This window comes from Erythrobacter alti (assembly GCF_037996805.1).
Taxonomy (GTDB): Bacteria; Pseudomonadota; Alphaproteobacteria; order Sphingomonadales; family Sphingomonadaceae; genus Alteraurantiacibacter; species Alteraurantiacibacter alti.
In genome coordinates, this window is record NZ_JBBNAX010000009.1 from 114,392 (window position 1) to 159,190 (window position 44,799).

Genomic DNA, 44,799 nt, shown 5'->3' on the forward strand with positions numbered 1-44,799 from the left:
TCGGGTATCCTGCGCAGCCATTCTTGCAATGCAACCTTCACTTCCATGCGCGCAAGATGTGCGCCCATGCAGCTATGCACGCCGACGGTGAAGGCGAGGATGATCTTCTTGGGGCGATGGAAATCGACCTCCGCCGGATTGGGGAACACATCGGGATCGTAATTGCATGCAGGCAGCACGCTGGTGACCTTGTCACCTTTCTTCATCTGCACGCCGCGTAGTTCGATGTCCTGCTTCACCGTGCGGCCCGAGAACGTGACCGAGAACACCCGCAGCAGCTCTTCGACCTGCGCGTTAATATTGTCGGGATCGTTGATGATTTCCTGCACCCGATCCGGATTGTTGGCGAGCCAGTTCCAGATATTGTTCAGCGTGGCGAAGACGGTGTCGAGCCCGGCAATGAACAGGAACACGACGAAGCCGAACTTTTCCTTCGGGTGGAGCGGGCGACCGTCAATCTCTGCATGGACGATCTTGCTGATCAGGCCATCGTCGGGATTGACCTCCTTCTCGGCAATCTGGCCTTGAATGTATTCGGTAATCGTCACCATGGTTTTCGCCATGACTTCACGGTCGTTCGAATGAAGCAGCGCGATGGCCCACTCGACAAAAGTGTCGCACATGTCGCGCGGCAGGCCCATCAGATCGAGGAACACAAGCACGGGCAAGGGCCGGCCAAATGCCTCGGGGAAGTCGCATTCGCCCTTGTCGATCACATCGTCGATCAGCTCGTTGGCGAGCGTTCGGATACGGTCTTCCCAGCCCTGCACTGCCTTGGGCGAGATGAAAGGGTCTACGATATTGCGATAGGCCCGGTGGTCAGGCGGATCGATCTCGATCGGAATGAAGTAGAAATAGTCCTCGGGATTGCGAGGAAATGGAGTCGCATCCTCGGTCGAGAAATAGTCCGAATGGCGTAGCGCAAACAGCGCATCCTCATGCTTGATGAGGTTCCACATGTTCCCGAATGGTCCGACATCGTAGTAAATCGGCGGGAACCGGTCGTGCATCTCGGGAAAGAATTTGTACGGATCGGAAAGGAATTCCGGACTATAGATCAGGCCTGACTGTCGAATGAGTTCGGGCGGAACATGGTCAGGGACCTGGTCCATGCCCATCCGGCGATTGACCTTCGGGGGAACGGGGTTCGTGGGATCGATTTTCATGACGTTCTCCTCCGTTCGATCAGTATTGCGCTTCGGGAAGGTGAACCACCAGCCCATCCAGCGCTTCGGTAATATCGATCTGGCATGACAAGCGGCTGGTTGACTTGATTTCGCAAGCTGTCATTTCGAGCATGTCACGCTCATCCTGCGACGTCGGCGTTCCGGTCTTGTCGGCCCAGGCATCATCGACGTAGCAATGGCACGTGGCACAGGCGAGGCCGCCGCCGCATTCTGCGATAATCCCATCGATGCCATTCTCCATCGCGCCGCGCATGACGGTTTCGCCATCCTCGACGTCGACCGTCTGGCTTGCGCCGCTGCTGGAAATATATGTGACCTTTGCCATGGAGCCTCTCGCACTGATTGAGAACAGCGTTCTCGACCCCCGTCTTATACCGTGTTACCTGCGAATTGGAAGGCCGTAGCGGAGAGTTGACGTGGCGAGTGACGGGAAAGAAGGGCAGAGCAGCAACGCCGAGGCGATGAGTGCGCGCCGCCATGCGATCCTTGCCGCGGCAGACGAATTGCTGGCTGAAAACGGACTGGACGGGCTGACGATTCGTGCTGTCCTCGCGCACACTGGCTTGGCCCGCCGCGCATTCTACGATGTCTTCGCCACCAAGGATGATCTCGTCCTCGCGCTGTTCGAGAAGACACTCGCCGATGCAGCGGAGCAATTAGAAGCGGCAGGTCGCGATCTTGCCGGACCATCCGAACGTCTGGCGCTGGTTATCCAATCAATAGTGCTGGCAGGAGGCGAGGACCGGGAATTGGCGCGCCGGGACAGGCGCAGCGCGGCATTTAGTCTCGAACATTTGCGTTTGGCACAGGCGCGGCCAGACCAGCTTCAGTTAGCCATCAAGCCACTGGTCGACCTGATCCGTCGCATCATCGACCAAGGCATTGAAATCGGAGTCTGGCAGGTTTGCGATTCAGGCCGGGCTGCCCGCTTCGTTTACAACCTCGTGTCGACAAACGTTCATACCGAAATGCTGCAGCCCGGTTCGAAACGGCTAAGCCCGGCCGAGCGCCAATCATTGTCGGAGCAGACTATCCGGTTTTGCCAGGGCGCGCTCGTCGGCACTCACAGCGATTAGTCGAATTCAATCATTATCTTGGCCGATTCCGGTCTGGCCGCGATACCAAGCCCCTCGATTACCTTTTCGAAAGGCAGGTGGTGGCTGATCAGCGTGGCAATCGTGTCCTTAAGCCGCGGCATGGCGGCGATGACGTCGGGAAACTCATCGGGATAGCCGACAGCTGTCGTAATCGTCATTTCGCTCGTCAGCATTTGTCCGGCGGGCAATTCAATGGGCTTGAGATAGGCCGCAGTGATAACGTGGCGCGCGTGCTGCTTCGCGATACCGACCACCTGCGCAAGGATCATCGGCGCCCCTGCGGCGTCGATGTATGCATCGGTATCGGCCCGCTCGCGATTGAAGTAATTGTGGCTGCCGTGGATCTCCTTGATCCGCGCTTGAACGTCTTCCTTTGCCGGATTGATCGTTTGCGCGCCAAGTGAACGCGCGCGTTCCAGCCGTTCTACTGCGAGGTCGAGCGCGATCACATCGCACCCTCGATCGACGGCCCACATTACCATGCCAAGCCCGATCGGACCGCAGCCGAAGATGACGATCTTGTCGCCCTCCTTCGCCTCGGCACGGTTCACCCCGTGCATGGCCACAGCGAGCGGTTCGCACATGGCGGCGACATCGTACGGAATGCCGTCGGGGATCGGCAGGACGCTGTCCCCCAGTCGCGCATCGCGCACCAGAAGTTCTTCTGTGAAGGCACCTTCAGGTCCGCCGCTGCCGATGAAGCTGGGCGTGTTCATCGGATTCACGATCACCTTCTGGCCGACCGTCACGCCTTCGACTTCCGCGCCGACTTCCATCACTTCACCCGAGCCTTCGTGCCCTAGCGGCGTGGGCTTGCCGGGGCCGGGAATGCCACCGTGCTTGATGTAAGAGAGATCGCTGCCGCAAATGCCGCAGGCCTTCATCTTCACCACGACATCCTTCGCGCCGGCTGGCGGGCGCTGGTAATCGTCGAGGCTGACGGAATTGACGTCGTGGATATTGAGCAGCTTGGACATCGGAATTCCTAGCTTGAAACCATGTCGCCACCATCGATGGTGATGGTCTGGCCAGTAAGGAATGATGAAGCGTCGGAGCACAGGAATGCGCCGATACCTTCGAAGTCTTCAGGATATCCAACGCGTCCGACCGGCACTTTCGGGCCGAACATTTCGGCCATTGCTTTTTCGTTCGCTTCCCCGCCCATCATCGGGGTCATGATAAGGCCCGGAGCGACAACATTAGCGCGGATGCCGTATTTACCGAATTCCACTGCCATGCAGCGGGTTATGCCAGCTACCGCGCATTTGGCAGCCGAGTAATTCTGCTTGCCCGGCATACCGCGGAACAGCGACAGGCTGCCGCATGCCACCAGGCTTCCGCCCGGTTCACCGCCCTCGGCTCGCGCCACCATGTGGCGGGCGCCTTCCCGCAGCGTGTGAAACGCACCGTGCATGGCGACATCGAGGAAGCTGTGCCACGCCTCTGTCGGCATATCGAACACCGAATTGAAGCCCGGAGGCCCGCCGGAATTGGCGAAGACGCAGTCGAGGCGACCAAAGTCGGCCATCAGCCGGTCATAACCGTCGACTATGTTCTTTTCAGAAGAGACATCGACCACATAGGTCTCGACCCGGCCTGCCCCGACATCGAGTAATTCCTGTCTGGCGGCGGCGTTCTTTTCTTCGTTGCGCGCCCAGATCGCGATATCGCCGCCCATCTTCGCAATTCCCTTGGCAAAGCCGAGGCCAATACCCCCGTTTCCGCCGGTCACCAGCGTGGTCTTACCCGAACAATCGAACAGTTTGTCTGCCATGTCTCACTCCCATTTGCCGATAAGTCATGACGAAGAGGGCGGGCTTTGACCAGCGTTCGGGGCATCGCTTCGGCGATCACTCGGCAAGCGCCGGTCATGTGCGGTTCTGCCTCCCTCTTTTGATGCTAGGCAAGCTTGGAAACGGAGGATCACCCGATGGCGTTCGGACATCATTACCAAAATGCCTATGTCACCAGAAACATCGACAAGGCGCTGGAATCCTTCCGCAAATATGCCGACACGCGGCTGATCCTTGAAACCGAAGTCGAGGTTGAACTGTGGACTCCTGAAGGCACAGGCAAGGGCGTCCAGAAGCTTGCCTTCGTTTGGGTGGAGGATCACAATTACGAACTGATCCAGCCGATCAGCGGTGATGTGCTCAAGATATATCGCGATGCCTTGCCCGAGGGAGATGAAATGGTCTTCCACCATGTCTGCCACCGGGTTGACGACTGGGACGAAGCGATGGCGAAGATCGCGCAGAACCCATTCCCCATCGTACAACGCGGCGGAACGCCGGGAATGCTGGAGTTCTGCTACGTCGATGCGCGCGACTGGCTGGGCCATTACATCGAATATATCTGGGCCGTTCCCGAACGGTGGCAACAATTGGGTGGACGATGATTGACGCGAGACAACACGGCCCTTGGGCTTTGATCGCCGGCGCATCGGAAGGTCTGGGCGCAATATTCGCGCAGCGCTTTGCCGCTCAGGGAATAAACCTGCTTCTGCTCGCCCGGAGCGGCGACAAGCTGGACGCGCTTGCGGAGCGTCTGCGGAGCACATCGGATGTCGAGATCCGACCCTTGGTCGTCGACCTGACTACGCCCGATATGCTGCAAACAGTGGCCGAAGCTACCGAAGGGTTGGAAATCGGCTCGCTTATCTACGTCGCGGGCGCGGGAGGTACGCCCTATCCGCTGATCGATCAGCCGCTTGATGAAGCAATGTTGACGATCAACCTCAATGTCGTTGGCCAGACCCTGTTGGCGCGGCATGTCGGCAAGGGAATGGCCGAGCGCGGTCGCGGTGCAATCGTGCTCGTCGGCTCGCTTGGCTGCGTCGCCGGGTCGAAACGGCTCGCAGTCTATACCGCTTCCAAGGCTTACACGCAGCTGCTTGCAGAAGGGCTTTGGGCTGAATTGACTCCAATGGGCGTCGATGTTGCTGGCCTGCTCATCGGTCGGACCGGCACGCCGAAGCTGCAACGCTCCGAATTCGGCAAGGACAGCGCTATTCCGGTTGCCGACCCGGCCGATATCGTCGACTTCGCTCTCGAGAACCTGCAGGATGGGCCGATCATTGTTCCGCCCGACTTGCAGCAGAGCTTCGAGGCGCTGCGGTCCATGCCACGCCGGAAGGCCGTGAACATCATGACCAAATCGCTCGACGCGCAGACGTCATGAGCGATCAGGCCACCACGCTCGGCGAACTGGCTGACAGGGAAGCAATCCGGCAGCAAATATACAATTATTGCCGTGCCGTAGATCGCATGGACGCAGACCTCGGCTACAAGGTTTGGCACGAAGATGGCACCGCCGATTACGGCGAGGATGTATATCAGGGCACCGGCCGGGGCTTTATTGACCACGTAAACGCGGTGCACGCTCACTTGCTGGCCCATTCGCACCAGGTCACCAACATCATCATCCATCTGGACGGCGACCGTGCGGCAAGCGAATCCTATCACGTCGCCTACCTCACGATGGATCGCGGGGGGCAGTTGATGGAAATGCGTGTGTGTGGCCGGTATCTCGACAAATGGTCACGGCGTAATGGACTGTGGGCGATCGATCACCGGACGACCGTTCGCGACATCGATTCCATCCAGCCAATTACTGCCTTGAGCAAGTGCGAGGTCGGTTCACGCGACGCGACTGACCCCTCATATCGATTTCTCGGGAGTGGCGCATGAAGGCCGCATTCATTCAGGACGGCAAGGTTCAGGTCGGCTCTTTTGATGACCCTGTTCCGGGCAAGGGCCACGCCCTGGTGCGCACGCATCGCTGCGGTCTTTGTGCTTCCGAAGCGCATTTCCTCCACGCCGGACAGAACGTCATTGATCTGTCGCGCAAGTTTGGCGGCCCCTATGCATCGCTCGACCAATCGCAGCCATTTGTGCCGGGCCACGAATATGTCGGTGAAGTCGTCGATTATGGTCCGGGCAGCAAACGGCCGGTGAAGCCCGGGCGGCGCGTTACATCCTTGCCAATCATGCGCCAATCCGGAAGCCACGCTGTCATTGGCTTCAACAATGCCTGCCCGGGCGGTTTCGGCGAGTACTTGCTGCTCGACGAAGACATGCTGAGCGAAATTCCGAACGCCTTGGACGATAATCTTGCTGCCATGACGGAGCCGCTGGCGGTTGGCCTTGAGCACGCCCGGCGCGGCAATCCCACCAAGGATGATTGCGCTCTGGTTATCGGTTGCGGAGCGATCGGACTGGGTGTCATTGCCGGCCTCAAGCTGGCGGGTATCGCGCCGATAGTTGCAACGGATCTGGACGAGGATCGACGTGCGCTGGCGATTGCGATGGGGGCAGATATCGCCATCGATCCGCGCACGGTCTCTCCTTATGAACCGCTACCCGATCTCGACGGACGGCAGGTCAACTTGGTTTATGAGTGTGTCGGCCTTCCCGGGTTCCTGCAACAGATCATCCAGTCGGTCGGCTTTGGTGCTCGCGTCGTAATGGGTGGTTATTGCATGGAAGTAGAGGAGCTGTTCGTTTTTGCTGCCCAGAACAAGCGCCTGACGGTCCATTTCGCAGGCGGAGAAGAGCCGCAGGACATGGAACTGGCCCTGCGCAGCATCGCGGAAGGCACAATCGACGTCACGCCCTGGATTGGCGCGGAAATCGGGCTTGCGGGCGTGGCGGATGCGCTTTCGACCATGTCCGAAGCGGGGTCTCCGGTCCGCACAGTCGTCGATCCGCGCCGTTTGTAGGGATCAGAGCAGCGATCCACCGTCGATGGGATAGACCTGTCCGGTGACGAAAGCGGCATTCTCGCTTGCCAGCCAGACCGATAGCGAAGCGACTTCTTCGGGATAGGCCATGGGTCTTTCGAGCACCGTCGTGCGCGCACGCTTGGCGGCATCCTCGGGCGCAGTTCCGGCAAACAGGCGGGCGAAGAAATCGCCCTTGAAGCGGCTGCCACTACTGAAGGCCTCGGGATCGCGCGACATCGTGCCATAGGGCGCTACGCAATTGACCCGGACTCCGTGCTGGCCGACTTCCTTCGCCAGCACTTTGGTAAATCCATGCACGGCAGATTTGGCCGCCGAATAGACCGGAAGCATGTAATCGCCGACCAGACCTGCGGTTGATCCGATGTTGACGATCGCGCCGGATTGGCGCTCGATCATCCCTGGTAAGACGGCATGGGTCATGCGCAGGACGGTGCCGAAATTGAGGTCCAGATCGCCTGCCCAGATGTCAGGATCGGACTCGGCGAAGAAACCCGCAGCTACATTACCGCCGACATTGTTGACCAGTACATCAACCGGCCCGATTGCGCTTGCCGCCTCTTGCACTCGGCTGGCGGCATCCGGGTCCGTCATGTCGGCTGCGAAGAAGGTGAAGGAGCCGTTGCCTCGCTCGCTCGCGAGTTCGGTTAGTTTTGCGCCGGCCTGTTCATCGCGTCCTACGCCCAGGACATTTGCGCCTTCAGCGGCAAAGGCGAGAGCGATTGCGCGGCCAATATTGGCAGTCGCCCCGGTAATGATGACGGTCTTTCCAGCCAGTGCTGTGTCCATGGTCAGTGATCCGCCGGGGCTGATGTGATGAGTAGCCGCTTGCGGCTGCGAGCGTGCCGGTCTTCGTCGGGGCCCTGAACTTCGATTGCTTGCGCGACATGTGCGTAGGACAAGGCCATGCGCATCAGTTTGGTCTCTGCTTCGTCATGTTGATTGAGGGGTGTCTGGTCCAGCCGGGCGAGAGCTTCGCCAAGACGCGGAGTGAAAGCGTCGTAGAATTGCTGTCGCTGATCCGCCGATTTGGCACCACGCTGCGCATCTCGTTCCAATGCGGTGCCAAGCGACCAGTCGCTCACGAAGTGCTCAAGTGCAGCGAATCCCTCTGGCAAGTCTTGCTCGGTCACTGCCCGGTCTCCGCGCGATAATCGTCGACCATTTCCTCGACAGTGTTGAACAAATGGCGACACAGCGCTTCCTGTGTCTGCATGTGAATGTGATCGAGCGCGCCGCTCGAAATGCCGCGCTGGCCTGCCTCGATCACATCAACATCTTCGCAATGAACATCGTGAGCAGTCACCGCAATCGCTTCACGAGCATATCGCTCGCTCGCATCGCCATCTTCATCGACCCAATAGAGCCGGATGACACCGCGCGATTTCTCGGCGCTGAGCGGATAGACCACGTGGACGAAATGCTGCACCGGCGTGCCAAGCATGAAAAAGCTTGGAAACAGGGCGAAGTACTTGCGCCCATGTTCGGTGTTCATCAGACCCTTTTCCGTCGCCTTGGGGATCATCAGGCCAAACGCGGTCGCCTGGTAGGGTGGAGACACGGCCTCTGGATTGCTCCAGAGTTGCTGCGTCCGGTGCGGTCCGTGAAAGCCGAATTCGGCAGGATATCCGAAGGGATTATCGTCCGAGAATGTCGGTTTGCCACTGCGCGAATGAATAAAGCGCAGGTGGTAGTTTTCCTGGAAATTGTCATAGGCCAGCTTCCAGTTGGCATCGATTTCGTAGGAATATTCGGTGAATGTCGTCGCGCGCGCTACTGGCAGCGTTTCCATCTGTTCGGCAAGCGGACCCAGCCATTCCCGCAAGGGTTGTGGGTCCTTGCCGAGATGGACGAATATCAGTCCTGCACAAATTTCGAGTGCGACCTGCTTCAGTGCGCAATCTTCCTTCTCGACATGGAATTGATCGAAATCGGGTGCCGAGATCAGCGCTCCGTCCGCGCCATACGTCCACATGTGATAGGGGCAGGAGAATTTGGTGCGCTTGCCCTGCGCTTCCTCAACCAACTGCGTGCCACGGTGAGTGCAGACATTGTGGAATGCGCGGATTTCTCCGTCCTTTCCACGTACGACTAGTAGGGATGCGCGAAGGACTTCCACTTCACGGCGGATGAAACTGCCGTTTTCAGGAAGTTCACAAACGTGACCGATGCATTGCCAGGTGCGGCGGAAAACCGCTTCGCGTTCGAGCTCAAACCAGTCGGGATCATAATATGGCTTAGCCGGAATCGGCCTAGTGCCGAGGAAGTCGACTTCAGATTGCGGAATGCGCTCAAAGCCCGTCTCACCGCCCATCGCAGCCTCCTGATGCCATGAATTTGCGGGTACCGCTTTGTGCACCCACGGTTCTCGCGATCAGGCCGCCGTCGGGAAGGGATAGAGGACGTTCTCGGCGGGCTCGGGCTGGTCGGCACAGACTGCGACAGCTTCACGGAGCATCGCCAGCAAGGCTTCCGGATCGTTTTCTTCCTTGGGCTCGTAAACGATGGCGAGCGCCATTGGACGTTCGAGAGTGACATCTGGAATAAGCACGGCGCAGACATCGGCAATCGAACCAAAGCCCATCTGCCCAACGATCTCACCGCGATCACCGGCGCGTTCCACGCGCTCGGCCATTTCGGGGAAGGAGAACTGGCGGCCCTCCTGTGCTTCTGCATTCATACGGCGCAACATGCCTTCACGGCGCTGCTTGTCGACCGTAGACAACAGGAGCTGCCCAACCGCACTGTCCGACATGCGTTCCTGCATGCCACCATAGATGCCCTTGGCTGTAGTCGCCTTCAGCGGCGGCTCCCCATTGTGCCAGGTGAAAATCTGGGTTTCGAGACCGACCATGCCGAAGACGCCGACCGACAGATGCGTCTGGGCCGAAAGCTTGTCGACCAGTCCGGATAGCCGTCCGTCGCGGACGAATTCAGGCTGGGTCAGCGAGCCGAGCATCGCTGCCCGCGGGGTCAAAGTGTATGAGCGAGTCGACATGTCCTTGTAGAGCAGACCGAGGTCCACGAGGCTCGAAAGCAGCTCCGAAGTGCTCGACTGCGGACGGTCATAACGGCGAACGATATCCATCACTGTGGCCGTTGGATGATCATGATCGAAAAAGTCCAGAACCTCGATCACGCGCTTGGCAATTTTTGCCTTGTTGCTGCTGGTCTGCATGCGAATCTCTCCCACTCGCCTTCTTTGATGAACACCAGTGTTGATTAGAGAGTGCGGCGAGTCAACAAAAAAATGAAAACTTGTCATTTCTGCGACGCGCCCGCGATGTATCGGTCGCCTTGGCGATGTTTCATGTGCTTGGAACTGTGGCAGATTGACCGCAGTGGAAGCGGAGGGCCATTGACCGAGGATGTCCACCGCGCCTGCTCAACCCAGATCGAATCCCTTCTCTCCACTGCGAGAGCGGACCTTTCGTCGCATATGGTCGGCAAGCGTATTGGGAAACCTTGGCCAACTGATACTTGGCGTGGGCGCTGCCTGGGAAATGACCCGGCTGAGCAGTTCCACGACCATGGTCGCGCTCGTCCAGACCGCCATGATGTTGCCCCTCATGATCGCGTCTGTCCCAGCTGGTGCGCTCGCCGACATGTACGATCGTCGCAAGGTGGCAATGTCCGGATTGCTTGTCTCAATGCTTTCGGCGGGTACGCTCGCGACCATTGCAGTCCTTGGACTTGCGACGCCATGGACCTTGCTCACATTCTGTTTCCTGATCGGCGTCGGTGTTGCGATTTATAGTCCGGCCTGGTCTGCTTCGATCAACGAACAGGTCAGTCCGGCAAACCTGCCAGCAGCAGTCGCGCTTGGTACAATCAGCTACAATGTCGCGCGAAGTTTTGGTCCGGCTATGGGCGGGGTGATCGTGTTGGCCTTCGGGGCCACTGCCACATTCGGCCTTAACGCATTGCTCTACATTCCGCTGCTCGTGGCATTCTTCTTCTGGCGCAGGGAGCAGTTGCCCGCCCGACTTCCGCCCGAGGGGGTGGGAAGGGCGATGTTATCGGGCACGCGCTATGTCTTCCACTCGCCCATACTGAAGCGCACCTTGCTGCGTGCCTTTCTGTTTGGCCTCGTCGGCGCAACTGCCAATGCGCTCGCCCCACTGATCGCCCGCGATACTCTTGGCGGCGATGCTGCGACGTTTGGGATATTGCTGGGGGCTGGCGGTGCTGGCGCGGTTTCGGGCGCATTGTTCGTTAGCCATTTGCGCGCCCGCTTCGGGACTGAACTTTCATCTCGATTGCTGATGCCAATCGGTGGGATCGGACTGATTGTCATTGGGGTCAGCACGAACCTGCTTCTCACGTGCGCGGCGCTGTTCTGCATCGGAGCTGCCAATATCCTCGTCATCGCCCTGTATAATGTCGCAGTGCAACTGACGACGCCGCGCTGGGTTCTGGCACGGGCCTTATCGCTTTTCGCCTCAGCCATGACCGGCGGGATCGCGCTCGGTTCCTGGATGTGGGGCGCGCTGGCGGGCATCTGGACGGTCGAAATTGCCATGGTCGTATCAGGCGCGGCTATGCTGTTGATGCCGCTCATCGCAATCCTTCTACCGCTACAGGAAGAAGCGCCGGAACAGGCGGCGCCTGTGCAACTGGCGAATGAGCCCGAAATCGGTCTTGCGCTGACCATGCGTTCGGGTCCGGTCGTCATCGAGGTCGATTACCGTGTCGCCGCCGATGATGCGCGCGACTTCTACAATGCTGCGCTGGCATTCCGCTCTCTGCGGTTGCGCAACGGTGGATACGGTTGGTCCATTGCGCGCGACATTGCCGATCCCGAAGTCTGGACCGAGCGCTTCCAGTGCCTGACCTGGGCAGATTATCTTCGCATCCGTGACCGTCACACGGCTGCCGACAGGGAGGCGCAGGAGGCGGTGTCCCTCCACTTGATGGAAGGCCACCGCCCGGTCGTCCGACGGCGGCTGGAGCGACCGTTCGGTTCGGTTCGCTGGCAGCAGGATTCGCCTGACCCAAAGGGCGGAGAAGCGGGGTTCGTAGTGCCATGAACAAGCGAGTGAAAATCATTCAATGGGCCACCGGCAATATCGGTGCGCGGTCATTGCGCGCGGTGATCGAACATCCCGCGATGGAGCTTGTTGGCGTGTGGGTGAGCTCGGCTGAAAAGGCCGGGCGGGACGCCGCCGAATTGTGCGGCCTGGATCGCGAAATAGGGGTAGCGGCCACGAACGACGCAGATGCCCTCGTCGCGCTCGACGCCGATTGCGTGCTCTATATGCGCCAGGGCACCGATGTGTACGAGCTTGCCCGCCTTCTCGCATCCGGGAAGAATATCGTAACAACGCGCGGGGACTTTCATTACCCGCCCATGATGGAGCCGGAGGCTCGACGGCGGATCGAGCAGGCGTGTTCAGCCGGAAACACGTCAATCTACAGCACGGGCTCCAGCCCCGGTTTCGTGACCGAAGCGCTGCCCATTCAGCTTCTTTCATTGTCGCGGCGATTGGACTGCCTGACCATCGATGAATTCGCCGATCTGGGCTCGCGCAATTCGCCGCAATTGCTGTTCGAGCTGATGGGCTACGGAAAGCCCATGCGCGAATTTCACCCCGCGCACGCCGAACATGTGAAAGCGGATTTCGCATCATCGCTGGCGCAGATCGCGGTTGCTTGCGGAATCGCAATCGATAGCTGGGAGGCGCATGGCGAATATTCCGCCGCGAGAGAGACGGTCGAGATTGCGGCTGGGACCATCCCGCAAGGCTCGATCGCTGCGCAACGAATCACGGTAGCGGGCATCTGTGATGGCAAGCCACGCTTGCGCTTTCGGGCCAATTGGTATGCGACCGACAAGATCGAGAACGATGATTGGGAATTGCGGGAGTCCGGCTGGCGCTTGAAGGTCGGAGGTGACACGCCGCTCGATGTTGGAGTTACCTTCCCGGTCGCGCCTGAAGAATACGCAGCCTTTACACCAGGACTGACAGCCCATCGGGCCGTCAATGCTGTGACCGCCGTTTGTGCTGCCTCGCCGGGCATCCGAACGACCGTCGACCTGCCTCAGGTCGTGGCAAATCTGGGTGCGCGGAATATGGACGTTGACCAGCAATGAGCCACGGTGATCTTGCCGGGCGGGTCGCCCTCGTCACCGGTGCATCTTCGGGCATCGGACAGGCTGCAGCACGAGCACTTGCAACGGCGGGGGCACACGTCGTGGTGGCGGCTCGGCGCGCGGACAGACTCTCTCGACTGGCCGAGGAATTTGGCGCGAACGCTCATGTCGTTGCGGGTGACGTGGCGCTAGAACAGGACGCCGTTGCCATGGTCGGTCAAACGATCGAGCGCTTCGGACAGATCGACGTCCTCGTGAATTCGGCAGGCATGATTGATGCAGGCGGGTTGGAAAAGCTGTCGCTCGAACGATGGCGGAGGGTGATCGAGGTCAATCTGTTTGGCACGATCAATGTCTGCAAGGCGGCCTTACCGCACATGAAGGCACGAAAGTCGGGCGATATCATAAACATTTCATCGACAGCTGGCCGCCGGGCAGCGGGCCTGATGGGAGCCTATTCCACCAGCAAGTTCGGGTTGACCGGATTCACCGAGGGACTTCGGCAAGAGATGGGCGATCATGGTGTGCGCGTTTCGATTATCGAACCCGGTGCAACCGAAACCGAGGTTGCGGATGGGATCAGCGATCCGGCGATGCGCGAAGCGATGGAGCAACACGTATCGCGCGATGGCGCCATGCAACCAGCCGACATCGCCGATGCGATCATGTTTATGCTGCGCCTGCCCCGGCGCGCCAATGTCTCGCAAATACTGATACGGCCCACTGACGACACTAATCCGATGTAGGGCGGCAAGGCATTACCGATATGGCAGTTTCAACGGCTGACCCTGGACTTTTGGGAAAAGACGCCACGCAGGTAGAAACGCCATCGCTTCCACGGCGGATCTGGCTGCTTGTCATTGCTGCCAGCGTTGGAGGTGTCAGCGCGCTCGATCGGCAAGTGCTCACCATGCTGGTGGAACCAATCCGAGCAGAATTCAGCCTGTCGGACCAACAACTCGGCCTACTTACAGGGCTCGCCTTTGCCGTAACCTATGTCATCGCCGCAATTCCAGCCGCTCGACTTGCCGACCGCTGGTCACGCAAGAAAGTCGTCGCTGGCGCGCTGACGCTGTGGAGCGGGATGACTATTCTGTGCGGAGCGGCGGCAAGTTATTGGCAATTATTCTTCGCCCGGGTCGGTGTCGGGCTGGGAGAGGCTGGCGGCAGCGCGCCGATGCAGGCCCTGTTGGCAGATTCTTTCCCTCGGCGTCAGCGCGGCCTGGCGATGTCGGTCTATCTTGTTGGCTCATCGCTTGGCGTGGGGCTGGGCCTCGCATTCACAGGCTGGGCGCTGGTAGAGTTTGGCTGGCGGTGGGCCTTTGTGTTCGCTGGCGTTCCCGGCTTGTTGCTCGCTCCGTTGATTATGTTGACGGTCAAGGAGCGTCGTGCTGCGCGCAGCGCCGGTCTTGATGGGTCCGACCGACAACCTCCGCTCGGACAAACAATGAAGACACTTTGGCACATTCGATCACTGCCGCTGATGATGGTGGGCACTACGCTCATGGCATTGATCGGGATGGGTCTTCTTGCGTGGATCCCCGCATTCTTTGCGCGCACGCACGGTCTGGAGCCGCTGGAGGTCGGGACCAAGCTGGGCGCGGCGCTCGCGACCGGCTCTTTCATCGGGCGGCTCGCTGGCGGGCCTTTGGCTGAATACCTCGGACGGTGGGACTTGCGGTTCTACCTATGGACCCCGATCCTTACGGGCGCACTGGCCGTCATGCTCGTCTTTGCGGCGCTGAACAGTACGCCCAACATGGCATTCACGCTACTGGGCTTTCAGACCTTCCTGACCGGCCTCTTTGCCGCACCCATGCTGTATATCGCAACAACGCTTGCGCCTGATTGGGCGCGGGCGACTTCGGCAGCGTGTGCCATGTTCGCCATCAACCTTGTCGGACTGGGTGCCGGGCCATGGCTGGTCGGCGCGCTGAGCGACTGGCTGCGACCCGAATTTGGCGAAGAATCGCTGCGGATGGCGCTGACTTTCGCGCTTCTGGTCTACATACCGGCGGCAATCTGTTTCTGGCTCGCTAGCCGTACCTTCAGCGACGATCATGCCGCTGCCACACAGGAGGACTGAATGCCTGCCTATATCATGTTCACCCGTGAGGAGCCGGTTGCAGACGAGAGTGCGCTCGCTCGGTACAGCGCTGCCAACCGCGCCAACGCCGCCGACTGGCAGAAGCAATTTTCCATCACGCCGCTTGCCGTTTACGGCAGGCTCGAAACGCTCGAAGGAGAAAGCGCAGACGGCGTCGTACTCCTGCAATTCCCGACCATGGCGGATGCACGCGCCTGGTACGACAGCCCCGAATATCAGGCGGCCATAGCTGACAGGCACAGGGCCGCCCCTTACCGTGCCATCATGTTCGAAGGATTTTGACTATGACCGGAATCAAACAGCGCATCGGCCATGTGCCGAAAGATCAGTGGACCGACGACCACCGTGAAGTTTTCGCGTTCTGGGGTGAACCCAATGCATGGGAAGAAGGCTCCAAGACCAATGTCATGAACGTGATGGGAAACCATCCGGACCTCGGCAAGGTCTATAACATCTGGGGCAAGCACTTCCTGATGAATAACACGCTGTCGACGCGAATTCTCGAGATCATCGTCCTTCGCGTGTCCGTGAAAGCCAATTCGGCTTACGAGTGGCACAATCATGTCGGCTACGCGATGAATGCCGGCCTTACGCTGGAAGAGATTGCGGCAATCCGCGATTTTCCCGAGGGCGGCGATTGGAGCAAGATCGAAGATGCCGTGATCAAGGCGGTCGACGAGTTGATCGACGAGAATAACGTCTCGGACGCCACATGGGAAACCTTGTCGGCCGAATTCGACACGAAGCAGATGATGGATCTGGTATTCACAGTCGGCCACTACGTGATGACCAGCTGGGCGCTAGCGGCATTCGGTGTTGGCATTGAAGGAGGAGCGGACGCGATTGGTTTCGATCTCAAGACTTCATCCGGCAATACTCCTGGCAAAACCTACAAACCGGGTGAAAAGGAAGATTGGGTCGATACGCGCGGGTATTGAGCTTGCCGTTCAGACCAGTTGAGCAAGGGTTTTGGGGTCGAATGGGTGTATGTCGTCCCAACGACCTTCTTGTACCTTGGCTGCCCACTCGGGATCGGTGATCAGTACGCGGCCCACTGCAATCAGGTCGAATTCTTCGCGCTCCATTCGTTGGAGCAAAGCGTCGACTCCGGCGGTTTCCGACACGCCTTCTTCGCTGAACACGGTGAGAAAATCGTTGTTTAGGCCAACCGAGCCGACACTCATGGTAGCGGCACCTGTCAGCTTTTTTGCCCATCCTGCGAAGTTGAGGCCATTGACGCCGTCGATCTCGGGAAACTCCGGCTCCCAGAAGCGCCGCTGCGAGCAATGAATGATATCGACGCCAGCTTCAACGAGCGGAGCCAGCCATTCTGCCATCGCGTCAGGTGTTTCGGCCAGCCGCGCTGTAAATTCCTGCTGTTTCCACTGGCTGACGCGCAGGATCAGCGGGAAATCTTCGCCCACTTCGCTTCGAATGGCGGCGATCAATTCGGCGGCGAAACGGGATCGCTCCCTGAGCGTAGGTCCTCCCCATTTGTCGCTTCGCTGGTTGGTCCCGTCCCAGAAAAACTGATCGACCAGATAGCCATGGGCACCATGTACCTCGACACAGTCAAATCCGCGCTGCCTAGCGTCAAGCGCTGCTTGGGCGAACGCTGCGATAGTATCGGAGATGTCCTCTTCGCTCATCTGCCTGCCGCGCGGCTTTTCCGGAGCAAAGAGGCCTGACGGGCTTTCGAATGGGAAATCCGGCTCCCACTCCATAGAGCTGCTTTTGCAGGAGCCGACGTGCCAGATCTGCGGGCCAATCGCACCGCCCGCGCCATGAACGTCATCAGCGACCTGTTCCCAGCCATCAAGCGAAGCGCCATGGAAATACGGGATGCCCGGTTCGTTGCGCGAGGCAGGCCGGTCAACCACTGTTCCCTCGGTGAGGATCAGCCCGACACCGCCTTCGGCTCTGCGGCGGTAATAATCAGCCTGCGGTTGCCCAGCGATCCCATTCACCGCGAATCCGCGCGTCATTGGAGCCATGACGATGCGGTTCTTGAGCTCCAAAGATTTGAGCTTGAAGGGCTTAAACAAGGCATCGGGTGCAACTGTCATGCGGGGCTCCGTTCAAATTTTTCGAATGCTTGGGTCAGGCGCGCCGATGCCGCAAGGCAAGGCCGATTTAGACAGCCAGTATTCGCCATGGCGATTGCTGGTTCAATCGCCGACGATCGTTTGACCCGACCCCGTCACAGCCATAGTTTTCGCCGAAACGGGATGGAGCGATGCGATGGCGGATGACTTGGCTGTTCGGTCGGATGTGCAGGCCTTTCTGGACGAACTGAAAGCGCATCCCCGGCCACGCTTCTCCCGCTTCTTTCTCACCCTCATCCGGTTCATGCCAACCAGCTTGATGGTGCGATCGGACTTGCCGATTGGCGATCTTGCAGTGGATCGTAAGTTTTCCATGCGTGGAACAGGCGGAAAGATCGCGCTGCGCCTGTTCGATCCACGAGAACACCGCGATACGGGGCCGGTTGTCGTGTTCTATCACGGCGGAGGTTTCTGTGTCGGTTCGATAGGCACACACGCACCGCTATGCGCAAAAATAGCGCGTGCACTCGATCTTCCGGTGGTTTCGGTCGAATATCGGCTGGCTCCGCGCTTTCCCTGGCCGGCTGCACCCGACGATGCCGAAGCCGCGGCGCGCTGGATTGCCAAAAGCGGCGAAAAGCTTGGACTCGATATTGACGGGTTGATTCTTTGTGGCGACAGCGCAGGGGGCAATCTCGCGCTGGTGACGGCCATCGCTCTTCGCGATGATCCCGCAGCAAAGCCCGTAGTGCAGCAGATTGCAATCTACCCGGGCACCGACACTCTTGGCGACTATCCCAGTGTCCATGCTTTCAGTGACGGTTACGGCCTCGACAGCGACGATATGGAGCTGTTCGAAGAATATTATGCTGGCGATGCCGACAGCTGGCGTCATAGCCCCCTCAAGTCAGACCTTGCCGGATTGGCGCCGTCGGTGATTGCCACTGCCAGTCACGATCCACTGCGGGATCAGGGACGCGCGTTCGCCAAGAAGCTGAAGGCGGCGGGTTGCGAGGTTGCCTATCACGAGGCGAAAGGGACGATCCACGGCTACGCCACCTTCCGCAAGGCTATCCCGTCTGCGGCGGATGATCTCGCCGCCGTGCTCGCTCTGGCAAAAGCGCAGCTTTAGTCGCGGCGGAAGTTCGTCTCGCGCTTTTCGACCAGCGCGGCAATCGCTTCGCGGTGGTCTGCGTCGCGCACTGATTCCGCTTCCCACGCGATGCCCGGCTCGAACAGCAACGGTATTAGCCGCTTCAATTCGAGATTGGTCAGCGCCTTGGTCTTGCGCAGCGCAAATTGCGGCTTGGAGAGCAGATTGTTGCATAATTGCGTGATGGCGCCCTCAAGCTCGTCAGCAGGACAGGCGCGATTGATCAGGCCGATGGTCACCGCCTCTTCGGCCCCGATCAACTCTCCTGTCAGGAGGTATTCCTTCGCGCGAGTCAGGCCGATGCGCTGCGGCCAGGCCAGCACGCCCCCGTCACCCGCAACCAGACCGATATTGACATGCGGATCGCCGATCTTCGCGTGGCTACTGGCATAAATGATATCGCACAGCAGCGCGATCGTCGCGCCAAGGCCCACGGCATGTCCGTTAAGCCCGCAGACAACTGGCTTTTCGATGTCGACCAGTGTCTCCACGATCTGCCGCGCCATTGTGATTTCGTGATCGAAGTCCGCAGGATTGGCGGCATTGTTCTGGATATGCGTGAAATCTCCACCGGCGGAGAAAGCCTTTCCGTTGCCGGTCAGGACAATGACATCCGAGGCTTGATCCTCACGGGCGAAATCGAGTGCTGCTGGCAGTTCATCATGCATAGTCTTGTCGAAGGCATTCATCGCTTCAGGACGGTTGAAGGCGATGGTCAGCAAGCGCCCGTCGCGGCGCAATTCGATCGTTTCGAGTTCGGGCAAGCTCATGCAGACTTCCTATCACGCCAGAGCGATATGCAAAGCTCGCCGGGGCGATAAACCTTGTTACCTCTGCACCTGATCGGCTTTAGTTCGCCCAAAGCTTGTCTGGGAGCAGAGCGTGGCGAAATTCGACGAGACTTACGACTGGGTGGTAGTGGGTAGCGGCGCGGGTGCCTGCATATCCGCGCTGGTCATGCAGCAGGCGGGCAAGTCGGTCGTCATTCTCGAGAAAAGCCCCTTCTTCGGTGGAACCACAGCAAAGTCCGGCGGCGTGATGTGGATTCCGAACAACCGCTTCATGCACGAAGACGGGGAGCCCGACAGTATCGAAGCAGCGATGACCTATCTCGACGCCTTGCAAGAACTCGATGGCGGCGACGCTCCCGGAACTTCACAGGAAAAGCGCCGTGCCTATTTTGCGAATGCGCCCAAGGCGATCGATTTCCTGTGCGAACAAGGCGTTGCTCTGCGTCGTGGTCCTGCTTTCTGGCCTGATTACTACGATGAGCTACCTGGCGCTTGCAAAACCAGCCGGACCGTCGTCGCGCTGCCCTTCAATCTGAAGGAACTGGGCGAGTACTCCGACAAGATCAGGCCAGGCTTTGCTCCGTTCAATGCGTTGCTGGAAGAGGGGATGCAGGCTGGCCACGCCCGCACTAATCCACGTGCTAAGAAAATCATGGGCCGCATCGCCTTGCGCACGATCCGCGATAAGCTGCTGGGCCGCAAATACACTACTGCCGGGGCGGCCTTGCAAGGGAGGTTGCTCAAGGCAGCTTTGGATGCGGGCATCGAGATAAGGTTGCAGGCTCCGGTGGAAGAGCTGCTTATCGAGGGTGGCAATGCCGCGGGCGTGGTCACCTCGACCGAAGGGCAGCGAAAGCGGATCGGCGCCAGGCTTGGCGTGCTCGTCAACGCGGGTGGGTTTGCGCACAATCAGGCGATGCGGGACAAATACGCACCCGGAACCCGCGTAGAATGGACGCAAGCGGCAGATTGCGACACTGGCGAGATGATCGAGGAGTTGGACCGGGTCGGCGGCAAGCTGGCACAGATGGACCAGATGGTCGGGTACCAGTCGACCCTCTCACCCGGCTGGGAGCAGGCCTATGTCGCGCCCGGTGCTCAAGGCATGACAGGCAAGCCGCACGCCATCCTGGTCGACCAGTCAGGCGAGCGTTTCATGAACGAGGGCGGGTCTTACGAGCTTTACTGCGAAACCATGCGCAAGCGGAACCAGAGCGTACCCGCGATCCCGAGTTGGGCGATTTTCGACCGCCAGTATGTCGAGAAATACAAGGTTGCCGACAAATATATCGACAAGACCATTCCAGACGGTTGGATCGAAGCTGGGTACCTGCACAAGGCCGATACGCTCGAAGAGCTTGCAGACAGTATCAAGATTGATCCTGCGAAGCTTTCGGCAATGGTGAGCCGGTGGAACGGCTTTGTTCAGGCCGGCGAGGACAAGGACTTTCACCGGGGCGAGCGCGAATATGACAATTGCGGCTTTGTCGGAGATCCGTTTTCCGATGCGCGCTCGCGCGGGACCATTGAACGAGGGCCGTTCTATGCCGTACCGGTCATTCCCGGAGATGTCAGCACCTATGGCGGCGTGGTGACGGACAGCAACGGTCAGGTCGTGGGCGAGAACGGCACGCCGATTGGCCGGCTCTATGCTACAGGTACAAGCAGCGCCTCGGTCATGGGAAATGTCTACGCCGGTGCTGGCTCCAGCATCGGTCCGTCGCTCACCTTCGGTTATATCGCAGCGCGCCATGCAGCCGGGCTGAACAGCGACCATGGCGGCCAGAATGACTGAGCCGGCACCCGCATTCGCCGACTACGTAGCCATATGCGAAACAAAGGCGCGCTATTGCCGCTGTCTCGATACCAAGGATTGGGCGGGTTACGCCGATGTCTTCACCGATGGCGTCGTGCTCGATACCCGCGCCTCGGGTGGTGAGATGGTCGAAGGGCGAGAACAAGTGGTGGCAATGGTGAAGTCCGCGATCGGCAAGGCCATTACCGTGCACCAGGTCCATTCGCCGGAGATTGCGTTGACCGACCCCGACACTGCCGAAGCGATCTGGGCGATGCAGGATCACGTGGTCTGGGACGAAGCGAAGGCACAGGCTGTCGGGCGCAAGAGCCTGACCGGTTTCGGCCATTACCGCGAGACCTACCGGCGATGCGGTGACGGGGCGTGGCGTATAGCTCGCACCGAACTGACCCGTTTGCACATGAGTTTCGAGTCGTTGACGCGCGGGTAATCCGACGCTTGCGACCTCACCAGCCAACGCCGCAGCGATACCTGTCGTTTCGCGGGCTGCGCGATTGACCTAGCCGTGCGGGCAAGGGATGCTTTGAGGCAATTTCAACAACCGCCGAGGGGCTCGATGACCGATCTCAGCAACGCACCAAAACCCGATGGCAGTGCGCTGGTAGATATCTACCGCCGCATGCTGCGCATTGAACGCAACGAAGATTTGATCCTTTCCACGATGCGCAAGGGGCGGCTGACGATGCCGTATTACTCCGCGCGCGGTCAGGAAGTGATCCCGGCAACTGTGTCGCACTTCCTTAGCGACGAGGACCAAATCTGCACGATCTATCGCGGCATCCAGGACATGGTGGCAAAGGAAATGCCGCTGCGTCCGCTGTGGGCTGAAATTGCCGGTCGTGTTGACGGAACCTGCAAGGGCAAGGGCGGGGCGATGCACCTCACCCATCCGGAAACGGGCGTCATGGTGACGACCGGCATCGTCGGGTCTTCCATGCCGATTGCGAACGGGCTGGCATGGGCCGCGCAGCTTGATGGCAGCGACCGCGTCGTAATCGCCTATTTCGGTGACGGCGCCGCCAATATCGGCGCGTTCCATGAATCGCTCAACATGGCTGCACTCTGGAAATTGCCGGTCATTTTCGTCTGCGCCAATAACCGCTTCGGCGAGCATACGCGCTACGAAGATGCGACTGCGGTCGATCAGATTTCCAAGCGCGCCGCCGGATATGGGATGCCTGGCTATACCGTGGACGGTAACGACCCTGACGACATGTTTGCACATGCCAAGGTCGCCATTGACCGCGCCCGTGCGGGTGAGGGGCCGACATTGCTGGAATGCATGACTTTCCGCTTCCGCGGCCACGTTATCGGTGATGACGACAAATACATGACCAAGGAAGAGAAAGAGGCGGCGATGGCTGCCGACCCGCTACCGGCATTGCGCCAGCGACTGATCGATGAAGGCCACGCTTCCGAAGATGAGCTTTCGAGCTTGCAGGCCGACATCGAGAAGGAAGTGGAGGACGCCCGCGACTTCGGCCTCGAGAGCGAATTGCCCTCACTGGAAGAACTGCGACGGGATGTATTTGCCGAGGAGATACCGGCATGAGCGAGCCAGTAAAAATGCACGCCACACAGGCGATCAACGCAGCCTTGCACCAGGCTATGGAAGCCGATCCAAAGGTGCTGGTTCTGGGCGAAGACGTCGCCGACAAGGAAGGCGGCGGGATCGTGGGTATTACCGCGGGCTTGTCGTCCAAGTTCGGGACCGACCGCGTCAAGTCGACGCCGATCACCGAACAGGCGATCATCGGGGCGGCCATCGGCGCCGCCATGGCGGGATACAAGCCGGTCGCAGAAATCATGATGATGAATTTCACGACTGTCGCGATGGACATGATTGTGAACCATGCGGCAAAATTGCGGTTCATGTCGGGTGGCCAGACCAGCGTACCGATGGTTATCCGCACAATGACCGGCGCAGGCTGGCAGACAGCTGGCCAGCACTCCGATTTTCTCGAGGGCTGGTTCGCCCATGTTGCAGGCATCAAGGTGGTTTGCCCGGCGTTTCCGGGGGATTACAAGGGCTTGATGCTGGCGGCGATCAACGATCCTGATCCGGTAATCATTGTGGAAGCCGGTGGAACGTTCTTCGTCCCGCATGACATGCCCGAAGATGATGGTCCGATCCCGCTCGGCAAGGCAAAAGTCGTGCAGGAAGGAAGCGACCTGACGATCGTGACTTGGTCTGCGCAGACCGTGCGCGCATTGCAGGCCGCACCAGCGATTGCCGAGGCGGGGATCTCCGCCGAGATAATCGACCTGCGAACGATTTCGCCGTGGGACAAGGAAACGGTGCTGAAGTCTGTCGAGAAGACCGGCAGATTGCTGGTTGCACACGAAGCCAACCGCAATTTCGGTCCCGGTGCTGAAATCGCTGCAACCGTGAACGAGGAATTGTTTGGTAACCTCAAGGCACCTGTGCGCCGCTTGGGCGGCCCCGAATGCGCCGTGCCGTTCGCCAAGAACCTTGAGACAGCCTTCATCGTCCAGCCCGATGACATGGTGGCTGCAGCCAAGGACATGATGGCCTGAAATTGAAGTGAGCCGCTGCCAGTCTGGCGGCGGCTCATTTTTCAGGTCTGAGCCAGCAGCGCGCGACCTGTCGCGCCTTCCCAATACATCGTATCGCCCGCCAGCGTGCAATTGAGCAATGCGCGTTTGAGGAACAGGTGGCACGGATGCTCCTCGGTCAGCCCAATGCCGCCGTGAAGTTGGATCGCTTCCTCCGCCACGTCACGGAAAGCGGCGTTGCAATGCGCCTTGAGCGCGCCGAGTTCTGGCATTGTCGCATCGGCATCGACGCGGCTCCACAAAAGCGCCTCGGCAGATTCGAGCTTCACTTTCAAGTCCGCGACGCGGTGCTTGAGCGCCTGGAACAGTGCCAGCGGACGGCCGAATTGTTTGCGCGTCTGGAGATAATCCACCGTCATATCGAACAGCGCATTGGCAGCGCCGAGACTGTCTGCGGCTATGGCGAGTTGCACGGTGGGCGACATGGCATCGTGGAGTTGCACGGCATCTTCGCCCAGAGCGACGACGAGTTCCGGTGTCGTTTTGTATCCGTCCAGAACAAGATCGAAAATACGGCGGCTCGGATCCCAAAGATCGCGCTCGACGACAGTGACGCCCTCTGCATCGGTGGGCACGAGGTCATATCGGCCGCGCGTAGCAACCAGCACGTGACTCGCCATGTCGGCTTCGAATACGCCAGCAACCCGGCCGTTCAGCGACGCGTTCTCGTCCGTTGCGGCAGTGCCCGGCAGCATGTTGAACGAGATATATTCACCGCCGCATATGCGTTCGATCCAGTCGTTTCGGTCGGATAATTCAGGTGATGCTGCAATGCCTTGCAACGCAGCCAATGCGGGAGCCAACGGAACGGCCGGAAGAACCTTGCCGAGCTCGAAATGGACGGCTGCTGCGGCTGCGCGGCCAAGCTCCAGGCCGCCATGATCCTCTGCCAGCTCGATCATCAACCAGCCCATCTCCGTAACCAGCTGCCAGCATGCGTCACGCGGCGGGGTGAGCTTGTCGACCGGAAAAGCCTTGCGCGCTGCGTCTCGGAGTTCCTCCAGCTCGATCATAGCTGCCAACCCTTCGGTTCGCGGGGCATGGAGAGCAGTCGTTCGGCGATGATGTTGCGTTGCACTTCCTCGCTGCCGCCCGCAATTGTCCAGGCGTAGGAATTCATGAAATCGGCCATCCAGTTGCCGGTGTTGAGATCGCCGAACGTAATCGCCTCGCGATATTGCGCATCTACACCGCCTGCACGCAGGCCCAGATCGGCCCAGGCTCGCAGCGCGCGTGAATATGCGTTCTTGACCACCGATGCGTCACCGATGGCTTCCTGCCCCGCCATGCGCCGTTCGAGGAAGCGGTCCGCCAGCGCGCAGACCGCATCGACCTGCGTGGCCACGCGCCCAAGATCGCGCTGGATGCCCGCATCCTCTGCCAAACCTGCTGCGCGGATCGTATCGGCAAGGCGGAACATATTGCCGCGCATCCGGTAGGCGAGTTCCATCAGGGTCAGGCCACGTTCCGATGCCAGCGTTGCCTGCGCAACCGCCCAGCCTTCGCCTTCCTCTCCGACGCGTTCGCTTATCGGAATTTCGACATTGTCGAGAAAGATTTCGGCAAATTCTTCATCCCCCTGGATTTGGTCGATCGGACGCACCGTTACACCAGGCGCTTTCATGTCCATCAGCAGATAGGTCATCCCGGCCTGCTTGGGGCCGTCGGATGACGTGCGCACCAGCAACAGGCATCGGTCGGCATATTGCGCCATTGTCGACCAGACCTTCTGGCCGTCGACGACATATACATCGCCGTTGCGCACAGCGCGGGTTGATACGGCGGCAAGGTCCGATCCGGCATTGGGTTCGGAGAAGCCCTGGCACCATGTTTCGCCTTCGAGAATGGCCGGAAGATAGCGCTCCTGCTGCTCGGCACTGCCGCACTCATGCAGGGTGGCAAAGGCATGGTATGTCGATACGAAGGACAGGAGCAGGCGGGGTGCATCGGCGCGCGCCAGTTCCTCGTAGATTACCTTTTGCTCTGCAAGGCTGCGACCGCCGCCGGGCCATTCTGCAGGCCAATGGGGTATCGCATACCCAGCTTCGACGAGCTTCGAGAACCAGGCTCTTTGCTGGGCCACGAATGCCTCATGCGTGTCGGCACTGCTCCGCCAATCGCGCGGCGCATTTGATGCTAACCATTCGCGGATTTCGCTTCGTAACGTCTGGAGCCCGTCAGTCATGAGGTCGCTAGGCCCGATTATGGCCGCCACCCGCAAGCGGAAATTGCGAATATCGATCTGGCGATATCGGAATTGCAGGGGAAATAATGCGCCGCTACGGCTTCTGGCGAGTTAAGAGCGAAGTATGCAGCAACGAGGGAAACGGCAAGGTGAGTGAAGACAGGATCATATTGTCCATCACCGATGGCGTTGCGACGATCACGCTGAACCGTCCCGATGTCGGCAACGCACTTGATATCCCGACGGTGAAGGAACTGGCAAAGGCGGTCGATCACTTTGCCGCCGATGATGCGGTGCGCTGCGTCGTGCTGACAGGGGCGGGGCGTCTGTTCTGCGCTGGCGGTGATATCGCATCGATGGCAGGCGCCGGAGACGGCCTTCCCGATATGCTCGGAGATCTGATCGCCGCGCTGCACCGGGTTCTTGTCGCACTGATCGAAATGCCCAAACCGCTGCTCACGCTGGTCAACGGTCCTGCTGCCGGTGCCGGTTTCAGCATGGCTATTTCAGGCGATGTCGTGATCGCCGGCAAATCGGCGAGCTTTCTTGCTGCCTACGGCGGTATCGGATTGACCGCGGATGGCGGGATGAGCTGGCTACTGCCGCGCCTTATCGGATTGCGGCAGGCGCAGCGGTTGATCCTGCTCAATGAAAAGGTCGGAGCGGACGAGGCAGGCGCTATCGGCTTGGTCACGCAGGTGGTGGAAGATGACGACCTGTTGTCGGTTGGACAAACGATGGCGTATCGGCTCAAGACCTCCGCCATGTCCTCCATCGGCGGATCGCGCGCCTTGCTGCGTGAAAGCCTGCAATCCGACTATGCCACGCAGCTGGAACGCGAACGGCAATCGATGATGGAAGCTGCACGCGGTTCCGAAAACTCCGAAGGCGTCGCTGCCTTCCTTCAAAAACGCAAACCCGATTTCGAGAAAGCGAATTAGAACATGGCCGAAGCCTATATTGTCGAAGCTGCCCGCACCGCAGGCGGCCGTGCCCGAAAGGGCGGATTGGTGGATGTCCATCCTGCCGACCTCGGCGCGAGCGTGCTTGACGCACTGGTAAACCGGTCGGGTGTCGATCCCGCGGCTGTCGAGGATGTAATCCTCGGCTGCGTTACACAGGCCGGAGAGCAGGCTTTCGCCTTCGGGCGCAATTGCGTACTTGCCTCGGGCCTTCCCGAATCCACTCCGGCAGTGACGATCGACCGGCAATGTGGCTCCTCCCAGCAAGCACTGCAATTCGCAGCGCAGGCAGTGATGTCGGGGACGCAGGACGTGGTCATTGCGGCGGGCGCGGAAAGCATGACCCGCGTCCCAATGAATTCCAACTGGCAGGTTCACTTGGCGAACGGCATCGGAACCGGTCCGTGGTCGGAGGCAATTCAGGAGCGTTTTGGCGTCACGGAGTTCAGCCAGTTCCACGGGGCGCAGGCCATCGCCGACAAATACGGCTTCTCGCGAGAGGCGATGGATGCCTTCGCACTGGAAAGCCATGCCAAGGCGGCGGCGGCAATCGACAGCGGCGCATTCAAAGCCGAGATCGTCCCGGTCGAAACGGCCAATGGTGTTGTCGACACCGATGAGGGTGTGCGGCGCGGCGGTACGATGGAGAAGATGGCGGAAATCCAGCCGATCACCGAAGGTGGTACGATTACCGCGGCAAACGCCAGCCAGATGACTGATGGTGCATCGGGTGTGCTGGTAGTGAGCGAAAAGGCGCTAAAGGATCACAACCTCACGCCCATCGCGCGGCTGCACCATTTCTCGGTCAGCGCGGGCGATCCGGTCATCATGCTTGAGGAGCCGATCCCGGCAACGCGCAAGGCGCTCGCCAAGGCCGGCATGACGCTGGATGACATCGACCTGTTCGAAGTGAACGAGGCGTTTGCCTCGATCCCGATGGCGTGGTTGCAGGCGCTCGATGCCGACCCCGCCAAGCTCAACGTCAACGGCGGAGCAATCGCGCTCGGCCATCCTCTCGGGGCGAGCGGCACCAAGCTCATGGCAACACTCGTGCATGCATTGAAGGCGCGCGGTGGACGCTATGGCCTTCAGACCATGTGCGAGGGTGGCGGCATCGCCAATGTGACGATCGTGGAGGCCCTGTAACATGGCGCTGAAGACCCGGATCACCGAACTCCTCGGGATCGAACATCCGGTCGTGCAGGGCGGCATGATGTGGGTGGGCCGCGCCGAAATGGCGGCAGCAGTGTCAAATGCTGGCGGGCTAGGAATCCTGACCGCGTTGACCCAGCCCACACCGGACGAGTTACGCCGCGAGATCGACCGATGCCGCTCGATGACGGACAAGCCTTTTGGCGTAAACCTGACGATCCTCCCCAGCGTCAGCCCGCCGCCCTATGCCGAATACCGCCAGGCAATCATCGATAGCGGTATCAAGATCGTCGAGACCGCCGGCTACAAGCCGCAGGAACATGTCGACCACTTCAAGGAGCACGATATCATCGTGTTGCACAAGTGTACGGCGGTGCGCCATGCTTTGTCGGCCGAGCGGATGGGTGTGGACGTCATCTCCATCGACGGGTTCGAATGTGCAGGCCATCCGGGGGAAGACGATATTCCCGGCCTGATCCTCATCCCCGCTGCCGCCGACAAGGTGAAAATCCCCATGCTTGCTTCGGGCGGTATCGGCGACGGACGTGGCCTCGCTGCTGCGCTGGCGCTGGGCGCGGACGGCATCAACATGGGCACCCGTTTCTGCGCTACGAAAGAGGCGCCGATACACGAGGATGTGAAGCGCTTTCTTGTCGAGAATGACGAGCGCGCCACCAACCTGATTTTCCGCCAGTTCCGCAACACCGGCCGCGTGGCGCGAAACAGCGTTTCGGAAGAAGTGGTGCAGATCGGAAATCGTCCGGGCGCAGAGTTTGCCGAAGTGCAACCGCTCGTCTCGGGAACCAAGGGTCGCACCGCTTTGGAAACAGGCGATCTTGACGCTGGCCTGATCTGGGCTGGGCAGATCCAGGGGCTCATCCACGACATTCCCAGTTGTGCCGATCTGGTTGCACGGATAGTGGCTGACGCCGAAGAAATTATTGCTGATAGGCTTGCGCAAATGCGCGCCTGACAAACGAGGAAAACACCATGCGACAGATCGACCATTTCATTTCGGGCGGAGCGGGTTCGCTTGGCACGGGGCGCACGCACAAGATCTGGAACCCCTCGACCGGCGAAGTGCAGGCCGAAGTCGCCTTGGGTGATGCCGCACTGCTCGACAAGGCGGTGGCGACTGCAAAGAAGGTGCAGCCCGAATGGGCCGCGACCAATCCGCAGCGCCGCGCGCGGGTGATGTTCCGGTTCAAGCAATTGCTCGAAGACAATATGCAGGAACTCGCCGAACTGCTCGCCAGCGAACACGGCAAGGTTGTCGACGATGCCAAGGGCGATGTGCAGCGCGGGCTCGAAGTGATCGAGTTTGCTTGCGGTATCCCGCAGGCGCTTAAAGGCGAATACACCAATGGTGCAGGACCGGGCATCGATGTCTATTCGATGCGCCAGCCGCTCGGCATCGGTGCGGGCATCACGCCGTTCAACTTCCCCGCGATGATCCCGATGTGGATGTTCGGCATGGCGATTGCGGCGGGCAACGCTTTCATCCTCAAGCCCTCCGAACGCGACCCGAGCGTGCCGGTGCGTCTGGCCGAACTGTTCCTCGAAGCCGGCGCTCCCGAGGGACTGCTGCAGGTTGTGCATGGCGACAAGGAAATGGTCGATGCCATTCTCGATCACGACGATATTGCCGCGATCAGCTTCGTCGGAAGCTCCGATATTGCGCAATATATCTATTCGCGCGGAACCGCGAATAACAAGCGGGTGCAGGCATTTGGCGGCGCGAAGAACCACGGCGTTGTCATGCCCGACGCCGATCTCGATCAGGTGGTGAATGACCTTGCCGGGGCGGCCTTCGGCTCGGCTGGTGAGCGCTGCATGGCGCTGCCCGTTGTAGTGCCGGTTGGAGAAGACACGGCCAACAGGTTGCGCGAAAAGCTGATCCCCGCGATCAATGCATTGCGCATTGGCGTCTCCAACGATCCCGAGGCGCATTATGGCCCGGTGGTCACGCCCGAGCACAAGGCGCGGGTGGAAGAGTGGATTACCACGGCCGAGAATGAAGGCGGCGAGATCGTGATCGACGGCCGCGGCTTCTCGCTGCAGGGTCATGAGAAAGGCTTCTTCATCGGCCCGACGCTGATCGACCATGTCACCCCCGACATGGAAAGCTACAAGGAAGAGATCTTCGGCCCCGTGCTACAGATCGTGCGCGCCAAGGATTTCGAGGAGGCGCTGCGCCTGCCCTCCGATCACCAGTACGGCAACGGCGTCGCCATCTTCACCCGCAACGGCCACGCCGCGCGTGAATTTGCGCACCGCGTGAACGTGGGCATGGTCGGCATCAACGTGCCGATCCCCGTGCCGGTCAGCTACCACAGCTTCGGCGGGTGGAAGCGTTCGGGCTTTGGCGATGCCGACCAGTACGGCATGGAAGGCCTGCGTTTCTGGACCAAGGCCAAGAAGATCACCCAGCGCTGGCCCGATGGCGGCGGAGACGGCTCCAACGCCTTCCTCATCCCCACCATGGGGTGAGGCAAAGCTCGACTGATTATTCCAGAATAGGCGCTTCAAATGGCAGGGAAATTCTTCGAAGAGTGGCAAGTCGGTGAAACGATCACGCACGACATACGTCGCACCGTGACTGAAACCGACAATCTCCTGTTCTCTACCATGACGCACAACCCGCAGCCGCTTCATCTTGATGCGGAAGCGGCGAAGGCGAGCGAGTTCGGCCAAATTCTCGTGAACGGCACTTTCACCTTCGCGCTGATGGTCGGGCTGTCGGTAACCGACACGACGCTGGGCACGCTGGTGGCCAATCTGGGATACGACAAGCTTGTCCATCCCAAGCCGACTTTCATCGGTGACACCTTGCGTGCCGAAACCGAAATCGTCGAGAAGCGCGAGAGCAAGTCGCGTCCTGGTTCGGGCATAGTGACGTTCAAGCACCGCTTGCTCAACCAGCGCGATGAGGTGGTGTGCGAATGCCTTCGCATGGCACTGATCCGCGGGAGCGCGAACTAGGCGCGCTTAAGCCATTTGGTCGTTCCGGTCTTTTGGGCTAATCATTCCCCTGTCGTTGGCGCGGCAAGGGGGCAGCCATGGACGATCTCAAATACCGGGCATTCATCAGCTATAGCTGGGCCGATGCCAAATGGGGAAACTGGCTTCACCAGCAATTGGAGACTTATCGCACGCCCGCTGCGCTGGTCGGCAAGGATGGCGCGCACGGCAAGGTGCCCGCGCGCATCAATCCCATCTTCAAGGATCGGGAGGAAGAGGCGGCAGGGTCCAGCATCGGTGATGCGGTCGAAAAGGCCCTGGTGGCTTCCGAATTCCTGATCGTCATCTGCTCGCCCAATTCGGCGCAGTCCAAATGGGTCGACCGCGAGATCGCCTTCTTCAAGACGCATCGCGATCCGGACAAGGTGCTGGCGTTGATCGTCGATGGCGAGCCGGGTAGCGCAGATGCCGAATGCTTCCCCAAGGCGCTGACGCACCGGGTCGGCTCTGATCTTACCTTGGGAGACAGCCTTGCCGATGCCCCGCTGGCCGCCGATGCGCGGATCACGGGCGATGGGAAGCGCCGCGCCAAGCTGAAAATTGCCGCAGCAATGCTTGGCGTCGGGCTTGACGAACTGGTCAATCGGGATGAGCGTCGGCGCACGATCCGCACGCGCATCGTGGTTTCTGCATCGGTGGCATTGGCTCTGGTGATGAGCGGACTTGCCTGGGTCGCCGTACAGGCCCGGACTGAGGCTGAACGGCAACGCAACGAGGCGGAAAGCCTCGTCGAATTCATGCTCACCGACTTGCGCGAGAAGCTGGAGCCTGTCGGACGGCTCGATGCATTGGACGTGGTGGGCGAACGGGCGCTGACCTATTATGCCGGCCAGAACATTGGCAGCCTCGATGCCGACGCCCTAGGCAGGCGGGCAAGGGCGCTGCACCTGGTGGGCGAGATCAGCAATCTGCGCGGCGATAGCGAAGAGGCCTTGCGCGCCTTTCGCGAAGCAGCCGCTTCTACCCGGGAACAACTCGCCCGCGACCCCGACAACCAGCAGCGCATTTTCGATCATTCGCAAGGCGTCTTCTGGGTTGGATATATCGCCTATGCCCGTGGCGAAATGGAGGAAGCCGAGAGCCAATTTCGCGAATATCAACGCCTGGCAGCGCGGCTTGTGGAGCTCGATCCCGACAACACGGATTGGCAGCTCGAAAGCTCCTACGCGGAGACGAATATCGGAGTGATGCTGCGCGAACAGGGACGCCACGAAGAAGCCGAGCCTGCGTTTGCGACAGGTTTGGAGAGGATCGAGGCGGTTGCCGCGAGTGAGGGTTTTGATCCGGGACGCCAGGTCGAACTCGGAACTACGATCAATTGGCTGGCGATGACCAAAGACTCGCTTGGCAAATATGAAGAAGCACTTGAACTACACCGCCGAGAGGTGCGGCTTTATGAAGGTTTGCTGGAACGCGACCCGAACAATGCCCAGGCAAAGAACAGCCTATCGGTCGCGCTGCAATATGTCGGCCGACAGCATCTGAACCAAGGCGAATTGGTGGAGACGATGGCTGCCTATGATCGTTCGTTGGAATTGAATGCCGAACTCCGAAGACTCGATCCGCAGAACACTGCATGGATGGAGACAGGAGTGCGGGCAAATTTTACTTATGCTTCGGCTTATATCCTGTCCGATCAACTTGCTGATGGTCGACGCAAATTAAACGCCGGCCGTGCAATCCTTCGAGAGATGCTGGCGATGGATGAAACCAACACGGAGTGGGCAGGAGAACTACGCTCGATTGCATATCTAAACGAAACCCAACTGGCGCTGGCCAATCAGAATTTGCCAGCGGCCGAAAGGTTCTCACGGCTCGCAGTCAACTTTGGCGAGGCAGGAAACAAGTCCGCCGCATGGCGAGCGGAAGTTCGCCGCCTGGCGGGTGATGTGCAGATCGCATTAGGGCGGCGCGATCGTGCCCACGGACTTTGGAGTGAAGCGCTCGACCTGGTGCCTGTTTCACCCAGTACGGAATACCTGCGGTTTGTGCTCTACACACGGCTTGGTCGTGCAGAAGAAGCTGCCGAAATGCGATCGCGGCTGGATAGGCGGGGTTTTCGGTACCCCGCCTATACCGAGGTCCTGTAGCTCTAGTCGTTGAGCATCATGGGTGGTTCATTGCCAACGCCTCGGCTGCTGATGACCGGATCGATGGTGATGTAGTAATTATTGTATTCCGGCAGCACGAAAGCCATGCAAAACGCATAGGCCGGTGCCGTACTGGGCGTATCATCATCGATAAGGATATGCAGGTCGTCTGTGCGCGCGACCTCCATGCCGTCGATCGTCACCGGCTTCGACGCGTCGTAAGCGCGATGCGCGGCATCATTGAGTTGGCAGAACCAGAAATAACCGAAGTGCTTCTGCTGGCCGCTAGGCTCGGTATAGGTCCCGCCTTCTGAAGGCAAAGCCCAGCGCGCTACATTGCTGCCTGTCAGCGGGTTCCCATTCTGATCCTTCAGCTGGCTGGTATCGAGGACCAGAGTTATATCGATATTATCCGTAAACCTCGCATTTTGCGGCATATGCCGGATGCTGATGTCGCCGGTAACGGGATTGACCGCGTTGGGCATGTTCGGATTTGAAGCTGTCTCCTCATAAGCCATGGTTGCCCCGATTGAATCGGCGGCATACCAGACCAACGTTGGCGTGCACTTGATCGTCAGCGTCCTCTCCTGTTGTGCGCCCTGTGTCGTCTGCATTTTCGCTTGCTGTTCCATAGTTCCGTCTCCTCCCCATTGGATGCGTCACATCTGGCGTTCCAGCGCGGGGGTACGCGCTGGTCGCTACGCTCAAATACGACCCTAATCGAATGGACGCCCGTTATTGGCTGGCGCGGAGCTTCTGCACTTGCAGACTTGCGAAGATCCGCTGGGCCAATCCGGCTCCTAAACCGGCGGCGTGAGTCCCCTGATCGGACATGGTTTGCGCTCTTGCCGGGGGTTTGTAAATCCCGCCCCATGCCACTCGCAAAATCAGCAGGGCTACAGACATACGAGCGCGCCTAACATCGCGATGTATTACCGACGCTGCAGCGCAGTCGGACCACGCGTCCTGACCGGGCTGCGTCCATCGCCTGGCTGATCCAGTGGCGGTAATAGCCGACGTCGACGAAAATCTTGGCGGTGTCGCGCAATCCGCAACCCGGTCCATGGGACACAATCCCGATAAGCTCGCGTCCGGCAGGGGTGTTGCGGACCAGCGGGCCGCCGCTGTCTCCGCGGCACCCATCAACACCTGCATCGGAGCCAGCACATAGCTGCCCCGGCCAGATCGTTCTACCGCTCCATTGCCCGGTGTTGCCGCAGGTGCGATAATTGCGAACGAAAAGCTCACCGCGCTGCAGGATGCGCGAATAACGCTGCGGGCGCCCTCGCAGATCGCGCAATGTGGCGGTGTTGGCGGTCGGGCTGGTCAGTCCCCAACCGGTCAATTCGAACGGGCCTGCTCCGTCGTTTTCGCGATTGGTGCGTGTTGCCGGGATAGCGGTTCGCACCCTGCCGTCGCGAACGGGAGCTGCCAATTGCACCAGCGCAATATCGTGGCGATAATCATTGCTATGCCCACTGTATTGGCCGTGCATGACGACAGCGGAAACCTCGTATGCCTGACTGCTTGCAGACGCATCGGTGATGGCAAGCCTCACACGCATCAACTCACCGAAGCGGTCCTCGGCGCCATCGGTAAAGCAGTGCGCGGCAGTCAGTACCCAGCGGTTGCCGAGATAGACGCCGCCACATATGTGCTGGTTTTCCCAGTCGGGGAAATGTCGGCCGGAATGTTCGATCTCACTGCGGCGGCGTAGCGCGGTGTTATGTTCGCTCAACCCTGTCGCGGAACGGATGATCTGCGCCTGCCATGGAGCATCTCCGCGTACGACATCCTGGCCCCTGATAACCCGGCGAGTCGGCGTGTTCCACTGGCGCATAAAGTCAAAGGTTGCCTGGGAGCAGGGTGGCGGCTCTCCTTCCCAAGAGTCGGTTGCGCCTCGGCGATCCAGATCGTCCTGCAACGCAGCTGGCTGTGCAGAATCAAAATCGGGTGATCCGATCAACGGGTTTGGGGCAGGGTCTTCGGCCCATTCGGATACTCCGGGATATGCCGGTACAGGACAGCCTGGATTCGCATGTGAAACGAACAGCGACCAAGCCACTTCGCTATGTGGTGCATCACGTGTGTACCGGATCAGCGTTGGCCATTGGCGATGGTTGCTCTTTACCGCGCCCGAGACGAGCAACTCGCGCGCATCGTGGCCGAGGTAGCCGACGAAATCGAGGAAGGCGTTTTGCGCTTCGCGACTTTCCGAAAGCAAGTTCGCCGCCAGAATACCGCGATGGCCTACGTCAAGCCGCTCTGAAAATTCGAGCAAGGCAACCCGCCGGTCGCTTGTCAGCCCGGTGTAGAAAAGGCGGAATTGTTCGTCCTCATCCGGGTGGAGTTCGGCGATCAAATCATCAAAGCGGCGGTCCTCGCTTTCAGCACCGGGCAAGTCTTGCAGCTCAGGCTCGTATACGACGTCCTGCGCGCTCGCCGTTCCCGCAGTCATCGCAACTGCAGGAACGGCCAGCAGTACTGGCAGTAGAGCTTTTCCAATCATGTCACCTGTCCCCCCTCGATAGGCTATGGTCGCGAGTAACCGACCACAGAGGGACTGATCAGGATTGCATGACAATGCTGCGCGCGATCCCTCTGGATCGGCAATCTGCGATTAATTCGCCGGGATCGGGCCGCCCGCATCGCCATCGGGATTGATGACGGCTTCGACTTCGGCATCACCGTCATCCTCCATCATGGCTTCGTCTTCCATCATGGCATCGCCTTCCATGGCCGGATCGGCCACATCAGCGGTAGCTTCATAGGCGTCCGCTTCTTCCGCCGGCGCTTCAGCTTCTTCAGCACAACCCGTAAGACCAAGCGCGAATGCTGCGGTGACGCTTGCAAGAATGATCTTTTTCATCTGAATTTCCCCCGTCTATCGTCCACTACTCGCCCTCTGGAAGGCCGAGGGACGCAAGGATTGCCCTAAACCGGGGCTCTTGTCGAATCGGATCGAGCAGTGGGTCTACTCCGGTCCGCATAAGACCCGGGTCCTCCTTCGCCAATCCCGCTTCAAGCGCTGTCAGCGCCGCTTCGGTGTCGCCCCTGGCGGCAAGTACCTGCGCCTGCTGGTAGAGGCTGTTGTCAGCATATCGCGCAATCAGTTCGTCCAGCTTGGCTTGCCCTGCTTCGCGCCCTTCCAGACGATCCGCGACGATCGCTTGCCCCCGGAGCCTCACCAGGTCGGCTGTATCCTTCGCATAGGCCTCGCCGGCTTCCTCTAGGTCGTTTTCCAGCAGCGCGATGTCGCCAATAATGCTCCAGGCCGAGCTGACGTCCGGATTGAGCGAGAGGGCGGCCTGCGCTGCGCTTTTCGCAGCGTCGAAATTGCGTGCGGCAAATTCGATAATCCCGGCGTTGCGGAACACCTGCGCATTGAGCGGATCGATCCGCTCGGCACGTGCAATCGCGTCCCGAGCAGCGTCGAAATCGCCGATGTTGGAGCTGTATTGCGCGAATGCGCCGAGGATCTGGGCATTGCCAAAGCCAAGATCGAAACTGGTGCGATAAGGCTCCTCGGCGGCGCGTAGATCGAGCGAAGCTGACTTGATATAGCCGAGTGCTGCGTGACCTTCGGGAGCGTTTGGAGCCAATGCGATTGCTTCGCGTGCCTCAGCCTCCGCACGCTGGCGGAAATCGGCCAACTCGGCGCCCGAACTGTGGGAGGCGGCAACCAGCATCAGGCCCCAGCCGTAAATTGCATGGGCTATGGCGTAACCGGGATCGATAGCGATGGCGCGTTCGAATTCGCGCAAGGCTGCGCGGTCCATCTCTTCGCTTTCCGCCCGCCGCAACAGTGCAAGTCCCAGCATGTAGTGGTCGAGCGCCTCACTGTTCCCGGTGCCGCCGGGGCGTTCGGTTATGGACCCTCCTACATCCTCGGATGCGAACAATTGGTCGACCACGCTGGTTGCAAGGTCGCTGTGCAATTCTAGCGTAGCGTCGAAATCGCGCTCGAATACCTGTGACCAAACGTCGAACCCGCTGGCGACTTCTATCAGGCGAGCCGTCACGCGAACCTGATTGGCTGTCCTGCGCACCGCCCCTTCCAGCACGTAGGCGACACCGAGCCGCTCCGCGATCGTATCAAGGCCCTCTTCGCTATCTTCATATATGCGGGTCGAAGTTTCCGCTGCCACCAGCAATTGCGGGTTGAGGCTAAGAATGACGCGCAATTCCTCTGCCAGTCCGGCGGCAAAGTATTCCTGCTCGGTATCGCCGCTCAGGTTGCGGAATGGCAGGACAGCGATGCTGTTGGTCGCTGTTGCGGGCTCCAAGAGACCGCTTTTCCAGAAAGCCAATCCGCCCGCCGTTACTGCAGCCAGACCGCCTCCGGCGATGAGCATTGCGCGGCGTGAGAAACGGGCAGGGCCTGCGGTACGGGCAGGTGCTTTCGAAACGAACTCACGGCCATGCATCTCGGCAACGGCCTGCACCAATTGCCGGGCGGCAGGATCATCATGACCGCCCTTCCAGTTCGAAAAATCGATCGCCTGGAACTGGCGAAACCCGAGCGGCGCTATGCTTCCATCGAGCGAGATCGGAACCAGGCGGTGTCGATTGCGTCCGCTCATTGCCTCGTCGCGAACCCAGTTCGACCCTACCGACGTGGCGGACCACAGGACGACAACCGCTTCTGCACTTTCAAGCGCTTCTTCGGTAGATTCGACATAGGTTACGCCAGGCTTGAGCATCCCGTCCCACCAGACGGTGAACCCGGCCCCGTCCAACAGGTCGATGACGCGTTTCGCATGTTCCTGCTCGACGCGCGAATAGCTTACGAAAACGCTGGTATCGCGGCTGTCTCCGGACTCTGGTTCGTCGTTAGCGGTCATCAGATTGTGCCCATCCAATCGATACTGCGGCCAATATGCCATGTAATCGTGCAGGGCGCAGCCATCGTCATGCCGGAAGGGAGATATGCTTGCCGCTGAACACGGCCTGCCAGCTTTCGAGTTCCTCCACCACGATGGCATCGACGCCGTGCGTCACTTCGCGCAGCGTCCGATAGCTTATCGCATCATCCGGCCCATCTAGCAGGAGGCTGATCCGGTCACCGATGTCGGACAGCTTGCCTGCCGTGACCTGCGAAATGGCGGAAAAGCGTTCGAAGTCGCAGAAGAAGCGGATGCCCGCGATACTCGCCCCTGAAGTGGGCAAGGCGATACCCAAAAAGGTAAGCGTGAGCGAAACCGCTGTCGGCCATGCGTAAGGTAGCACGTCAACCGTCGCACCAAGCTTCAGAGCCAGGTAAATCGAGACCGATATGATCGCCAGAATGAAGAGCGTTTCGGCAAGTTTGTCGAGCCGGTGATCCACTTCCAGCAAGCGCCTGGCCTTGCTTGTGTGATAGTCCTGCTGGTCACGCACATGAGAAAGCAGGAGAGTCCGCGCAGCTTCACGAAGATAAGCCTGGCTCAGGGTGATCTCGGGCAGGCCGGTGCTGCGCAAACTGTGGCGTCCATAATTCTCGGGCCAGTCGCTACCCTCGCTGCGCGGCCATCTGCCCGCAGGCCGGATTACTCCGAGCAGGATCATGATGGGGCCGTGACGCAGATATTCGGCAACCCGGCGGGTTTCAAACCAGCGTCCGTGCCAGTCATAACGCTTCCCAATCAGCGTGATGGCGACGATCAACAGCAGCAGGAGGAGTTCGATACTGGCAAAGATCCACTTCTGCGCTGCAAGCTCGAGCGGGAGGTAAGCGGCGCCGATTATCACGGCGAAGGCGGCGAGGATGAAGTTCAGGCACATTCCGCTGCGGTAAGCATCGGAAAGCCAGCTCGAAATGCCATCGGTCCACTCGAATTGCGGCTCTATGACATGTTCGATCGCCTCCAGTTGAGCGGCATCGACAACCGGCAAATCGCGCGCTGCTTCGCTGACTGGCCTGCCGGGTTCAGCACTTGTGATGTCTGCAGCAGCAGCGGGCCGCGCACTGCCTGAGAAGGTTTTCTCGAGCCACCGATACAGACCCCAGATGCGGCTCTTGTTACCGTGCCACTGCTCGGCATCAATCGGCAGCCGGGCACCTTCGGGCACGATATTGATCGAGCGGTCGATTATGGCATCGAGTGCGGCAATATCATTGCCTGGCCTTGTCAGCACGTCTTCGGGCCGTGTGAGAATTGTCCAGGATTCCGGATTTGCAGGATCGATAAGCAGGACCGGGCAAGCGCATTCCAGAGCGGCGATCACCGTGTGTCCGGTTCCTCCCCTCAGGTTCGAGACTTTCCCGTCCCATACTGCGATCAGCAGGTCGGCGCGCTCGATCATGATCTGACCGGCCATGCCCACCCGATCATTGGATTGCGCTTCGAATGCCCTCTGGCGAGCAAAATCGGTCGGCTTCTCGAGCGCGGCAAGATAGAGCTGTTCGATCAGCGCGTCCTGTTCGGCAAGCTGGAAAACACGTGCTTTTCCAACCAGCTCCTTCAAAGCAGTGGCACGCGCCTGCACGTCGGCGTCCTGCGCTTCGCCACCCTGCGCCAGCGCCCGTGCGTCGCTCGCGGTCGTGGGCATGGCGTTGATGGCACAGTTCAGATCGCTGCCGAATGGAAGCGGCGCGACGAGCAGCCATCCGCGTTCAAGCGCAGAGCGGGCAGTAATCTGGTCGACACCTTCGGCAAGCAGGTTGTGGAGCCGAACTTCGCCCAGCACATGCGGCGATGCATTCATTCTCGCGTCGATGTGGTCGAACAGGTCGGAGAGTACCGCTTCCACTTCCGTCAGATTGGCTTCGAGAACCGCGTTGCTATGGCGATGTCCGGTTACCGCTAGCGACAAGTGACACGCCGGTTGTTGCGGCCGCACCGGCTTCACGGCGCTTCCCTTTCTGCGGTCCAGAGATTTTCCATCATCAGGTAACTGAAGGATGCGGTCCAGGCGATGAGCACCAGTCCAACAAGCGCCTCGACCCCTGTCACGATCCGTACGGCCCCCGTCGGTATCAGGTCACCCACTCCCAGCGTGGTATAAGTGGTTATAGAAAAATAGAAATAATCGACGAAGTTTTCGCTGTCTATCGCGCCCGAGCCGGCAATGCTGCCAAGGTCGGTGTTCCAGTGCATCAGGTAAAATGCGAATGCGAACAGCATCACTTCGGCAAGGTGGGCGATGAAAACGATGGCCAGAACGAAAAGCATCGGCCTGTTTTTCACAAAGACAACACCGCGCTTCACGACATTGGCGCACCATCGCAAGGCGATGTAATGTATGGCAAAGCTGACCACCACCAGGCCAGTCGTGATCAGACTCACGATGAATAACTGCACTGATTCCCCCCTTTGGATCAGCTCGCCTACGCATGTTCATGCCGGGCCAGCATGTGACAGTGCTTCAACACTGTCAAAGCAAACTCGGCAATCGGGCGCGTCGATTTTGAAGAAATTCGAGAGTTTTGAGGGGGTAACCCGATCTCGCGACTCGCGTCTCGCGGGATTGAAAAAGCGATGTGAGGGGCGCCGATATTCACGAAGATTTGATTTACCACCTGTGCCTTCGTGACACAGGACCGATGCCGCCGTCCTCAGTGGTTCCCCTGAAGTGACATCGAGCTTTGCCGAATTATGATTGGGAATCACTACGTTACCGAAGTTTCTTCTGGCCGCGCTCCATTAAATCACGAATGACATGATTCAAATCAAATGCTTAACAAGCTTGAAACCATATTTGATTCCTGTTGTGTTCTGCTTGCGAAGAGGTCTCTCGAAATTGAGCGACCCTTAACGTGCATTCGTGGTTCTGGAGGCTTTGGGGAGTCTTCGACCGCACACCGGGGGGTAACATGAGCGAAGAACTAGACGGCTTTGACAGCAGCATGATGGACGCCGAAGGCGTTGGCGAAACAGCTGCAACAAAGGGGCCCACCAAATCAGCATCGGCGCAGGCGCCCATGCAGGCAGCCCAGGTCATTCCAGCTGGATCGGACAACACCGTCGTTCTGCCGTCAGGGCAGACCATCGACAGTCTGGATTTCGATGGCCGCGATCTGGTCATTATCCTTGCAGATGGCACCCGTATCGTCGTCCCCGATGGCGCGATCATTGTGCCACAGCTTGTTGTGGACGGTACACCCATTCCGCCCGCCAACGTCGCCGCATTGCTTGTCGGCAATGAACCCGAACCCGAAGCCGGCCTGACACCAAGTTCTGGCGGAAATTTCGCAACCGACCCCGGCGCGATCCAGTCCGCTTTCGATCTCGGTGACTTGCTTCCCTATACCGAGCTTCCGCAGACAGCGCGCGTCGAAGAGGAAATCATCCCTGATCTCATCGACGATGAAGATCCCCAAATCGTCATCGAAACGCCGGACAACCCGGTAGGCGTTTCCAACGCGATTGCGACGGTCCTCGAAGAAGGGCTACCTGCACGTGCCAACCCTTCCGAACCTGAAGGAACCAATGCAGCCGGGAATGGCGAGACTACGAGCGGAACGATCGTATTTTCCTCGCCCGACGGCCTTTCGGCTATCCTGATCAATGGCGTGGAGATCACCTCCATTGGCCAGACTTTTGTCTCGCCTGTCGGCACTTTGACGATCACGAGCATCAATCTTGCGACCGGTGAAATCGGTTTCAGCTATACGTTGCAAGACAATACGCTGGCCGAGGAATTCGACGGGTTTTTCGAAGCCACCGTGATTGACACCGATGGTGACCGAGCAAGCGCGACATTGCAAATCCGCGTTGTCGACGACGGGCCGATTGCTTCTGACGATGTGGGCGTGGATCCGGTCGGCAATCACGAGCCGATCACCGGGAATGTGCTCGATAATGACGTTTCGGGTGCGGATGACTACCCGACTGAAGGCGGTGTCACAGGTTTCTCCAATGCCAGCGGTAACGCCAATCCGGGCGGCACGCTGCAGGGGGAATATGGCACGCTGACACTCGATGCCGATGGCACCTACTCCTACGTCCGCGACGTAAATACACCAGGAGGCGTCGAGGAGACATTCAACTACTCCATCGTCGACCAGGACGGCAGCACGTCCAGCGCGGTCCTGACAATCGAAATCGCTGACGGTCCCACGCTGATCACTTTCATTCCTGAAACGGGAGAGGGAACTGTCGTCAACGAAGCCGGACTGCCGGTGCGTAATGACGAAACGGCGGGAACAGGCGAGATTGCAGACAATGATCCTGCAAATAACAGTGATCCGAGCGAGACGACCAGTGCAACAGTCACGTTCAATTCGGTCGACGGCCTCGACAATGTCAGCATCAATGGCATTCCCATCGACCCGAACAATTTGCCGCAGACGATCATCTCGGATGCCACCGGCACGCTGGTAATTACGGCATTCACCTATGACCCGGTCAGCGGCGACGGCTCGATAACCTACGTCTACACGCTCGCAGACAATACCGGCGGCGATGATACGTCGGTCAGCTTCGAGATTTCGGTGACCGATCTGGACGGAGATACCGCCAGCGACACGCTGACGATCACTATTGTCGATGATGCGCCCATCGCTCTCGATGATTCCGGCATGGCGGGCACGGATGAGAACGCACCTATCACGGTAGATGTGTTCGCCAATGATACGGCGGGCGCTGACGGCGTTGCGCTCGACCAGATAGCCTTCGTCGATGGATCGCTCCAGGGCGGCGGATCAGTCACCTACAATGGCGATGGCACTTTCACCTACACGCCCGCGCCGGGCGAAGAGGGACAGGTTTCCTTCGACTACAGCATCACCGATGGTGACGGAGATGTCGCCACTGCGACAGTAACGATAACCCTCGCCGATGATTCCGAACCCACAATCGATGTCGAAGGTGACGACGATGTAAATGAGTCCGGCCTGCCTGCACGCGCCGGAGAGCCTGAAGGCTCCAATGCTGCCAGTGACAGCGAAATCGCTTCGGGTTCGATAGCGATCACGACTGGCGGCGACACGCTCGGATCGCTGACGGTCAACGGCCAGGATGTCACCGGGGGCGGCACGGTTGTTACAGCCAAGGGCGTGCTGGAAATCTCGGTCGTTGGCGGAGCCTACAGCTACAGCTACACGTTGACGGACAACACGCTGAGCGACCCCGATAGCGACACGTTCGCCCTCGTGGTTACGGACAGCGATGGCGACACAGCCAGCACTTCGCTGGTGATCGCGATTGTCGATGACTCACCAAGCGCCGAGGATGACGCAGCCGGATTGACCGCAGGCGAATATGGCCCGGTCGGCGGTTCGGTGCTGGCCAACGACACCCAGGGTGCAGATGGCGCGACCGTAACCAGCTATTCAGGCACGGGCGGCAGCGGCAGTGCTGGCACGGTCGTTCAGGGGACCTATGGCACGCTCACTATCGCGGCTGACGGAACTTTCAGTTACATGCGCGATGCCGGCACGCCAGGCGGCGTTATTGACACATTCAATTACGTCATAACCGATGGTGACGGGGACCAGGCCAATGCCGATCTGGTGATCTCGATCGCAGATTCCCCAACCACGCTCGATCTTCCGACACAAGGTGAAGACGGCACGATTGTCGATGAAGCGGGCCTCGACGGCCCGTTCCCGGGGTCAGCCGCCGCGACCGATGGTGAATTTACCTCCGGTTCCTTCACGTTTACCGCTCCCGATGGTCCTGCCATCGTGACGATCAACGGCATCGTGATTACGACCGTAGGACAAACGGTAAATGGCGTCTTTGGAACGCTGACTATTGATTCCGTTGCAAATGGCGAAATTGGCTACACTTACGAGCTGACTACGAACACCAATGGCGATACGACAGCGGATGCTTTCTCCGTCGTCGTCACCGACCAGGACGGTGATTTCAGCACTGACATCCTTGAGATCGCGATCATCGACGATGTTCCCGCTGCCAAACCGGACTCGGATTCCGTCACTGAAGATGGCCCGACCATCGCCAGCGGCAATGTAATCACGGGCGTCGATATTGCGATCCCCGATGCCAATGCCACCGATGGCGTTGCCGATGTGCAGGGTGCTGATGGCGCCGTTGTCACCGGCGTTGTCGCAGGCACGAGCGCAGGCCCGGTATCGGGGGACGTCGGCGGGTCTGTCGCCGGAACATACGGGTCGATCACAATCCTTGCGGATGGCTCCTACATCTACTCGCTCAACAATAGCGATCCGCTGGTGCAGGGCCTTGATGCCGATGATACGCTGACAGATGTATTCACCTACACGCTGACCGACGGCGACGGCGACACAAGCACGACGACGGTAACGCTCACCATCAATGGCGCAGACGATCCGGTTGTCATGACAGGTTTCAGCCTGCAAGGCGCAGAACAGACTGTCGATGAGGACGATTTGCCAGATGGCAGTTCCCCAGACAATTCCGCACTAACCCAATCGGGGACTTTCGGAGTCACGAGTGTTGACGGCCTCGCCACGCTTTCCATCGATGGCACTTCTATATTCGGCGCGGGCGTTACCTATCCGGTCACCATCGTGGGCGACTACGGAACGCTTACGATCATCGGCGTTTCGACCACCATGGACGCACAAGGCGATGTCGTCGCCGCTACGGTTAGCTACGAATTCGTCCTATCGGCTAATACTGACGATCACCTGCTCTCGGGCGAAGACAAAGTCACCGACAGCTTCGCTGTTGTGGCGACCGATACGGACGGTTCGACCGATACCAATTCGCTCGATATCGACATCATCGACGATGTTCCGAGTGCGACGGCGAACGAGAACAGCGTTGGCGAGGGAGCGAGCGTTGGCGGCAATGTGCTGAGCGACGATGACGGGTTCGGCGTGGATAGCCCGGGTGCGGACGGTTATGCCTC

At 59.5% G+C, this 44,799-nt stretch carries 41 protein-coding genes (1 of these 41 running past the window's edge); 23 read left to right on the forward strand and 18 right to left on the reverse strand.

All coding sequences use genetic code 11. The features are described 5' to 3' along the window. Together AAC850_RS12335 and AAC850_RS12340 are read right to left on the reverse strand one after the other, a co-directional pair. Nucleotides 1-1,166, reverse strand: the 5' portion of a protein-coding gene (locus AAC850_RS12335; protein ID WP_340589084.1) for a cytochrome P450. It extends 88 nt beyond the left edge of the window; the window shows 1,166 of its 1,254 coding nt (coding positions 1-1,166); the start codon lies at nucleotides 1,164-1,166; the stop codon falls past the left edge of the window. A 19-nt stretch (nucleotides 1,167-1,185) separates the two neighbouring features. Further along, the gene (locus AAC850_RS12340; RefSeq protein ID WP_340589085.1) at nucleotides 1,186-1,512 is read right to left on the reverse strand and encodes a 2Fe-2S iron-sulfur cluster-binding protein; all 327 of its coding nucleotides are present in this window, start codon (nucleotides 1,510-1,512) and stop codon (nucleotides 1,186-1,188) included. A gap of 91 nt (nucleotides 1,513-1,603) precedes the next feature. Here AAC850_RS12340 and AAC850_RS12345 point away from each other — a divergent pair, with 91 nt between their 5' ends. Continuing rightward, complete coding sequence (locus AAC850_RS12345; RefSeq protein ID WP_340589087.1) at nucleotides 1,604-2,263, forward strand: TetR/AcrR family transcriptional regulator; 660 nt, start codon at nucleotides 1,604-1,606, stop codon at nucleotides 2,261-2,263. Here AAC850_RS12345 and AAC850_RS12350 read toward each other — a convergent pair. Next, nucleotides 2,260-3,261 carry a zinc-dependent alcohol dehydrogenase gene (locus tag AAC850_RS12350; protein WP_340589089.1) on the reverse strand — a complete coding sequence of 334 codons (1,002 nt, stop codon included), beginning with the start codon at nucleotides 3,259-3,261 and terminating at the stop codon, nucleotides 2,260-2,262. The two genes, AAC850_RS12345 and AAC850_RS12350, sit on opposite strands and share 4 nt — an antisense overlap. A gap of 8 nt (nucleotides 3,262-3,269) precedes the next feature. Next, entirely contained in the window at nucleotides 3,270-4,058 is a 789-nt protein-coding gene (locus AAC850_RS12355; protein ID WP_340589090.1) for an SDR family NAD(P)-dependent oxidoreductase, read from the reverse strand. Nucleotides 4,059-4,214: 156 nt separating this feature from the next. Here AAC850_RS12355 and AAC850_RS12360 point away from each other — a divergent pair, with 156 nt between their 5' ends. The 4 genes from AAC850_RS12360 to AAC850_RS12375 are packed head-to-tail and all read left to right on the forward strand — an operon-like array spanning nucleotide 4,215 to nucleotide 7,004. Next, nucleotides 4,215-4,682: a VOC family protein gene (locus tag AAC850_RS12360; RefSeq protein WP_340589091.1), complete on the forward strand. Its 468-nt coding sequence runs from the start codon at nucleotides 4,215-4,217 to the stop codon at nucleotides 4,680-4,682. Further along, nucleotides 4,679-5,464, forward strand: a complete 786-nt coding sequence (locus AAC850_RS12365) for an SDR family NAD(P)-dependent oxidoreductase (protein ID WP_340589092.1) — start codon at nucleotides 4,679-4,681, stop codon at nucleotides 5,462-5,464. Before AAC850_RS12360 ends, AAC850_RS12365 begins: the two co-directional genes overlap by 4 nt. Further along, nucleotides 5,461-5,973, forward strand: coding sequence for a nuclear transport factor 2 family protein (locus tag AAC850_RS12370; protein ID WP_340589093.1), 513 nt, complete (start codon nucleotides 5,461-5,463; stop codon nucleotides 5,971-5,973). The genes AAC850_RS12365 and AAC850_RS12370 overlap by 4 nt, the downstream gene beginning before the upstream one ends. After that, nucleotides 5,970-7,004 carry a zinc-binding dehydrogenase gene (locus AAC850_RS12375; RefSeq protein WP_340589094.1) on the forward strand — a complete coding sequence of 345 codons (1,035 nt, stop codon included), beginning with the start codon at nucleotides 5,970-5,972 and terminating at the stop codon, nucleotides 7,002-7,004. Before AAC850_RS12370 ends, AAC850_RS12375 begins: the two co-directional genes overlap by 4 nt. Before the next feature lie 3 nt (nucleotides 7,005-7,007). Here AAC850_RS12375 and AAC850_RS12380 read toward each other — a convergent pair whose 3' ends face one another. The 4 genes from AAC850_RS12380 to AAC850_RS12395 are packed head-to-tail and all read right to left on the reverse strand — an operon-like array spanning nucleotide 7,008 to nucleotide 10,203. Beyond that, the gene (locus AAC850_RS12380; RefSeq protein WP_340589095.1) at nucleotides 7,008-7,814 is read right to left on the reverse strand and encodes an SDR family NAD(P)-dependent oxidoreductase; all 807 of its coding nucleotides are present in this window, start codon (nucleotides 7,812-7,814) and stop codon (nucleotides 7,008-7,010) included. A gap of 2 nt (nucleotides 7,815-7,816) precedes the next feature. After that, the gene (locus tag AAC850_RS12385; RefSeq protein ID WP_340589096.1) at nucleotides 7,817-8,158 is read right to left on the reverse strand and encodes a hypothetical protein; all 342 of its coding nucleotides are present in this window, start codon (nucleotides 8,156-8,158) and stop codon (nucleotides 7,817-7,819) included. After that, nucleotides 8,155-9,339, reverse strand: coding sequence for an aromatic ring-hydroxylating oxygenase subunit alpha (locus tag AAC850_RS12390; protein ID WP_340589097.1), 1,185 nt, complete (start codon nucleotides 9,337-9,339; stop codon nucleotides 8,155-8,157). Before AAC850_RS12390 ends, AAC850_RS12385 begins: the two co-directional genes overlap by 4 nt. A 60-nt stretch (nucleotides 9,340-9,399) precedes the next feature. Continuing rightward, the gene (locus AAC850_RS12395) at nucleotides 9,400-10,203 is read right to left on the reverse strand and encodes a helix-turn-helix domain-containing protein (protein ID WP_340589099.1); all 804 of its coding nucleotides are present in this window, start codon (nucleotides 10,201-10,203) and stop codon (nucleotides 9,400-9,402) included. A 190-nt stretch (nucleotides 10,204-10,393) separates the two neighbouring features. Here AAC850_RS12395 and AAC850_RS12400 point away from each other — a divergent pair, with 190 nt between their 5' ends. The 6 genes from AAC850_RS12400 to AAC850_RS12425 are packed head-to-tail and all read left to right on the forward strand — an operon-like array spanning nucleotide 10,394 to nucleotide 16,164. Then, nucleotides 10,394-12,055, forward strand: a complete 1,662-nt coding sequence (locus tag AAC850_RS12400; protein ID WP_340589100.1) for an MFS transporter — start codon at nucleotides 10,394-10,396, stop codon at nucleotides 12,053-12,055. 8 nt (nucleotides 12,056-12,063) lie between these two features. Continuing rightward, nucleotides 12,064-13,119, forward strand: a complete 1,056-nt coding sequence (locus tag AAC850_RS12405; RefSeq protein ID WP_340589101.1) for an NAD(P)H-dependent amine dehydrogenase family protein — start codon at nucleotides 12,064-12,066, stop codon at nucleotides 13,117-13,119. Further along, nucleotides 13,116-13,865, forward strand: coding sequence for an SDR family oxidoreductase (locus tag AAC850_RS12410; RefSeq protein ID WP_340589102.1), 750 nt, complete (start codon nucleotides 13,116-13,118; stop codon nucleotides 13,863-13,865). The genes AAC850_RS12405 and AAC850_RS12410 overlap by 4 nt, the downstream gene beginning before the upstream one ends. A gap of 20 nt (nucleotides 13,866-13,885) precedes the next feature. Further along, on the forward strand, nucleotides 13,886-15,205 hold the full coding sequence (locus tag AAC850_RS12415) for a spinster family MFS transporter (protein ID WP_340589103.1): 1,320 nt from the start codon (nucleotides 13,886-13,888) through the stop codon (nucleotides 15,203-15,205). Then, complete coding sequence (locus tag AAC850_RS12420; RefSeq protein ID WP_340589104.1) at nucleotides 15,206-15,508, forward strand: DUF1330 domain-containing protein; 303 nt, start codon at nucleotides 15,206-15,208, stop codon at nucleotides 15,506-15,508. It begins immediately after the preceding gene. A 2-nt stretch (nucleotides 15,509-15,510) separates the two neighbouring features. Further along, complete coding sequence (locus AAC850_RS12425; RefSeq protein ID WP_340589105.1) at nucleotides 15,511-16,164, forward strand: carboxymuconolactone decarboxylase family protein; 654 nt, start codon at nucleotides 15,511-15,513, stop codon at nucleotides 16,162-16,164. A gap of 9 nt (nucleotides 16,165-16,173) precedes the next feature. Here AAC850_RS12425 and AAC850_RS12430 read toward each other — a convergent pair whose 3' ends face one another. After that, on the reverse strand, nucleotides 16,174-17,292 hold the full coding sequence (locus AAC850_RS12430) for an NADH:flavin oxidoreductase (RefSeq protein ID WP_340589106.1): 1,119 nt from the start codon (nucleotides 17,290-17,292) through the stop codon (nucleotides 16,174-16,176). Between the two features lie 175 nt (nucleotides 17,293-17,467). Here AAC850_RS12430 and AAC850_RS12435 point away from each other — a divergent pair, with 175 nt between their 5' ends. After that, nucleotides 17,468-18,403: an alpha/beta hydrolase gene (locus AAC850_RS12435; RefSeq protein WP_340589107.1), complete on the forward strand. Its 936-nt coding sequence runs from the start codon at nucleotides 17,468-17,470 to the stop codon at nucleotides 18,401-18,403. Here the strand turns inward: AAC850_RS12435 and AAC850_RS12440 are convergent. Further along, nucleotides 18,400-19,194 carry an enoyl-CoA hydratase/isomerase family protein gene (locus tag AAC850_RS12440; protein WP_340589108.1) on the reverse strand — a complete coding sequence of 265 codons (795 nt, stop codon included), beginning with the start codon at nucleotides 19,192-19,194 and terminating at the stop codon, nucleotides 18,400-18,402. The two genes, AAC850_RS12435 and AAC850_RS12440, sit on opposite strands and share 4 nt — an antisense overlap. A gap of 112 nt (nucleotides 19,195-19,306) precedes the next feature. Between AAC850_RS12440 and AAC850_RS12445 the strand changes: the two genes are divergently transcribed. The 4 genes from AAC850_RS12445 to AAC850_RS12460 all read left to right on the forward strand — a co-directional run bounded on the left by AAC850_RS12445 (nucleotide 19,307) and on the right by AAC850_RS12460 (nucleotide 23,569). Continuing rightward, a complete protein-coding gene (locus AAC850_RS12445; protein ID WP_340589109.1) occupies nucleotides 19,307-21,010 on the forward strand; it encodes an FAD-dependent oxidoreductase in 1,704 nt (567 codons plus the stop codon). Beyond that, nucleotides 21,003-21,461 (forward strand): nuclear transport factor 2 family protein, encoded by a 459-nt coding sequence (locus AAC850_RS12450; RefSeq protein ID WP_340589110.1) that lies wholly within the window; start codon nucleotides 21,003-21,005, stop codon nucleotides 21,459-21,461. Before AAC850_RS12445 ends, AAC850_RS12450 begins: the two co-directional genes overlap by 8 nt. Nucleotides 21,462-21,587: 126 nt before the next feature. Next, nucleotides 21,588-22,583, forward strand: coding sequence for a thiamine pyrophosphate-dependent dehydrogenase E1 component subunit alpha (locus tag AAC850_RS12455; RefSeq protein WP_340589111.1), 996 nt, complete (start codon nucleotides 21,588-21,590; stop codon nucleotides 22,581-22,583). Further along, on the forward strand, nucleotides 22,580-23,569 hold the full coding sequence (locus tag AAC850_RS12460) for an alpha-ketoacid dehydrogenase subunit beta (protein WP_340589113.1): 990 nt from the start codon (nucleotides 22,580-22,582) through the stop codon (nucleotides 23,567-23,569). Before AAC850_RS12455 ends, AAC850_RS12460 begins: the two co-directional genes overlap by 4 nt. Before the next feature lie 41 nt (nucleotides 23,570-23,610). Here the strand turns inward: AAC850_RS12460 and AAC850_RS12465 are convergent, their stop codons facing one another. Further along, a complete protein-coding gene (locus tag AAC850_RS12465; protein ID WP_340589115.1) occupies nucleotides 23,611-24,621 on the reverse strand; it encodes an acyl-CoA dehydrogenase family protein in 1,011 nt (336 codons plus the stop codon). Next, nucleotides 24,618-25,793 (reverse strand): acyl-CoA dehydrogenase family protein, encoded by a 1,176-nt coding sequence (locus tag AAC850_RS12470; RefSeq protein WP_340589116.1) that lies wholly within the window; start codon nucleotides 25,791-25,793, stop codon nucleotides 24,618-24,620. The genes AAC850_RS12465 and AAC850_RS12470 overlap by 4 nt, the downstream gene beginning before the upstream one ends. Before the next feature lie 86 nt (nucleotides 25,794-25,879). Here AAC850_RS12470 and AAC850_RS12475 point away from each other — a divergent pair, with 86 nt between their 5' ends. The 6 genes from AAC850_RS12475 (at nucleotide 25,880) to AAC850_RS12500 (ending at nucleotide 33,018) form a co-directional block, all read left to right on the forward strand. Beyond that, entirely contained in the window at nucleotides 25,880-26,734 is an 855-nt protein-coding gene (locus AAC850_RS12475; RefSeq protein WP_340589118.1) for an enoyl-CoA hydratase/isomerase family protein, read from the forward strand. A gap of 3 nt (nucleotides 26,735-26,737) precedes the next feature. Then, nucleotides 26,738-27,901, forward strand: coding sequence for an acetyl-CoA C-acetyltransferase (locus tag AAC850_RS12480; protein ID WP_340589119.1), 1,164 nt, complete (start codon nucleotides 26,738-26,740; stop codon nucleotides 27,899-27,901). A 1-nt stretch (nucleotide 27,902) separates the two neighbouring features. Next, the gene (locus AAC850_RS12485; protein ID WP_340589121.1) at nucleotides 27,903-28,880 is read left to right on the forward strand and encodes an NAD(P)H-dependent flavin oxidoreductase; all 978 of its coding nucleotides are present in this window, start codon (nucleotides 27,903-27,905) and stop codon (nucleotides 28,878-28,880) included. 17 nt (nucleotides 28,881-28,897) lie between these two features. Further along, nucleotides 28,898-30,397 carry a CoA-acylating methylmalonate-semialdehyde dehydrogenase gene (locus AAC850_RS12490; protein ID WP_340589123.1) on the forward strand — a complete coding sequence of 500 codons (1,500 nt, stop codon included), beginning with the start codon at nucleotides 28,898-28,900 and terminating at the stop codon, nucleotides 30,395-30,397. A 39-nt stretch (nucleotides 30,398-30,436) separates the two neighbouring features. Then, complete coding sequence (locus AAC850_RS12495) at nucleotides 30,437-30,889, forward strand: MaoC family dehydratase (RefSeq protein WP_340589125.1); 453 nt, start codon at nucleotides 30,437-30,439, stop codon at nucleotides 30,887-30,889. 77 nt (nucleotides 30,890-30,966) lie between these two features. Beyond that, a complete protein-coding gene (locus AAC850_RS12500) occupies nucleotides 30,967-33,018 on the forward strand; it encodes a TIR domain-containing protein (RefSeq protein ID WP_340589126.1) in 2,052 nt (683 codons plus the stop codon). A gap of 2 nt (nucleotides 33,019-33,020) precedes the next feature. On the opposite strand, the gene AAC850_RS12505 is transcribed toward AAC850_RS12500, so the two are convergent. The 6 genes from AAC850_RS12505 to AAC850_RS12530 all read right to left on the reverse strand — a co-directional run bounded on the left by AAC850_RS12505 (nucleotide 33,021) and on the right by AAC850_RS12530 (nucleotide 40,301). After that, nucleotides 33,021-33,650 (reverse strand): hypothetical protein, encoded by a 630-nt coding sequence (locus tag AAC850_RS12505; RefSeq protein ID WP_340589127.1) that lies wholly within the window; start codon nucleotides 33,648-33,650, stop codon nucleotides 33,021-33,023. 284 nt (nucleotides 33,651-33,934) lie between these two features. Continuing rightward, nucleotides 33,935-35,527 carry a serine protease gene (locus AAC850_RS12510; protein WP_340589128.1) on the reverse strand — a complete coding sequence of 531 codons (1,593 nt, stop codon included), beginning with the start codon at nucleotides 35,525-35,527 and terminating at the stop codon, nucleotides 33,935-33,937. A gap of 111 nt (nucleotides 35,528-35,638) precedes the next feature. Then, on the reverse strand, nucleotides 35,639-35,887 hold the full coding sequence (locus AAC850_RS12515) for a hypothetical protein (protein ID WP_340589129.1): 249 nt from the start codon (nucleotides 35,885-35,887) through the stop codon (nucleotides 35,639-35,641). 25 nt (nucleotides 35,888-35,912) lie between these two features. Next, nucleotides 35,913-37,862 carry a TIR domain-containing protein gene (locus AAC850_RS12520; RefSeq protein WP_340589131.1) on the reverse strand — a complete coding sequence of 650 codons (1,950 nt, stop codon included), beginning with the start codon at nucleotides 37,860-37,862 and terminating at the stop codon, nucleotides 35,913-35,915. 67 nt (nucleotides 37,863-37,929) lie between these two features. Further along, nucleotides 37,930-39,813, reverse strand: coding sequence for a hypothetical protein (locus AAC850_RS12525; protein ID WP_340589132.1), 1,884 nt, complete (start codon nucleotides 39,811-39,813; stop codon nucleotides 37,930-37,932). Nucleotides 39,814-39,845: 32 nt separating this feature from the next. Next, on the reverse strand, nucleotides 39,846-40,301 hold the full coding sequence (locus AAC850_RS12530; protein ID WP_340589133.1) for an ion channel: 456 nt from the start codon (nucleotides 40,299-40,301) through the stop codon (nucleotides 39,846-39,848). 512 nt (nucleotides 40,302-40,813) lie between these two features. Between AAC850_RS12530 and AAC850_RS12535 the strand changes: the two genes are divergently transcribed. After that, a partial coding sequence (locus tag AAC850_RS12535) for a beta strand repeat-containing protein (RefSeq protein ID WP_340589135.1) occupies nucleotides 40,814-44,799 on the forward strand: 3,986 nt, incomplete at its 3' end.

What these genes read in the sequence shown, in the direction of transcription:
- AAC850_RS12425 (WP_340589105.1), top strand. Translation starts at nt 15,511, where the DNA reads ATGACCGGAATCAAACAGCGCATCGGCCATGTGCCGAAAGATCAGTGG.
- AAC850_RS12420 (WP_340589104.1), top strand. Translation starts at nt 15,206, where the DNA reads ATGCCTGCCTATATCATGTTCACCCGTGAGGAGCCGGTTGCAGACGAG.
- AAC850_RS12355 (WP_340589090.1), bottom strand. Translation starts at nt 4,058, where the DNA reads ATGGCAGACAAACTGTTCGATTGTTCGGGTAAGACCACGCTGGTGACC.
- AAC850_RS12485 (WP_340589121.1), top strand. Translation starts at nt 27,903, where the DNA reads ATGGCGCTGAAGACCCGGATCACCGAACTCCTCGGGATCGAACATCCG.
- AAC850_RS12365 (WP_340589092.1), top strand. Translation starts at nt 4,679, where the DNA reads ATGATTGACGCGAGACAACACGGCCCTTGGGCTTTGATCGCCGGCGCA.
- AAC850_RS12380 (WP_340589095.1), bottom strand. Translation starts at nt 7,814, where the DNA reads ATGGACACAGCACTGGCTGGAAAGACCGTCATCATTACCGGGGCGACT.
- AAC850_RS12520 (WP_340589131.1), bottom strand. Translation starts at nt 37,862, where the DNA reads ATGACCGCTAACGACGAACCAGAGTCCGGAGACAGCCGCGATACCAGC.
- AAC850_RS12510 (WP_340589128.1), bottom strand. Translation starts at nt 35,527, where the DNA reads ATGATTGGAAAAGCTCTACTGCCAGTACTGCTGGCCGTTCCTGCAGTT.
- AAC850_RS12500 (WP_340589126.1), top strand. Translation starts at nt 30,967, where the DNA reads ATGGACGATCTCAAATACCGGGCATTCATCAGCTATAGCTGGGCCGAT.
- AAC850_RS12375 (WP_340589094.1), top strand. Translation starts at nt 5,970, where the DNA reads ATGAAGGCCGCATTCATTCAGGACGGCAAGGTTCAGGTCGGCTCTTTT.
- AAC850_RS12350 (WP_340589089.1), bottom strand. Translation starts at nt 3,261, where the DNA reads ATGTCCAAGCTGCTCAATATCCACGACGTCAATTCCGTCAGCCTCGAC.
- AAC850_RS12490 (WP_340589123.1), top strand. Translation starts at nt 28,898, where the DNA reads ATGCGACAGATCGACCATTTCATTTCGGGCGGAGCGGGTTCGCTTGGC.
- AAC850_RS12515 (WP_340589129.1), bottom strand. Translation starts at nt 35,887, where the DNA reads ATGAAAAAGATCATTCTTGCAAGCGTCACCGCAGCATTCGCGCTTGGT.
- AAC850_RS12475 (WP_340589118.1), top strand. Translation starts at nt 25,880, where the DNA reads ATGCGCCGCTACGGCTTCTGGCGAGTTAAGAGCGAAGTATGCAGCAAC.
- AAC850_RS12440 (WP_340589108.1), bottom strand. Translation starts at nt 19,194, where the DNA reads ATGAGCTTGCCCGAACTCGAAACGATCGAATTGCGCCGCGACGGGCGC.
- AAC850_RS12435 (WP_340589107.1), top strand. Translation starts at nt 17,468, where the DNA reads ATGGCGGATGACTTGGCTGTTCGGTCGGATGTGCAGGCCTTTCTGGAC.
- AAC850_RS12370 (WP_340589093.1), top strand. Translation starts at nt 5,461, where the DNA reads ATGAGCGATCAGGCCACCACGCTCGGCGAACTGGCTGACAGGGAAGCA.
- AAC850_RS12480 (WP_340589119.1), top strand. Translation starts at nt 26,738, where the DNA reads ATGGCCGAAGCCTATATTGTCGAAGCTGCCCGCACCGCAGGCGGCCGT.
- AAC850_RS12410 (WP_340589102.1), top strand. Translation starts at nt 13,116, where the DNA reads ATGAGCCACGGTGATCTTGCCGGGCGGGTCGCCCTCGTCACCGGTGCA.
- AAC850_RS12455 (WP_340589111.1), top strand. Translation starts at nt 21,588, where the DNA reads ATGACCGATCTCAGCAACGCACCAAAACCCGATGGCAGTGCGCTGGTA.
- AAC850_RS12465 (WP_340589115.1), bottom strand. Translation starts at nt 24,621, where the DNA reads ATGATCGAGCTGGAGGAACTCCGAGACGCAGCGCGCAAGGCTTTTCCG.
- AAC850_RS12360 (WP_340589091.1), top strand. Translation starts at nt 4,215, where the DNA reads ATGGCGTTCGGACATCATTACCAAAATGCCTATGTCACCAGAAACATC.
- AAC850_RS12395 (WP_340589099.1), bottom strand. Translation starts at nt 10,203, where the DNA reads ATGCAGACCAGCAGCAACAAGGCAAAAATTGCCAAGCGCGTGATCGAG.
- AAC850_RS12340 (WP_340589085.1), bottom strand. Translation starts at nt 1,512, where the DNA reads ATGGCAAAGGTCACATATATTTCCAGCAGCGGCGCAAGCCAGACGGTC.
- AAC850_RS12470 (WP_340589116.1), bottom strand. Translation starts at nt 25,793, where the DNA reads ATGACTGACGGGCTCCAGACGTTACGAAGCGAAATCCGCGAATGGTTA.
- AAC850_RS12415 (WP_340589103.1), top strand. Translation starts at nt 13,886, where the DNA reads ATGGCAGTTTCAACGGCTGACCCTGGACTTTTGGGAAAAGACGCCACG.
- AAC850_RS12390 (WP_340589097.1), bottom strand. Translation starts at nt 9,339, where the DNA reads ATGGGCGGTGAGACGGGCTTTGAGCGCATTCCGCAATCTGAAGTCGAC.
- AAC850_RS12450 (WP_340589110.1), top strand. Translation starts at nt 21,003, where the DNA reads ATGACTGAGCCGGCACCCGCATTCGCCGACTACGTAGCCATATGCGAA.
- AAC850_RS12460 (WP_340589113.1), top strand. Translation starts at nt 22,580, where the DNA reads ATGAGCGAGCCAGTAAAAATGCACGCCACACAGGCGATCAACGCAGCC.
- AAC850_RS12430 (WP_340589106.1), bottom strand. Translation starts at nt 17,292, where the DNA reads ATGACAGTTGCACCCGATGCCTTGTTTAAGCCCTTCAAGCTCAAATCT.
- AAC850_RS12505 (WP_340589127.1), bottom strand. Translation starts at nt 33,650, where the DNA reads ATGGAACAGCAAGCGAAAATGCAGACGACACAGGGCGCACAACAGGAG.
- AAC850_RS12495 (WP_340589125.1), top strand. Translation starts at nt 30,437, where the DNA reads ATGGCAGGGAAATTCTTCGAAGAGTGGCAAGTCGGTGAAACGATCACG.
- AAC850_RS12400 (WP_340589100.1), top strand. Translation starts at nt 10,394, where the DNA reads ATGTCCACCGCGCCTGCTCAACCCAGATCGAATCCCTTCTCTCCACTG.